The organism is Stenotrophomonas sp. STK16_22 (assembly GCF_051984505.1).
GTDB lineage: Bacteria > Pseudomonadota > Gammaproteobacteria > Xanthomonadales > Xanthomonadaceae > Stenotrophomonas > Stenotrophomonas maltophilia_A.
In genome coordinates, this window is record NZ_CP196972.1 from 2,225,693 (window position 1) to 2,279,429 (window position 53,737).

The window sequence follows — 53,737 nt, forward strand, 5'->3', positions numbered from 1 at the left end:
GGGGGCAATGGTGAGGGTGGTGGCAATGGTAAGGGTGACGGTGGTGGCAACAGCGACGGCGGGGGAGATGGTGACGGTGACGGCGACGGTGATGGTGAGAATCCCAGCCTTCCGGAGAACCCTACATATCCCGGCGACGTACCGATGCCGTATGCCGACCCGCCAATTCCGAGCAGCTACCTCGGGCAGTGGTCTAGTGGCCTTGGAGGTGGCTCCTGTCCCGCTGCGAAGGTCGTCACTATTGGTGTCGGGTCTGTCTCCACGTCTGTCAGTTTCGAATTCAAACCGCTCTGTGATTTCGCACAGATGATCAGAGGCTTGGTCATTGCCTGCGCCGCGCTCGCGGCTGCATACATCGTCTCAGGAGTGCGCAAGTAATGCCTTGGCTAGCCGCGTTTCTCACTCAACTCCTCGGCAACTCCCTTGCTCGCGTCCTGACGGGCGCGGGCCTTGGTCTCGCTACAGGCGCAGCCCTCCTGCCGCTCGTCAAGGGCGCATTGAACCTCATCACTCAGAAGTGGTCAGGCATCGCGGCCGATCTCGCCAATGTGATGCTTATGGCTGGGGCAGGGGAGGCCATCACCATGATCGGCTCCGCCATCGTGACCAAGGTGCTCATCGACGCAGGCAAGGTCGCCGTACAGAAGGCAGCATCCAAATGATGTATCTAATCTCGGGGCAACCCGGCAATGGCAAGACCTTGCGCGCGATGTCGATGGCGCTTGAGTTCTATGAGCAGAACCAGCAGCAGGTGAAGGAAGGCAAGGCGCAGCCGCGCCGATTCTTCACGAACATCGCAGGCGCCACAGTAGAGGAGGGCGCAGACGCTTTCCCGTGGATGGAGAAGCTGCCCGACCACAACGACTGGACACAGCTTCCGGACGGCTCTTTCGTGATCTATGACGAAGCGCATTCCGATGGCAACACGCAGGGCCTTGAGCGTTACGGCAAGCTGTTCCCGTCTACCGGAAAGCCGGGTGAATCCGACGATCCTCGCATCCGTGCCATGTCCACCCATCGGCATCGTGGTTTCGATCTTGTGTTCGTCACGCAATGGCCGAACAAGATCCACCATCAGGTGCGCACGCTCATCGGCTCGCACACGCACATGAATCGTTCGTTCGGCATGCAGCGGGCTGGCGTCCTTACGTGGTCGCGCGTCCAAAGTGATCCGTATGACGAGAAGGTTCGTGACAAGGCCGAAGAGGAAATCTGGGCTTACCCCAAGGCGCTGTATAGCCGCTATCGCAGTGCCACGCTGCACACGGCCAGCCACAAATTCAAGGTGCCTAAGAAGGTCTGGCAGGCGCTGTCCGTCACCATTGCGCTAGTCCTTGGTGTCTGGATGATTTATGCGTTCATCATCAAACCGCCACCGGCACCAAAGAAGGTGGAACAGGGGGCCGGTGCTTTGCCGGCGGCTGGAGCCCTGGCGCCCTTGGGCGCGGGCGTGCCGGCGGCACGGCCCCTCAACCGTGAGGAGTACATCGAACGTCACAAGCCGCGGATTGAGTTCCAGCCGTGGTCGGCACCGGCCTTCGATGATCGCAGCGTGCAATCACAGCCTGAGCTTTACTGCATGGCCTCCGGCACCACGCCGCAGGACACAACCTGCACGTGCGTAACAGAGCAGGGCACCAAGGCCAAGATTTCGATCCCGGTATGCGTTGCGATCGCACGCGATGGCCCGGCCTACAATCCCTACCGCGCTCCGCGTCAGCAGTCCGAAGCTGTCCGGGAAGACGATTCCCGAAGCATTGCGAAGGCAGCTTCTACGGACTCGCCTGAGGTGCCCCCGCACGCACTCATTGAGGTCGGCAAGCGTCCTATGGGCACATTCCCAGAGACGCCACCGTACCCGGCAAGCTTCTAACGTGACGCATCACAGGGTGCAGGATGAGGAAACCTGCACCCATCCATTTTCCACGCGCCGGAATGTCTGTCCGTTGATGCAGCGGTGACCCGGCGCAAGTTCCTTGGGCCTTGCTGCTCGCTCTGCGGCCTCGCGCCTTTTGCGCACTTCAGCCATTGGGATTTCTGGATACAGCTGGCGCGCGAGGGCCTCCCCGGCACGCTCTTGTTCTTTCATGGCTGCGTGTCCTGCAATCCCCAGGACACCGCATGTGGCAAGCAGCAGAGCGCTGCCGCCCACGAAGACCCCTAACGCCACTTTCCAAACCAATCCCGTCGAATTCGCCATCTATGGCACCCCCAAGTGATCCGGCGGCCATTCTACGGGGTGTAGGGGCGGCGCCCCTACGGAAGCGCCTCACACGCGCTGGCGAGGTCTCGGCCCCGGCACCGGCAGGACACCCGCAACAGGATCGGCGTCAGGACCAGCCATCACCGTGGAAGACCGCTTTGCGCGGCGATGGGCAACCTCAGCTAGGTCAACGATGCCCGCACGCCCGAATGGCCGTTTCTGACCGCCTCGGGCGATCTCCATCATGCGGCGCCATTCCTGTGCCTGTGCGGCCAGCAGGGACAACCACGCAAGGTCCTGCGGTTCCAACTCGCGGCCCTCGGGGGTGACCAGTCGGCCACCCTTAAACGAAAAACCGGCCCAAGGGCCGGTTAGGTTGCGATCACGCACAATCAGGCTCCATGCCACAGCAGGGCCAAGGGTCGAGGCAAGCTCTGTGCCAGTCTGGCCCACACCCTGCGAACATAATATACATTATGCGAAATGTTGTATCGGTCGGCGGTCGGCTTTGTCGGCTCCGCATGTAACAATCTGAAGGTAACGCAGCAGTCATGGGCTGTCAGCCAGCGAATCATGGTCTTGCTGTCCAGGTGGGAACGCTCAGGAAGCTTCAGCTCGACTTCAATGCCGGCCAGGAACTGACGGAACTCGTTGGATTCTGACCAAACGGGAAGCTCAACCCTTTTGAACCGAGATGCCAGTTGCTCGTCTGCAGCCAGCGCATTGACCATGTTCCTCGTTGTTGCGATGCATACCGTGATGCCCAGATTGCAGATGGATTTGATGAGTGCAAGAGTGTATTGCTGGCCAGATTTCCCAGCGTTGAGAATATGTCCAGCCTCATCAATCAGAAGCTGTTTTACCCCCGATGCCTGCAACACGTCAGCGACCTGCTCGTGTATGTTCTGGGTTTTGCGGATGGGAAACCCGGGCAAACACGCATTGATGATGGACCGGCACATCTTCATGCAGTTGCCGTCATAAGGTGCCTCGATCAAGATCGCCTCTCTGTAACGCGACCCCGTCGCTTCCCGAACGGCAGAGACTTGGGACATGTAGTGGTTGAGGAGCCGACTCTTTCCGCTGCCGGCAGCTGCTGCAATGTGAAGGCACACAGGCCGGCTGCGTCGGTACTCGCCCACGCGAAGCTGGCTCAAAGCCTTCAAAATCCTTACTGAGTGGGAACTCAGCACGAACGGAAGATCGCCCTCTAGATGAGGATGGGTGCGACCGATATCTTCAGGCAGGTTCATTCCACCAGGCCCTCACTGGAGGGGATTGGTAGAGCGGGCTCTGCATAATCGACTTCTTCTCTGACCGCCTTGGGTACTACCGGCGGCAACTTGGCCAACTTACGGCGAGCTTTCTTTGAGCTCGTCGCGGCTTGATGCAGGATTTCCCTTTGACGCTCAAGTGCATCAAACAGTTCGCTCTCCGAAGCAGCTTTCCTGCCTTGCTCCTTCATCTGAGCTCGGATGTCGCGAAGTTCCCAGAGCGAAAATGGGTTCCTAGAACGATCTAGTAGTGGCACATCGATGTAGTCGCCAGCTGCATACAAGAACACCTTGCTGAGGTCGCGCTGGCTATAGTGCACTCGATGTTCAATACCATCATTGATGAATGGTGAAAGGGCGGGATCCCAATAGTGAAGCGAGTGCAGCTGAATTCCTGCCCGACCTATTCTTCTATTGGCGGCCGGCAGGAAGCCTAGTGTGAAGTCGCGAGGGTTGCCGATCATAGGGGGAAAGCGGGTGGAGCCTTGCTCGCTAGACCACGACTGATCCCACACGTGCAATGGAGTCCTTCCGCCCAGCCCACTGTGCGGAGAGTTGTGATATACGCCCGCGATCTGGAGCGCGAGCCACTGCTCAAGTTCCGCGATGGTAAGTACCGCCTTCTTCTCCGATGGATAGTCACCTCGCTGCTTTGAGTTGGAGAAAGTTGTCCCAGGCAGGAGATGCACCGCGCCCATCATCGTGCCGATGTAGCGTTCGATATAGGCGCCGTAGTGAGGCCTGCGGACTGGTCTGGGACGGACCTCAATTCCGTAGCGCTCGCATTGCGCGAGCAGCGCCTTTGTTTTGAATGTCTTCGCGTTGTCCCACGCGATTCGAGCCATCTTTCCGAAGATTGAGTACTTGAGTTTGCCATCTAGCCCAATGGATTCAAGCCACCGCTCTTTCGGCAGGCAGCTGTGCTCAAGTGTCAGCGCAACTGAAGTCTGGTCGGGCGGATCAAAGCTCATGTAGTAGCCAACAACGCAACGAGTGAAGACGTCGATAGCGAGCGTGATCCACGGCCGCCCGATAACCTGCCGTGTCAGTGGACTAACCACCATCAAGTCGACGACTGCGTGATCAATTTGGACGACCTCAAGGGGGGATGACGTGTCCAAGCCTCGGATCGATGGAGCCTGCTTTGCACGAGCTTCATGGCTCCCAAGGCGCTTCACAGCCAGTTGCATTGGATCTCGTGCTCGGACACGCGCCTTGACCGCCGCGTAGCTGGGGGCTGCTACACCCGCATCCCGCGAGAGCTGTGCACACCTTCGAACGACAGCTGCAACTGAGCTTGCCTCACGGACCAGATAGATCTCGTCGATCGCGGCGGCGATCAAGCTCTCCACGAGGGGTGGCAGAAGCCTGGCCTTCGGCGATGGACCAGGCAGGCTCGGCAACTGAGATGCCGGTAGCGGGTTGTAGCAGTACAGCCGCCAGCGACGTCTGACAGTCTTCGCCGAAACATCGAATTTCCCGGCGATTTCATCGCACGTGCGCTTAGACAACCTAGCGCCGTGCGCCCTCAGCGCTGCTCCGAGCGCTTTTGCCCATTGCAAAGCTACTGCCTCCTGAGCAGCGTCCGTACTGGCGACGTGCCGAATCCTCTTTTTAGTGACCTCCTGGTTGTACGAGGATAGATCGCCAACGCCTACCCATTGGTACTCTGAAGTCCCTTCTATTTGGATATGAATTTTGTCAGGCGCTGTGCAACTCACTATGCGGCACAGTCTCGAGCTGCACATCACCAACTCACCCGATTTCACAACCAGGTCTCTAACAGGTCGCGCGGCTCTCATTGGAGAGTTCATACTTGGGCCCTCAGGACCCGAGGCAAAAGATGCCCGCCCCACTATTGACATAAGTAGAGAGGCATGAAAGGCTAGCCCCAATCGGCGGAGTATCCGGTTGTCCAGAGAGGTCAGGGTTGCAGCCCTGACCTTTCGTCGTTCTAGCCGAAGGCATCCATTTGCGTCAGGCCATAGCTGTTTTCTCCGCCGATCAAAGGTCTCCGCATAGCGCGGCCTCTCAGAATTAGCACGCAGAGAAACGCCGCGCAATCGCAACGCATTGATCTGAAAGGTGTTTTATAGTCTATGGACTATAGGGCGCAGCAGCCCGCAGTTGGGTTTGGACCACCTGATGGGGTCCGTTTAGGCTACTGGCGCATACGATGTTTGCAGGATCGTGTCCCTGCACTGTGCTTTTTCTCTGAATCATGTCTCTAACAGTCGGGCTGAAGGTGTGCGACGAACACTCCGGGCCATATCGCAACCAAATCAAGCACCTAGTGTTGGGCGCGATCTAAAAAAACCCACATAGACTCGCCTCGGGTTCCAGTCGCCACCCAGGATTGAAAGCGGCGCTGTTGAGCGCTGCGAGGCGGGCGATGCTGGCTGACACCGTCCTCGGCAGCCTTCTGGTCAGTGTTCATCGCAGACATTCTTAGGGTGCCATTGCAGAGATTTCAGCTTTTGAGGAAGAAAATTTCAGTGCAAGACGGTCCATTGCAGAAAAATTTGACTTGCGACTGACGCAACGCAGAAATTGCTGATGCACGGATGATGCAATGCAGAGATTAGCGACTAACAGATGCTGCAGCCCAACCGGCCAAGTGAGGGGCTCTGCCTGATCGAAGAGTTGTTACTCTTGCCTGAAGATCACGATTCTAGGATAACTTGTGCCTCAATCGGCTGACCAAGATCGGGCGTCTTTGCTGGAGGGCTCCTTGGAGCTCTTGGGTGAAATTCGAGGCGCTTGGATCGAGATAGAGCATGGACGCGACCGAAGATCGACGGCGGTGGCGGCACTTTGCCAGATGTCCCTGGATCACGCCGTGGCAGTACAGTCCCTGATCGCTACCCTGCCCCAGTCAGCAATCTCGCTGGTCCGGCCCCAGTATGAGGCCCTCGTGCGTGCAACCTGGGCATGTCATGCAGCTACCGACACCGACATCGAGAAGCTTCTTGCGCCCCTGACTCTGGAGAGTCAGCAAGCGGCAAAGAGGCTCCCTGGCGTTCAGGACATGCTCGCAAAGCTTGAGTCCTCTGGGCCCCGAGGAGCATCACAGTTGTTGGGCAGAGCCAGACAATGTCTGTATGTCGGCTTGAACTCCTATCTCCATGCCGGGATTCACCCCTTGGCGAGGCAGTTAAATGGCTACCCGGGCTCGCTTCTGGAGGGGGTGGTCATGAACAGCAATGCTCTTGCCATGCTAACCCTTCTGAATCTGGCGCACCTGTGGCCAGGCGAACCAGTTCTGGCATGGATGAATGCACTGCATCATCAATTTGCGGGTGTTTTGCCAGAGTTGGAGCCATTGACCTCCCATCAGCCCTCGCCATAGAGCTGTCCCGGGTCGCCTGCGCGTCTAGGATGGGGTCTGTGGTGAGTGACTAGGCAGTTGGGCCTCGCCCCCCTCTGGGGGCACGGGGAGAACATCACGGGCGAATAAGCAGTTGCCCCGGATTTCTCGTTGGGCCAAGTCCTGGCAGTTGATCTGTGTCGGGGGCCTGTCGGGCGACTGTCGTGTTTCCAAGTTCGGCACCCTCCTAATCTGGGCTCCCTACCCCTCCGGAGTTATCTTCTATGACCACCAAGACCCCGCCTCGCCTGCTTACCGCTGCTGAGGTTGGCACCTGCATTCGCCAGTTCCGCCAGTTGCGTCATTGGTCGCAAGAACAATTGCCGGCCAATAGCGGACTTTGGATCTGGCGATAGCTTCCCGGTACACGTCGACTGATCTGCGTTCTGATGGGCCACGAAGCGACGCGCAAGCACCTGTGCTGAGCAAAGACGATTCTCTAAGATGTCGGTATGAGCACCCCTGATCCAGTAGACCGCGGCAAGGGTACCGCTGGCGGTACAACACCGACTCGGCGCGCGCCTGGCGCAGGCGAGCGGAATGCGATGTTCGGCTACACGCGTCAGTACGCCTCCGCGGCCGCCGCCATCTACCACGGTCTCCAAACCCGTCAGTTGCGCTGGGTGGGTGTGGCGGATCGGTGTGCGGGTATCGCTGACGATGTCGTACTCGGCTTCGACGATGAGGTCATCGGCCATCAGTTCAAGTCCAGTCGCGATCCGGACCCGTTTCGTATCGCCACCCTCCTGACCGGTGGGTCGGGCTTGCTGCCCGGGCTGTTGCAAGCCTGGCAGGAGCTGAAAGCCAGCTGCCCCGACGTGCGCATCCGCCTGCGGGTCGTGGTGGACGATACGCCGTCAGGCGCTGATCGCGTCGGCAACGGAGGCTCGACACGGGAGTTCGTCGCCGAGTGGCAGGGCAATCCGGACCGGTCGCTGGCGGAGTGGAGCGCTACGCCGTGGGGTCCGTTCGTGCACGATCTGCAGGCGGCCGCCGGGTTGAAGCAATCCGAGTTTGAGGACTTCTTCCAGCACCTCGAATTGGTGCACGGTGACCAGCCAAATTTTGCCGCGCTCTACGGAATCACGAGCCGAACCCAGCCACAAGTCGACCGCATCGCCGATCGGCTCCCGCACCTAGTCGCGCGCGTCCCTGAACGCGATCGGTGGACGCGGGCGGAGTTTCTTGAGCAGATGAGCTGGCCTGAGAACGAGCCGCGACATCGCCATCAGTTCCCTGTCGGCGTGGCCGTGCAACGCAATCCCAGCACCGAGGCGCAACTACAGCGCGTGGTACGAGGCAATCCAAAGGGCTACGTGTCGTTGGTCGGCCCGCCTGGTTCAGGCAAGTCGACTCTGCTGCAGATCGCGCTGGAAGCCGAGCCACAACTCGTGGTCGTGCGTTACCTTGCCTACGTACCCGGTGGAGCGCAAGGCATCGGTCGCGGGGAATCGGCCGACTTCCTGGAAGACGTGGCTGCCGGTCTGCGCAATACCGGCCTGCAAGGGGTACGATTCCTTAGCGAAAACGAGAGGCACCGCCGGGAGGAGCTTGAAGCCTTGCTGGGTCAGGCCGGGGAGCGGTTTACCACGAACGGCCTGCGCACCTTGATCATCGTCGACGGTCTTGACCATGTGCCGCGCGAAGAGCGGCCGACGCGATCATTCTTGGCCGACCTGCCCTTGCCGTCAGCGGTGCCTGCCGGGGTGCTCTTCATCCTGGGTACCCAGCTCTTGGACCTGCCCGACATTCCACCGGCCGTACGTGACCAGGCCAGCGTGGCGGAGCGGCGGGTCGAAATGCAGGGGCTCTCCGTGGCGGCCATCGCTGACATGGCCGATGCTCTTGGCGTGCCGACGGCGGTTTCCCGGCCACGCTTGCACGAACTGACCCGAGGCCATCCGCTGGCAACGCACTACCTGCTACAGGCGTTGGTTGCGGCGGAAGATGACGCGACGCGTGATCGGATTCTGCGCGAGGGATTCCAGTACCTGGGCGAAATCGACGAATTGTACGCGGCCACCTTGCGCGGTCTGAGAGAGGACAACGAGGTGCTCGATATCTTGGGCTTGGTGGCTCGGGCCGAAGCACCGCTGGATCCGCGCGACCTAGAAAGCCTGTATCAACCAGCTGCCATCGAGCGGACCTGGCGTCAGGTCCGTCATCTGCTCAAGCGTTCAGGCCAGGCATGGTCCATCTTCCACAATAGCTTTCGGCTGTTCCTAATCCGACTCAAGCCCACGCGTTACGGGCTGCCGGACGCAGACTACTCAGCGAGCGCCTACCGCAAGCTGGCGAACTTGGCCGCACAGGCTCCCGCGAACTCGCCACAGCATTTTCTGGCTGCTCGCTACCTGATGCGCGCCGGGGCACATGTCGAAGCGCTGGCCTTGGCTACACCGACGCTATTACGCGCGCAATACCTGGCCGGGCGCGCGGCGTCGGAGATTCGTGCGGACATTCGCCTGGCATTTCGTTCCCTGCAAATGGTGGTCGACCCAACTGCGGCATTTACATTAATCCTGGCCGCGGACGAGATGTCTCGGCGCGCCGAGGCTTTCGACGAACCGGACGAATCGATCCGGGCGCTACTGGCGCTGGGACGGCTCGACGAGGGCGAAGATTTTCTCGACGAAGTCGGGGGCGACGGCTTCTTGGTCGTAGATGCATGGTTGAAGCAGGGCAACCTGGATCGGGCGCGAACTTTGTTCGAGCAGATCGAACCGCTGCACGATCTGGGCATTGGCCGTATGAGTAGCGGGTATTCCATGCGCGTGGACGAATTTGGCCAGTGGGCCGAACGCGCGAGCGAGTTTCGCTCGCTCGCCGAGCTCGTCGCAGGGATCGACCGCATCGTCGAGGCGCTGCGACGCGAGCTTGGTCCGACCGGCGAGCCCGAAGAAATTGGCACGAAGCTGCGCGAGCGCGCGGCGCGGGCCGTGCTCGCGCGCAATCCATTGGCTGACCGGGATGCGTTGATCGCCGACCTTCGCCTAGATCCGACGGCAAGAGCACTGCTGGCCGCCCAAGCGGCGCGGCAGTTGCTTGCGGACGGTGAGGATAGGCTCGCGCAAGCGACCGCCGCGCTCGCCGAAGCGGTCGCCGACGCTGCGGCGCTCGCACAGGTATCGCCCGGACTTCGCCGAGCCACGGCCCTGCTTGCTGTGCGGCGCGGCTTCGTCCCGCAAGCGCGCGCACTGTATGACGGCGCGTCGACCAAAGGGCTGAACAGGCTGGACGACGCTACAAACTTAGACCAAACAGGCCATGTCGTTCGCGCTGTCATGGAATCTGCTGAACTGGGCGTGTGGATGAACTTGCCGGTGCCACGGACATTACCGCCTAGAATCAATATCTTGCGCCCGCTCGAGCAGTTCGCCCTTGAGACCGGGCAGTTGGCCGCGCATAGTCGACGCGCCCCGAACACCGTCGCGGCTGGCTCCGCGACCCGGCTGTGTGCCAGCTTTATGCGCTACGTGTGCCGGGCCGGCACGGGTGGGGGCGATGAGCATTTCGGCGCCCTGCAGCTTGAGAGGGCAGCGCCCAAGGTGTTGGGGTCCTTGCTCCAATCGGCCTCACGCCTTGGCGCATCAGAACTCGCGGGCACGGTGGCGGCCTTCGATCAGGTGCTCGGCGAACACCCGCACCAGGGAGGTCGCCACACGCCTTTGCAGATCTTGGTGGCAGAAGCTATGGCCCGGATGAGCAACGATGTTGGTGGCGCGCAAGTGCGCCTGGAAGCCTTACTGGCTCAGCGCGAGATTGGGACCCCGAGCCAGTTCCTGGCCAGCACAGCACGGCTAGCGCAGGCCTTGGCGCGCATTGGACGCACCGAGCGTGCGCACGAGCTGCTTGCGCAGCAGCGCGGGGAGACCTTGGGCTACGCCCTGCCGGCCAAGAAGGATCCGCAATACGCCTTTTGGGCCAATTTGCTGCAAGCCGCCAACCGGGCAGACCCGCGCGGCCGGGCTCATCGCGTTCGTGTGCTGACGCGCCAAGCGATCGGAATGAGCTCCACCGAAGGGCGCGATGCGGCGCACCGGTTGGCCCATGTTCTCGTAGTCGAGGCCGCCGCTGACAGCGCAGCACTAGCGTCCAGCGTTGGGGACGCCCTACTTGCGCACCAGCTGATCGGCTTCCCGGCGATGATTGACGGCTTGATGAAAGGCACCGTGCGCCGCGATCCGACGCGCGTTCTGCCCTGTGTCGAGCTGTGGGTGGCGTTGTGCCTGCCCTTCCACCGCGCAGTCTACTACCGAGAATCGGAAGAAGGCGAATTCCTGCAAGAGGCCATCCGCCTTGCAGCGCCCGAGCAGGTTGGCTGCGTGCGTAATCGACTGCTTGAGAACATTGAGCGACACGCACTGATCGACGTGCGGCCGGATGCGCTGGCGGCCTTACGCGCCGCGCTGCTCGCACGTGGCGAAGATGCCAGCCCGGTCGACGCCGCCTTGCAACGCCTGGAGGGTGTTCCCCACCTGCGTCGCCGGATGCACAGCTCGCCCACGCGCTACGACAGCGTGTCAGACATGGTGCAGCTGATCGCGCTTCTCGATACGGACAGGACGGGTGTGGAAATCAGCTACGGGGCGACAATGGCGTTTGTACGCTTGCTGCCGGACGCGGACCTCCCTGGGGCGCTGGCCCTGTTCGATCGCCATCCCAAGCTTCAGGCCGATTACCAATGCCGCTTCGGTCTGGTGGACCGCGCACTGGCCGCAGGCGATCATACGACCGCGACCCGCCTGGTCGCCGCCTATCCACTGGTCGGCGACGGCAGTTCGCGCTGGTCTTGGATGTGGGGTGGCGGGCTGCGCCGCTACTTCGCGGCACGCTTGCAGCTGGAAGGCGAGGCGGTATTTCACAAAGCCTATGACAACTTCACCGCCACGCTAGTGGGGGGGAAGAGTCGGTCAGCGCGCTGCTGTGGGATGCTGACGATATCTGGCCGGTGCTCACGGCGTCGCCCGATTGGGCGGCGATGTGGGCCGCGGTGGAGGAACAACTGCCGAGTACGCGCGACTACCGACTTGGTGAGGATGTGAGCGTTGATGCGGTGCAGACGGACGCCACCCTCGCTGCCTCCCTGATCGAACGCATGCTCTCTTTGCCAGTGACCGACGTGCGCTGGCATGCCGGCCGCGCCGCTCTCGCGCTAGCTTCCGCCGATCCGAACACGTTCGCGCACCTGATGCTCAGCCTACTGGCCAATGACGAGGACGACGTTGTCATCGACGGCCTGCGGCTGATGCACAGTGCGACATGCGCGGAGCTCAAATCCGAGACGGTCGCGCTCGTTGTTGGCCTCATCGCCCATGCCGACTTTGGCATTGGGGAACTCGCCCGGCAGCTCGCCACCCGCTGGGGCCGCGAAAGTGATCCGGTTAGGACGCCGATGCCTGCATTCTATAGCTTCGCGCTTCCGCCGATTGGCGCCCCCGACCGCGCGGACCAATTGCGAGCACAGCCTTTCGGCCCCCCGTCTGTGTCCGATCCCGCAGCTTGGAGCGCGCCGTTCCCGGACGCCATTGAGCTGCTCGCCCAGATCGCCGGCGTGTCCGAGGATCACGTGCGTCATCGCGTTCAGCAGCTGATCGACGGCTGGGGCGGCGTGGAAGCCTTCGGCCAAGCGGGCATCAATTGCTTGAGCGCCCGCTTGTCGATGTTTGGCCTGCATAGCGCGTTCTTCTACCCCCACGTGATGGCGGCACTGCGCGCCTTGCGGCGCGTTGCCGGCGAGTTGGCGGCCGCCGGCCGCATCCCGGGCGACCAGGTCGATGACCTGCTGCTCGCGTTGAATTTGGCTCCGGCTTGGCTTCGTACCGACGTGGACCTGCGGCCGGCGTTCGTCAGGCGTCCGGTCCTGCCCGAGGGGGGGGGTGATGAGGAGGCGTGGCTGGAGGGCGTTAGCGAGGATGTCGCCCATCACACCTCCGCGGACTTCGTCCTAGGCGAGATCACGTGCTACCGCGGCCGCTACTTGGATTTCCGCTACGAGTGGAGCCAGTTGCGGTTGCTGGGCGCGCTCTTGAATATGCAGGGAGATCCGACCAAATTGGTGCACATACTGCCGACCGGCTCGCCCGTTGAGCTGGTAGCGCGGCCCAAGTTCGGCGCAATGCCGCCCTGGGAAATGGTCATAAATCCGCATATCACCGAGCAGCTGCACTGGCGAACAGTGGATCAGACCACGTGGCACGACGTCGATGGCGAAATGATGGCGACCGCGTATTCTTGGCGGGACGGCAGACCGGATACCGAACCGCACGGCGAGCACCTGGGGGGCGAGGGCGCCGCCATAGTGCTGACCGCGGCCGGCCGCAAGCAGTGGGAGGCGGTGCGCGGAAGTGCGCGCACTGATGTGCTGGCGCTACGGAGACTGCAGTACGAAGGTAAAACCTATGGGCTAAACGCGCATGCCAGGCATCCTGCGCCGAACCAGAGCGATGGCAGATCGTAGGGCGCCAGCCTGTATTGCTACACCCGTCGTCGTCCGTGCTTTGGGTCGAAAGCGGACGTTACAACCGGGCCAGCCGGCAGGCCGTCCCAATATCCGCTTCCGGCCAGGAGCAGACTCTGCCTCTGGAACAATCAGCCTTGCTGCATCCTGCCTACGTGAGCCTCGGCGGCCAGGGCCACTAGATTTCTCAAATCCTGCGCCATATGAACGGCAGCGGCACAACCTGGCCAGGCACCAGCAGCACTGCAAGGTTACACACGTCGCCTAGGTACTTGTCGATGTTTCGGGTGTCTACGTGGCCAGCGGACAACTGGACGCAACCAATCTCGTGCCGGCCAGCGATCAGGCGAAGACCTCATCAAGGAGGTCCCGAAGCGCGCCGTCCAGCCTCGGGTCGCCCTGTCGTTGCAGGGACAGGTACAGGGACAACGGGTCCACGACGGCGCCCGCGCCTCCCAGGCGGGTGGAATAGGCCCAATGCTGCACATCTGCGTAGCCCTCGCCGGCCACGGGAAACCATGCCGGTTCCGGATGTCGACGGAAGTAGTTTCGCGGGATCGCAGCGACCGGTCGCGCTGGCACCGCCAGTTCGGTGAGCACGGACAGGCCGGTTTCCCCCGAGGCACGACAGTCATCGGCCGGCAGCATGGCCAGACCAGCCTTGCCGATACAGGTGGTGCGCAGCACAGGCGAGCGCAGCCGCGGCAGCGCGGCCTCCCACAAGGATCGGCGCGCCATCACGAATCGCAGGCTCGTCTCCCGTCCCTCGCGCTGGGCGCTGACCAGGTTAGCTGCCACCAATTCGCGGGCGACCCGCGAGGCGGTCATGCGCGAGTAGCCTGCCTCGCGCGCCAACTCGAGCGGTGCCCACGAGACGCTCCCAGGGATGCCGCGCTTCTCCAATTCGGGCCGCAATAGGGCGGCGAGGAGAACCGCTTGTGCCGGATGGCTCAGCTGCCCACCAACGGACAGGGACACCGGTGGAGACAAATCGCGCTCGCGCAGAATCATCAGGAAGCTCGGAGCGAACAGCTGACTGCCAGGAACAACAAAATCCACCCGAGACTCGACGAGTCTGGTGCGGATGTAGGGCGACACGCCCGAGAGCACGAGAACGACCCTCAAACCCGTCTTTTCAGCAAGTCGATTCACCTCCTCGATCAGCCGAGAAGGTGGCATCGGTTCCGCCTGCGTCGAGAATTTGACCAGTAGCACCCGGCGGCCCAGTAGATCAATGTTGGCCAAGCTGAACAGGCTGGCGAGGAATTGGGGCGGAGTGCATGCCTTGGAACTGGGCCAAGACTCGAGCTCACCGACCATATCGGGCAGTAGAGATTGGAGGTAGCGAGCAGCGGCGTCGAGATCGTTCATACAAAGGACCGTAACATCGATATTCGACCGTAACACGCATTGGTGACGGTCGAATTCTTCTGTTACGGTCCCCGCGCACGAGCGACCCTGCTACTCAGGAAGGCGAGCGCACCGTTCAGACTCCAGCGGCTCAACCTGGTGACTGATGGGGCGCTGACGTAGTCCCGCCGCATCCAGTAGCACAACGAATCTAATCTGAAGCAAGGATCGCAGCGGACCGGTCAGGCCCAGAATCTAACCAACGCGTCCGTAGATCCCACCAGCCTCTGAACGGTTACAGCCGAATCCACCGTCACTCAACTTGTTAGGAACCGGGGCGGAGCGGAGTTCATTACCTTGCCGATGCACAAGGATCGCTGCATTGTGTTGCGATTGCACCACGTTCGGCGCACAGCATTGCTGCTGCACCAACTTAGGTGCATGGCATTGCTGTTGCACCAACTTCTCTGCATTGCGTTGACGGACATCCATGTCCGCTCCATAGCCCTACGCAGCAACGTGGTGCGGAGGAGCTCTCACGCTCATATGTATCAATGACTTACCATTTCGTCCTTCGTTGCGTGCAACACTCTGGCTTGGCTCTTGCCTCCCTGCAGGCTCCCCCGACAAGGAAGAGCTTGCAGCATGATCGAAATCGATCCGCATGACCGAACTGACCTAACCGGCCCTTGGGCCGGTTTCGGCTTCCAAGCTGGACACATGTTCACTCCCGAAGGTCACCAGCTGGAACCCTGCGATATGGCCTGGTGGTCCCTGATCTGCAACATTGCGCGGGAATGGCGACTGATGATGGCCGAGGCTCGCGCAGACTTGGCTGCGCGATCGGCTCCGGCCCCCACGGGATCCGCCACGGCGAAATCCGGCGTGATCTACCTTGCCGAAGTCCTCAGGATTCGCCGAGAACGGCGGTTGGGCGTCGGTGATCCTGGCTCCGGCGCCGAAACCTGCAATGTGGTCTACATGAGCCGTGGGCCGAGGTCCCGCCAGCGCGTGTGAGGCGCTTCCGTAGGGGCGCTGCCCCTACACCCCGGGGATCTTTCCGTGCTCGAACACCCACCACACCATCCGTGAAATGTAACCGCCGCCAAATAGCAGGACGGATATCTGCAGGAAAACGAGCCGCTTCTGCAGATTGCTCATGAGTGCAATGGAGAGAGCGCCTTCATATCTGTCCATGGCAAGCGTATGCCGCGCGATCCACCTCTCGCCGAATGGCGCGGCCTTAAGAACCAGCCGTTGAACGTCAATTGGTAAGGGGGAAATGTCGTAGGAAGCCGAACCGCCAAGGCGGTCCGTTTCCTTGGCTCCCATCTCATACGCAGCCTTCGCAGCCTGGACGCCAGTACCTGCTCCCTTAGCGGCGAACCCGATCACCATCGTGACAACACACGTGAAAAGCCATGCGGCAAGGACGTTTGCGCCAAGGGCGGCTGCTATTGAGGAGCCGGTGGAGATGGCGGCAATAAACGCAGCTCCGGCTGCGGCGGTCACATACGAGCTTAACGCCCCCACTGAATCTGACGTCGAGAAAGCCACCGTGCGAATCATCAAGCTCGCATGGAACTTGGCTTCGTTCAGATTGCTGGTCGAGAAATCTTCCGCCACCTAGGCCCTCCTGTCACTGTGAGTCCAAAGAATCACGGCTTTGGTTACTTGCATGCACGCCAAACCATGTCGTCCATGCGTCGCCCAACGTCAAATGGGCGATTGGTGCCATAGGCCCGGAAAACGCGCTCACGCTCGGCACGTGCTGCCTCGCACGCGTTGGCGTCCTTGTACTGCGAAACGTGATGTAGCTGGCCGCCACCACCGCCATTTCTGTAGACCGGAGCCGGGCGCGGTGCCGGTTGAGGCGTGACAGCGGCAGAATTCTGCTGCCTGATCATATCCAGGCGACGCTCATTGGCTGCGGATTCGGCAGAGCGCGGGGCAACCTCAACATTCCACGTTTTCGCCGCCTCACCATTGGCGCATGGCATCGACTGGTACTCAACGCGGCCCTTGGTGACGCACTTGTAAATCTGCTGAGCGCCTACTGGCGCAGCCATCACGCACAGCACCGCTGCTGCCGCAATCCTTGTGACCATGACTTCCCTCTGTAGCTGGGCCGAAGCTTACCTCCTTAGCCTTCAGGTTGGCGAGTACGGGCGGGGTCACAGCCTTGTGGGGATCGCTGGCGTGGTCATGTGGCTGCTGCTTTGGAATGAGGGCGTTTCCGGGAAGCTGCCGAGCGCCCTATCCCCACGCGCGATGGCGTTCCCATTGATGACCGCCCCACTCTGCTCGATCCGTTCTGGCTGCGCCGTTGGCTCTGCTTGGCAATGGCTGCGGCTCTGGCTCGGCTCTTGCCTGCCTGTAAGTTCCCCCGACAATTACGAGCCTGTTCCGTCCAGGTGTGCTTTGCCGGCCCCAAGCGGAAGCTCTCCCAAGTTGCCTGGTCTCGCTCTTACTCAAGGCCTTTCTCCGTCGGCGCGAACATCCCGCTCCGCCTTGAGAGATAAGGCATGTTTGAGTTGGTGGTGGAAGTTGTAGCTTTGATATGTCAGGTTTCTTAGAAAACCGAGTCGCTCGAAGAATTCGGCCGGCCCTTGGATCCCATCGAGCAGCCCAAAAAGCTGCGGGGCACTCAGGAACCAGTTGCCGAATGCGAAGGGGTCCTCCCCCTGAAAGCCAAGCTCTTCCCAAATCTGCAGGTGTCCGGTGAGCTTTGGCAACACCTTCTCGTTCAACTTTTTAAACTGACCCTTGAAGGTGTTCTGGATTGCAGGGTCGATCGCTCCGTAGCGAGCATTCAACATCGGCCACATCAGCTTTGAGATCGCAGTATGATCCTGGAAAAAACCAAAGTCGTACAGGGACAAAGCGATGCGATCGACGGTCTGGCCTCTCCAGGTCAAGGTGTGATTCACCTTCCGTGTTTCCTTATCGTAAAGCTCAAGCTCGCCGTGCTTTCGTAACTGCATCTCATGCCCAAAAGACTGCTCCATCGCCGCAACCACGCTGCCGGCGAGCGAGAGCAGTACGTCGACATCATTGCCGTTGGCGGCGTTTCGAGTGAGGGCCTTGGCCTTGGACTCAATGAATGCCAGGTTGCCAGCCTCGTCGATAACGATGTCGCACTCGCCATGGACCTTTGGCGTGTCGTAGTCGCCGGTATGAATCGCAATACCGTGCTGTGCGAACTCAAGTCGAATGAGCGCCTCGGCCCCTGCGCCAATCACCTTGCCCTGGAACGTGTCGGCACCTTCGTACCCGCGCACGGCACTGAGCACTGCCTCCACCATGCCCGGCCCGGCCACGGATCGATCTATGACGATAGCGCGCTTGCCATCCAGCCGGATCAATGGGCGCAGGTACAGGCTGTTGCCTGGGCCAGTTAGCGGATCTGCGCCGCGCACGGTCTGGTCGGTGGGACGGAAGAACTGCGAGTTTGGGCCCGTGGAAGGGTGCGAGAGCACGTCAAACAGGATGTGCTTGGCTAGCACAGGCGCCACGCCCGGAACGGTCTTGGCGATGTGCCGAAGGTCAAGAGAGACCGGACCGCGGCAATCTCCTATGGCCCGGTATAGCTGCTCGATGACGGAGAATACGTCATTTTTCGTCCAACCAGGACCGTAAGTTCTGTCAGCGGGAATCTCGGCCAGCAACGGCCGAAGCATGCGCAGCACATCGCTCGAGCGTAGTTGCGGAAAGGTGTAAATTGAGTCGTAGAGCGCTCGTCTCGTCAACGTCGCAACGAGCTTGTCGGTCGGGATCTGCGCAAAGATCGGCGGTGTGTAGTCCTGGACGTCATGAAGGGCGGCAAAATCCGTTGCTAGGCCGATAAGCTCTTCCCAAGCCTCGTTGCCAGGTCTGCGACTGTTGCGGCGGCAGACGTGCTTGGCGCTCAAGGCGATGAGGTAACCCCAAGGGAAGTCTGGTTCACGCGGACGCCCAACCCTCGTATCCCTGACGATCATGTACCGCTCCGAGTCGGCGTCATACGTTGCAATGGCCTTTCGGAACAACTCTCGGAGCAAGCTTAGTCCACCTAGATCGCCGATCAATTCCTCCAAGCGCGCGATCAACCGATCGTTAGTTTGCTGCGAAAGACGAAGTTGCGTGCGCTCGTGCTCCACCGGGAAACCGCGGTCAGCTAGGCGGCGCGCGGCGCGCGCAACCGCAAACTCGCGCGGGTAGCGCATGTCCAAGTTGTCAGCGTACCACTGGGTCAATAACGACTGCACGCGCGCGGCCTGGATCAAGGCTGTCCAGTCGATCGGCGCCGCGGTCTTGCGAGTATCGGGCGGCGCGGAGATCGAGCTAGCCGCCCCCAAAGTTTTCAATACCGGCTCGAGCGGTTGATCAAATAGCGCGTGCGCATATACGACTTCGGTTGTGAGGTCGCGGAGATGCTCTCGCACCCCGTACTGGTCGGGAGCGCTCAAGGCGCCCAAGCGCTTGTGGATAAGGTCCGACCACTGCGAAAGGCCTTTGCCGTGCGTCGCGATGCCGATGGCCTCCACGGCGGCACCCACGTCTTGTGACGGGTATAGTGCATCGAAGTCCTCGATGATGCGTTGGACCTCGCACAGCATGGGCTTACCTTGGGCGTTTGACGCTATCGTTTCAGACATTACTCGGTTAGCTCAGTCTTAATTAAGACAAACGGTACCGCATCCGGAGATCGTCATTCCACTGGTTCGCACGGGGAGCTAACTAACTAGTTCACCGAAGCGGGGAGTCGTCACTGGAGTGCATCCAAGGGAGCGCTCGGCCACCGCATACGGCAATCTAGGGCAAAAACGCCAAGCGCGAACGGGTACTCAATGTCTCGGTCGATCCAGAGCCATACCCCTGGTAGATCTTCCTAATCGCTACTGGGCTGACTTTGCAGGCGCTAAAGAACCACGCGCAACCTCCAATCTGCTGACATCGTCCGCACGCACAAGTAATGCATGCTTCTGCCCTGAGTCCCAAAACACATAACTATCACCAAAGCGACCCGCCAGTATCAGGCCGCCTTGCACCTTTCCGTCAACAGTCACAGCCACCGTGTGCTCGCTGCTATCGGCAGCGATCTTCTTGGTGCGCTCAGAACCAAGCCAGTTCGAAGAAAACGATACATAGACAAGCATCGCTAGGACATAGACCAGCCATGGTGAGTCCTTGAAGAAGGCCGGCAACACCGCCGACACGCGCACGATCACTGCGCAGATGGCCATCAAAGCTGTGCCTATCAGAAGCGGCCAGCCCTTCGCCCATCACATCAACGCGGCCGTGCCCACAAGGAAGATCGTCAAGACCAGCCATATCAACGGACTGGCCTTGGGCGTGTGCGTTGTCAGTTTGCCCTCAACCCAGCCGCCAAGCAGCAGGGCCACGAGCATGAAGAACAACACCAAACCGATGCCCGCTAAACCTGCCAGCGCAAGCTCACTCACTGCCACAAACTGAAAGGGATCCAGGCCGAAGTGGTCCCAATACGCCTTCAGATAAAAGCCCCCTTGAACCAAGCCAAACGTGACCAGCGCCGATCCCAACCAGCGACATTGGCCATCGCTAGTGCTTTTTGCGTACGTTCCATGTATTGCCCTCCATCAATGCAGCACCCTCACATAGTGACATGCAGCGCCCTACCTCGCAGAATCCAACCCTATTAACGTGACGCGTCACGCTCGATCGCCCCACCCCATTGGCACCCCACCCCTCCCCCACTATAGTTCCAGCCCCCACAAGGACGAGGCGGCGCACATGCCCTATATCGGAATCGGACTCCACGTACTGGCGGCCATCTACTTCGCGGTGCATGCCATCCGCTCGGGCCAGAGCCTCTATTGGCTCATCCTGCTCTTCTCGTTCCCGCTGCTCGGCAGCGTCGTCTACTTCCTGGCGATCTACTTCCCGGAAGTCCGCCACTCGCGCGGCGCCCGGCAGGCCATCCGCTCCGCCAAGCAGCTCATGGACCCGGGCCAGGACCTGCGTAACGCTCGCGCCGAGCTGGCGCGCACGCCCACCGTGCAGAATCGGGCTCGTCTTGGCATGACGCTACTGGATGCAGGCCAGGCCGAGGAAGCCAGAACCCTGCTCGAGCAGGCGGCCAGCTCGCCGCTGGGTGACGATCCCTACATCCTGACCGGCCTCGCCCGAGCCCGCCTTGAGTCCGGGCACGCCGCGCTGGCGGTGGAGACGCTGGACGGCCTGTTCGCCCGCCATCCGGATGTGCGCCGCAAGCCGGAACAGACCCTGCTTTACGCGCAGGCACTGGCAGTTACCCAGGCGCCCGGCACCCGCGCCGCATTCGAGCGCGCCGTGGAATGCGGAAACGATGCGGCCGCTCGCTGCCTCTACGCCGAATGGCTGATAGCGCAGCCGCAACCCGACGATCGCGAGCAGGCCCGCAGCCTGTTCGCAAGCATCATCGACGATGCCCAGCACTGGTCGCGGCATGCGCGCAGCCACAATGCGGCCTGGCTGGAGCGGACCAAGGCCGCGATGAAGGGCTGCTGACGCCTGTCGGGCTTTGGCAATCCTGTCGCATCCGCCTCGCTCACGGCTCCGCCGGGCGGATACCGACAGTTCGCAGGCCTGCACCACCGATATCGCCGATAGCATTGCAGCGCAAGGCTCCAGTCTCATTGCGCGGTATGCAACGATTCTGAAAATGTTGAAAGTGGTGTCGGCATCGGCCTTACTGCATTGGCATCACGCATAGGTCCGCGTATTCCTTGCCGTGCCACCGTGCATCGGTGGCCGGGATTCGAAACCCCGGTTCTACGCTGAAGTAAACGCTTGCCAGCCGGCATCACCCATCAGGTGGTGCCGGCTGGCAATCCGTCGGCCGGCTATGGCGGGCGGTGCGCGGAGGCCTTGTGCCTGCCGGTTTTAGCGTAGACCGGGTTTCGAACCTCGCACCGTCCGCCACCTTTATCGGTGGCGGCTTCTGCATGCATGCAAGGAGCCCAGCCATGACCCAGCCCCACTCCCCTGCCCCGCACGCGATCCACGACGCGCCCGCCAACGGCCCCGTGCTGGATCCGAACACGCTCGTCGCCCTGCTGCACAGCATCGGTTCGGGTGCCGCCTCCGATGGTCAGCCCTGGCCAGAGCGCCACCAAATGCCGGGCCGACGCATCGCCCTGGCCGACACCGACTGCTCGCTGGCGGGTCTTCGCGTGGTGCTGGAAATCCTGCTGGCCGCACAGCGCGCCCGCGAGAACGGTGAGTTGGAGCAATACGTTGGCCCGCGCGTCATGGAGGGCCTGATCATGGCCGGGTTGGGACTCACGGCGCATGCCATCGATCGAGTGCGCCCGGAGGGTTGAGTGGCCTGCTGCCGCTGGGCGGCCATGGCGCTGTCCATGGTTGCAGTGGTTACGGCGCAGTGCCAGTGGCCTGTGCCCCCCCTACCTTCGCCTCTCGCGTTCGAGACGATCCCTGGCTATCGCTTCTCAAATCTGCGCCGCCAGACGATCCAGTTCGTGGACGCTCGGCAATGGCAGGGATTCCACTTCGTGGAACGTAAAGAACACGGCAGCTTTCAGGTTCACTGCAGAGGCGTTCCGGTGCTGTGGCTGGAGAATCGCCCAGAGCACGTGCTGATGCAGACGTCGCTGGATGCGGAGCAGCGGGCGCCCGAAGTTCTGCAGTTGCGGGGGTTTCTTCAATGGCAGCTGCAGCCAATGGACTATCTGGAACAGGTGCTGATTGGCGTGCCGGAGCCTGTTCTGATGGATCGGGTGCTGGGGAAGCTCGCTGGTGTAGTGCCCGATGGGGCGCGATGTGCGGCGGAGTAGCCGAGCATGGCTCGGCTTTACAGGTGCGCGGTCTCGGCCGGTTCGGGCTCTTGTATGGAGCCTTCGAGAAGTGCGACGTAGGTGTCCAGGCGCGTGCGCAGGCCGGTCAACAGCCATCCTGTGAGGTAGAGCAGTACGAGCGCGTAGATGAGGAATGCGCCCAGCTGGCCGACGTCAAAAGCGCTGCTCCAGTCGCCCCATTTCCACTGCCGAAACTGCAGGTAGAGGGCGATCAGCAGCGGAAATGGCCCGAGGCGTTGCAGGCCGCCGTAGATCAGCCCCATGCGCTCGATCATGCTTGTGCGCAGGTGGGTGACGTACTTGAGGCGGCGCTCACGCTCGACCCTGGGGAATCCTCGAAGCTCGGCGATCACCGCTTGCCACTGGGCAAACTCGCCGTCCATTTCCTGCGCGTGCGACAGCCGTGGCTGCACGAACTGGCGGATTCCGCGGCGGGCCGCGAGAAATCCGCCGATGACAAAGCCTCCGATCTCCACCGCCAGGCACACCCTGACCAGAAGCAGCGCGGCCGTAAGCGGAAGCCATCGATCAGGCAGCTGGCTGCCGAGAATGCCGATGGCGGCCGCCAGCGCGCCCACGCGCAACGACCACCTCTCCAGCCGGCCGGCCTTGGGGTAGATGCTGTGCTGAGCCAGCCGCTGTACCCGCTGGTAAAGCCAACGGAAGGTCAGTTCCTGCTGCTTCGTCTGGTCCGGCGAATCGACTCCGCCCCCTGCCTGCATGTCCATTGCGTCCCCTGCCCCGCCGGCGCGCATGCCGGCGGCATCATCCTAGCCGAGCCAGAGCTATCTGAGCAGGTCCGGCAGCGGGTATTGGAAAGGTACGGCGGCGCTCAACCTGTGCCCCGCTCGCCTGACGACTTCACCGCTGCACGCCACGCCGGCCACGCCTGGCCCATCACGTTCAGCGCAGATCGGAGGAACCACAGCGCAATCACTGCACCCGCTGCGATGTCCGGCCAGCCGCTCCCGGCCAGTGCAACACCAGCGGCAGCCGCCAGCACGCCGAGGTTGGCGGCAACGTCATTGCGCAAGCGCTCGAGGGTGCGACTCACTCAGCATCGATCCAGCCCGCAAGGCGAGCACGCGCGAGATCTTCTGGCGTGTCGATATCCAGGGCCAGCTCCGGCGCTTGAAGGGCATGCACGGCATCGATGGGAAGCTGCCTCAAGCGCGCTCCGAAGCCGCGGTCACCGGTTGCGCCCGCAGCGTTGAACCATGCACGCGGCACTACTGCAGGAATGCCAAGCGCGTTTCCGTGACAAGTGCCCGCGCACCCTGATGCCGAGGCGCGGGCACCCAAAAGCAACGCCTGCAGATGGGAGTGCTCGATCGCGGGCTGGTCGCATGCCACGACCATCACGGCGGCCACCGTGGGCAGCAGGTGTGTGCCTGCGACCTGCAGGCTGCTGGCCAGGCCGCTTTCCCAGTGGTGGTTGGTTACCGGAGTCGCATCCAGTCCGGAAATGCTGGATGTCACGGCCTGTGCGTTCGCGCCCACCACCACCAACACCTGCGATGGCGCGAGCTCCAAGGACAACCGCACTACGCGATGTACAAGGCCCTCGCCCTGCCGGGTCAGAAGCTGCTTGGGCTGGCCGAGTCGGGTGCTCCCGCCCGCAGCAAGCACGACGACTGCATGCGCGGCCGTCATGTGCCGGCGGTGCTTCGCCATTGCTGCAGCTGCGCGGCGATGCTGAGCGAAATCGCCTCCGGCCCTCGGCCGCCGATGTTGAGGCCGACCGGCGATCGTAGTCTCGGGGACAGGCGGTGGCGCTGATCCGGAGTCAGCAGCTTGAACAGGTCCTCGCGCCTTCGCCGGGGCCCCAGCAGCCCAATGAAGGCAACCTCGGTATCGGCCAAGGCCACCAGCGCCTCCCGGTCCAGTTCGAAATCGTGGTGCATCACCAGCACCACGTCGCACGCGTCGGCATAGAGGGCCTCGGCCGGGCGCACCTGGAGCTGTGCATCCGCGCCCTGCCCCGCTGAGGACCAGCGAGCTCGTCGTTCGGCCACGCTGACCCGCCATCCCAGTCCCCGCAGCAACGGAACCAGGAAGGGCGTTTCTGGACCGCCACCCAGCACCAAAGCCCGTGGAAGCCGGGGCAACGGCAAACGCCATGCGCCCTCGCCAAAGGGCTGCGCCCCGTCCATCGGATGCAGCTGCCATGCCTGCTCGCAATTGCCGGCGCGGAAAGCGATCTGCCCCGACGTGCGAAGGTCGCGCTGGAGTGACACGCCGTCGCGCAACCAAGCCTCGATCACGTCGTCGATGCCGGACATGGCACGCAATGGCAGAAGCGCAATCCGAAGCCGGCCGCGGCAGCCGAGCGCGGACCCACTCAACAGGTCGTCGTCACTGCGGGTGTCGATCTCGATCCAGTCGACCTGCCCTGCCGCGCTCACCTGCTCCGCGCGTCGCGCGAGCTCGGGCTCCAGGCATCCGCCGCTGAGCCAGCCGACCTGGCTGCCGTTGCAGAACAGCACCATGTCGCCGGCACCGGCGTAGGTAGAGCCATCGGTTTCCAGCACCAGCGCGAGCACGGCGTGCTCCCCTGCGCGCACGCGCGTCAAGGCCGCCTCGAGCACGCTACGCGGGCTGCCTTCGGCGAGGAAGCCCTGCGCTGCGGACAGGTGCACGGCAGGATCCCTGGGCTCCACTCCCTCTGCCGCAGAGGCCTCCAGGGCGGGTGAGGCCACGGGTCGGTCCATGCGCAAGGGTCAGCCCACGTCGGGCAAGCCGGGCAACAGCTTGTCCAGGGTGATGGGATAGTTGCGCACGCGCACGCCGGTGGCGTTGTAGACCGCATTGGCGATCGCAGCGCCGACCCCACAGATGCCCAGCTCACCGACGCCCTTGGCCTTCATCGGCGAGATCACCGGGTCCAGCGTGTCGAGGAAGACCACGTCCTGGTGCGGAATGTCGGCGTGTACGGGAACCTCGTAGCCCGCAAGGTCGTGGTTGACGAACAAACCAAGCCGTTTGTCGACCACCAGTTCCTCCATCAGGGTCGCGCCTGCGCCCATCACCATCCCGCCAATGACCTGGCTGCGTGCGGACAGCGGGTTGAGGATCCGGCCGCCATCGCATACGGCAAGCATCCTGCGGATGCGCGTCTCTCCGGTGTAGGCATGCACGGCGACCTCGCAGAAATGCGCTGCATAGGTGCCGACATCGTAGCCCTGCTTGAAGTTGCCGAAGGCAATGCCGTCCTCTGCCGACAGTGTGCCCGCTTCGGCCAGGTCGATGGTCCGCCCACCCGCCTGGATACGGCCATTGGCGAAGTCTGCCGTATCGCCGTCGAAGCCCAGTTTCTCGCCCACCTTGCGGCGCAGACTGACGCACGCCGCGTACACGCCTGCGGTGGAGCTTGCCGCGCCCCACTGGCCACCGGAACCGGCTGAGGCGGGATGACGCGAGTCGCCGAGGGTCACCTGGACCCGGTCCAGCGGCACGCCCATGGTCTCGGCTGCCGTCTGCGCGATGATCGTGTAGGAGCCGGTGCCGATGTCGGTCATGTCGGTTTCCACGATCACCCCACCCTGGCCGTCAAGCCGTACCCGCGCCGCCGACTTCATCGTCGGCGCGCCGCGATAGCCCGCGGACACGCCCATGCCGACCAGCCAGTGCCCTTCCCTTACCTGCGCCGGCTTGGCGTTGCGCTTGTTCCAGTTGAAGCGCTCCGCGCCCTCGCGCAGGCAGCGCACCAGGTTGCGGTCGGAGAACTTCTTGGACGGATCGCCGGGCACGACCTCGGGCTCGTTGAGGATGCGGAACGCGATCGGGTCGAGGCCCAGCTTCTCGGCCATTTCGTCCATCGCCACTTCCAGCGCCATGTGGCCCGGCGCCTCGCCCGGCGCGCGCATTGCATTGCCTTCGGGCATGTCGAGCGTGGCGATGTAGTTGGCCACCAGGCGGTTGGCGCCTGCATAGAGCTTGGGCGTCTGCAGGGTGCCGTTCTCGCCGTCCTCGCCGTTGATATTGCCCGACCAGTTCTCATGGGCGATGGCGGAGATCCTGCCGTCTTTCGCGCAACCGATCCGGACACGTTGGATGGTCGCGTGCCGGTGCGTGGTGTTGTTGGGCATCAACGGGCGTTGCAGCGCGATCTTCACCGGCCGCCCGACCTGCCTGGCGGCCAGTGCAGCCAGCACCGCATCGGCGCGGATGAACAGCTTGCCGCCGAAGCCGCCGCCGATATAGGGCGAGTCCACGCGCACATTGCCAGCATCGATACCGAGGATCGCGGCCATGCCCTGCCTGGCCCAGTCGATCATCTGATTCGAGGTCCACAGGGTGAGCGTGTCGCCTTCCCATGCGGCGATGGTGGCGTGCGGCTCCATCATCGAATGACTTTCGTCGGCTGTGTGGTAGGTCTCGTCGAGCTTGACTGCCGCGCTCGCGTAGGCGCTGTCGAAATCGCCGAGCGTCTGCCGGTCGGGCTTGCCACCGCGCCCCTTTGCCAGCGGCGCGGACGGTGCCAGTGCTGGGAAATCGAAGCGCCCCTTGCCGCGCTCGTAGCGGGTGCGGATCAACGCCGCAGCGGCGCGGGCCTGCTCGAAGGTCTCTGCCACCACGCAGGCAATGGCCTGGTGGTAATGGGCGACCTCGGGCCCGCCGAACAATGGCGCATTGTTCCAGTTGGATGTGCCGACCGGTTTGGTCTCCGGTGCGGTGATCACCGCCAGTACGCCGGGGGCGGCACGTGCACGGGAGGCATCCATCGAGATGATGCGCCCCTTGCCGATGCCCGCGCCGACGATGTAGCCGTAGACCTGGTTTGGCGCCACGTCATGGCGCTCGTAGGCATAGGGGGCGGTGCCGGTGGTCTTGCGTGGGCCGTCGATGCGCGGCGTCGACTTGCCGACCACCTTGGCCTTGTCGAACAGGTTTTCGCCGGCGGGGGCGTTGAATTCGAGGGGCATCAGCGCTCTCCTTCGGCCAGAACGGCGGCGAGGGTGCGCTCTGCAAGCGCGATCTTGAACGCGTTCTCCTGCGTTGGACGGGCACCGGCGAACACCTGCCGGGTCGCGGCCTTGACGCTGTCGCGCAGCAGGGGTTCGGCTGCTTCGATGCGCCACGGGTTCGGTGCGACCCCGCCGAACGCGAACCGCGCCGAGCCGTCACGCTGCACGACCGCGGCGACCGACACCAGTGCGAACGCATAGGACGCGCGGTCACGCACCTTGTGGTACACGTGCCGGCCGCCCAGCGGCTCCGGCAGCGTGACGTGGGTGATCAGCTCACCGCGCTGCAGCACATTGTCCTGCTGCGGCGTGTCGCCAGGGGAACGATGGAAATTGGCAATCGGAATGCTGCGCGTGCTGCCATCGCCCTTGATGGTCTGGATCGAGGCGTCCAGCACACGCAAGGCCACCGCCATGTCGCCCGGATAGGTCGCGATGCAGCTGTCCGAGGTGCCGATCACGCCCATCTGCCGGGAGAACCCTTCGAGCGCGCCGCAGCCTGATCCGGGCAGGCGCTTGTTGCAGGGCAGATGGGGGTCGTAGAAGTACGGGCAGCGCGTGCGCTGCAGCAGGTTGCCGCCGGTGGTGGCCTTGTTGCGCAGCTGCCCGGACGCGCCTGCCACGATCGCGCGGGTCAGCACACCGTAGTCGCGGCGCACGCGCTCATGCGAGGCCAGCGCGGTATTGGTGACCAGTGTGCCGATGCGCAGGCCGCCGTCGTCTGTAGGTTCGATCCTGTCCAGGCCGATGTCCTGCACGTCGACCAGGTGCGCGGGCGTCTCGACCTCCAGCTTCATCAGGTCGAGCAGGTTGGTTCCTCCCGCCAGGAACTTGGCGCCCTCGGTGCCGGCGACGGCCTTGGCGGCCTCGGCAGGAGACTTCGCGCGCTCGTAACTGAAGACCTTCATGAGCGCCCCCTTCCAGAGGTCGCGCCAGCGACCTCTTGCATCGCCTCGGCAATGTTGGAATACGCGCCGCAGCGGCAGAGGTTGCCGCTCATGCGTTCACGCATCTCCATGTTGGTGGCGTGGGGCCGTGCGCTGACATCGGCCTGCGCATGGCTGGGGACACCGCGCTTGATCTCGTCCAGTACCGCCACCGCCGAACAGATCTGCCCCGGCGTGCAGTACCCGCACTGGTAACCGTCATGCTTGATGAAGGCGGCCTGCATCGGATGCAGGTCATCAGGGGTTCCGAGGCCTTCGATGGTAGTGATGGCATCGCCCTGGTGCTGCACCGCCAGGCTGAGGCAGGCATTGATGCGTTCACCGTTGACCAGCACGGTACAGGCACCGCACTGACCGTGGTCGCAGCCCTTCTTGGTGCCGGTCAGTTTCAGATGTTCGCGCAGGGCGTCGAGCAGCGTCGTGCGGGTGTCCAGCTCGAGCTCACGATGCGTGCCGTTGACGGTCAACGCCACCGAGCTGATGACCGGCGGCCTGGGCGGCGGGGATGCCGCCAGTTCGGCGGCGAGCGATGACGCCCCCGGTGCGGCGGACATCGCCATGGTCGTGGCGCCGCCGGCGATCACCTGGCGACGCGTCAACTTCATTCCTTCGTCCCAACTTGGCACAGTGACCTCCTGGCGTTCGGGGAAACCCCGTGGCTGGATGGACGCGCTCAGACTACCCAAGGGGCACTATGCCCGGCTGGGTAGTACAGATCTGTGAAGCCTGTCCAGGGTGTGCCGGCATCGTCGGCCGAGCCTGCTGGCCGGTCATCTTCAACGCCGCCTCTGGCAAACGTGCGCCTGGTGGACAGCGTATTGATGCCCAGGTAAAGCCGCCCAGACAGGCCCACGGCGCGCCATGGGCCTGTCTGCGGAACTGCGCCATGCGGCGCTCGGATACGGTGCTGCGTCGGTGGTCAGCAACCGCTGTGGTCCGGGCGAGCTGCCACGGCCGTGCGTGATGCTGGATTCATTGCCGTGTGGATCGACTGCGGGAAGACGCCAGAAGGATGAGCAGCACATAGCAGGCCAACGCCCCCAGGGCCAGGCCCATGGCCTCGAGTTCCCAGTTCCTGCGGTACGGAGAAGGCCCGATGAAGGCCCAGATCAACAGGAGCGCCCCAATCACGAGCATGGTCTTGTTGGCTGCTGAGATGAGCTTGGCTGCAGAGGGATACCCTAGATTGGGGTCGAACGGGCCGAGCATCCAGCCGAGGCTCTTGAAGTAGTCACGTGCAAGAAAGAACAGGAAGACAAACACCCCCATGAGCACGCTCCCCAGCAGCTGATAGTGCGGTTCCATGGCAGCCTCTTGAGGGGATCTGGCGTTTCCACGCGTGGACGATCCGCAGCTTAGCCGTATTTACATCAGGAGGGCATCCGTTGGCCGGAAGCGGACGTCAGGGCAATAGTCGAGCATGGCTCGACTCTACAGTGGCGGAGCCTGCGGGCCGACTCGCACATGCACCACATGGCTGATGCCACGATGGAACATCTTGGCGTACGGGCAGACGCGTTCGGTGTTGCGCACCAGTTCGCAGGCCAGGTTCGCATCCATGCCGGGAAGATGGACCACGATCTCGGCAGACAGCAGGTACAGCCCATCTGCCGGGTCACGGGCGAAGGTGACCGCCACTTCGACGCTGGGGTTGTGCAGCAGCAGGCCGGCACGCCCGGCCACCAGCACCATGGCGCCGTGGAAGCAACCGGCGTAGCTTGCGGCCAATAGCTGCTCGGGATTCGATCCGCCGCCAGGCCCTCCGAGTTCCTGCGGCAGCCGCAGGTCCACCGCCAGTGCACCGTCGTCCGATCGCACCACGCCGGACGCGCGCCCGTGCTGGGCCTGGCCGCCGGTCACCCGCACGCGGCCGGTGTACAGCGGCTGCACGTCGTCGCCCTGGTAGCGGTCCAGCATGGCGGGCGAAGGTGGCTTCAGCTCGGTCATTGGCAGGCGATCGATTCGTCGCTCAGGCGGGCTGCCGCTGCAACAGGCCGGACTGCTGCAGCCAGGCTTCGAAGCCGACCTGCCCCAGCCACGCCTGCCCCACCGGCACCAGCGTATCAATCTGCAGCGGCGCACCGAAGTACAGGGACTCGGCGTCTGCCACGACCTGCCGCGGGTCGCCGGTCCGCTGCAGATACTGCCTGGCCAGATCCGCCATCGCGGCGCGCTGGGGGCCCGCAATTTCCACTACGTCATTGCGGGGTGGCTGCTGCGCGATGCGTGCCACCGCTTCGGCAACATCCTCGGCGGCAATCGGCTGAACGTCGGCGACGGGTAAGCGCAGGGTCGCCCCATTGCCGGCGGACTGGATGATGCCCGGCAGGAACTCGAAGAACTGCGTGGAATGGATGATGGTGTACGGCAGGCCCGAATCGCGGATCAGGCGCTCCTGGGCGATCTTGCCGCGGAAGTAGCCGCTGGCCGCAAGCTTGTCGGTGCCTACGACGGAAAGCGCAACGTGGTGGCGTACGCCGGCACGGGCGGCGGCGGTCAGGATGTTGTGGCCAGCGGTCACGAAGAACGAAAGCACTGCCGCGTCTTCGAACGAGGGCGAGTTGGCCAGGTCCACCACCACGTCGACGCCTTTCATGGCGGCGTCCAAGCCTTCGCCGGTCAGAACATCCACCCCAGTGGAGGGCGCTGCCACCACGATGTCATGCCCGGCGGTGCGCAGGCGCTCAACCACCTTGCTGCCGATGCGGCCGGTACCACCGATGACGAGGAATTTCATGACGTGTCTCCTGGAATATAGAAGGGGCGACCGGCTGTGGCCGGGCATGCTGGAATCGTAGGCAGCGTGGGTGCGGGGCAGTAGGTCCGCGCTGGGGCGCGCACTGTTGCCCGGCACGCACCAATGCGTTCAGGCCCAGGCGGGCTGTGCGCCTGGCTTCATGGGGGTCGCCTGCTGGCGCGCTTCCCAATGCGAGATCACATCCAGTTCGAGCGCGCGCACCCGCTGCGTGCTGAAGTCGATGAAGGCCCGCACGCGCTTGGGAAGCTGGCGGCGGCTGAGGTAGCACAGGTAGTGGCCGCGATCGAGCGGCGCATGCCGATCCAGGCAGGTCACCACCCTGCCCGCCCACAGCGCTTCACGTATCTGATAGCTGGGCAGCTGGGCGATGCCCAGCCCGTCGATGACTGCCTGCAGCGCCAGGTCGGCATCATTGAACACCAGTGCCGCCGGCGGCTGCAGGTGCACATCGGTGCCGTCGACCCGGAATTCCCAAGGCTGCATGCGTCCGCCCGGCAGGCGCCGCCCGATGCAGGCGTGCGTGGACAGCGCATCCACCGACGACGGTAGACCCTGCGCCTGCACGTACGCCGGTGACGCGCACACCACCAGCTGCATCGGCACCAGCTGCTTGGCGATCACCTGGCTGTCTTCCAGCAGGCCGTCGCGGAACGCTACGTCGATGCGGTCACCCGCCAGGTCGGGGGCCTGCTCGTCCAGCAGCAGTTCTACCGAGACCTGCGGGTACTCGTCGCGGAAGGCGGCCAGCAAGGGGGCGATCACCCGCCGGCCGAAACCGTGGCTGGCACTGATGCGCAGGTGCCCGCGCGGCGGCCCCTCGCGCAGGTCGCGCATTTCCTCCAGCGCCTGCAGGATGCAGTTCACGCCCGGGTTGCAGCCTTCCAGGAACAGCTCGCCTTCGCGGGTCAGCGTGGTCGAGCGCGTGGTGCGCAGGAACAACCGCACGCCCAGCTGGCTTTCCAGCTTCTGCACGCTGCGGCTGACGGCCGAACGGCCGATGCCGAGGCGGTCGGCCGCGCGGGCGAAACTGCCCTCGGCCGCCACTGCAATGAAGGCCAGCACGCCGGCGTAGCTGGTGGAAAAGGATGCATTGAGCGCATCGTGGCCATCGCTGGCCGGGCTGGGCTGTGCGGTGTTCATGGGCGACCTGGCTCCAGGCGGGCACGGTGTGCGTGCAGGTGGTTCCGCGCCAGCGCCAGGCGCTGCCTGCACGCGGACAGGTCGAGCCCCAGCAGGGGCACGATGTCCTCGAACCCGGCGCCCAGCACGTCGTGCAGCAACAACACCGCACGTGCATCGGGCGGCAATTCGCGCAGTGCGGCCAGGAAGGTCTGCCAGACCTGTTCGCTGGCAGGGCGGAATGCGGTGCGCAGGTGCGATGAGGTGTCCATGCCCGGCAGACGGCCGAGCATCGGCCGCTGTGACAGGCCATTGGTGTTTTTCATGCAACAGCGTGCGGCCCGGCCACGGGCTACCGGCAGCGCGGGCGCAGGCCTAGCCTCGCTGTGTCCTTCACTCGCTACAGGAACACGCCATGACCGCACGTCTGGATTACGCCGCGCAATCGCCGGAACTGTTCAAGAAGCTCGGCCTGTACTCGCATGCCGCCCATACCGCCTCGATCGAAGCGGCCATCATCGATCTGGTCAACATCCGTGCATCGCAGCTCAACGGCTGCGGCTTCTGCCTGGACATGCACGTGAAGGAGGCCACCCTGCGCGGCGAGCGCCCGCTGCGCCTGCATCACCTGGCGGCATGGCGTGAATCGACGCTGTTCAGCCCGCGCGAGCGCGCCTGCCTGGCCTGGACCGAGGCGCTGACTCAACTGCCGGCGCAGGGTGTGCCCGACGAGCTGTACGCGCGTGTGCGCGGCCAGCTGTCCGAGCAGGAGATCGTCGACCTGACCCACGCGGTGATGGCGATCAACGCCTGGAACCGCGCCAACGTCGCCTTCCGTACCACGCCCGGCACCCTGGACGCGGCCTTTGGCCTGGACAAGGCCGGCCTGGCCTGATCGTTCCGCCGCTGCCCCATGCAGCGGCCCTCCCCTACCGCACTGGAGACCTGCCATGCGTCGTTCTGTTCTGGCCCTGCTTGCGCTGCTGCCACTGTGCAGCGCTGCCGCCACCCCGCCCCCTGCTGCGCCCGAGCCCCTGGTGCACGAGGTGATGACCCGCGCCCTGCCGGAGCAGCCCGGCAAGGAAGCGCTGATCCTTACCGTGGAATACCCGCCGGGTGGCGCCGATCCGGTGCATCGCCACGATGCCCATGGCTTCGTCTATGTCCTGGAAGGACGGATCGTGATGGGCGTGGCCGGCGGCAAGGAAGTCACCCTCGGCCCGGGCGAGGCCTTCCATGAAGGTCCGGCCGATCTGCACACCGTGGGCCGTAACGCCAGCGCTACCGAGCCGGCGAAGTTCGTGGTGTTCCTGATCAAGGACATCGGCACGCCGGCGGTTCTGCCGCCGCACTGATCGCACGTCCGGCGCTGGCACCAAGGACAGGTCCCCGGGTGTCACAATCCGGGGACCTGTCCCGTCTACGCTGGCATGGACGATTCCACTGCGCTGTTCTCCCGCCTCCGCCCGCGCCTGTTCGGCGTGGCCTACCGCATGCTTGGGTCTTCGCACGAAGCCGAGGACGTGGTGCAGGATGTCTGGCTGCGCTGGCATGGCGCCGACCCGTCACAGATCGAGAATCCCGAAGCCTGGCTGGTGGCCACCACCACCCGTCGCGCCATTGATGGCCTGCGCCTGGCACGGCATACGCGCGAACACTATGTCGGCATGTGGTTGCCCGAGCCGCTGCTGACCGATGACACCAGCACGCCTGAATATGTGCTGGAAACCGCCAGCGATCTGTCGGTCGCCTTCCTCAGCGTGCTGGAGCGGTTGGCGCCGGATGCGCGTGCGGCCTTCCTGCTGCACGACGTGTTCGATCAGGACTACGCGGTGGTCGCGCGCACCCTGGACAAGACAGAAGCCGCCTGCCGGCAGATCGTGCATCGCGCACGCCTGCAGCTCAGGCAGGAGCGCCCGCGCTACAACGTCCCGCAGGAGGTGCACCAGAAACTGCTGCGCCGTTTCGCCGAGGCTGTATCCAGCGGCGATTTCCGCACGATGAAGGCGCTGATGGCCGAGTCGGCCGAGCTGGTGGGTGACGGCGGCGGCATCGTCACCAGCTTCCCCAAGCCGATGGTTGGGGGCGCACGCATTGCCCAGCTGCTGTATGCCCCGCACCTGCGGCGCAGCGCGCAATTGCGGATGGTGCCGGCCATGCTCAACGGACGGCTGGGACTGCTGCGCTATTTCGATGGTGAGCTGGAAGCGGCGATGGCTTTCGAGACCGATGGCGAACGGATCACGCAGATCCTGGTTCAGCGCAACCCGCACAAGCTGCAGCGGCTGGCACTACCCACCTCCATCCAGTAGATCCGCGCCCCGCGTGGATGGCATCCATTGCGACCTCGTTCTTGCGGGATTCGACCGGGGCGCCGATGCGCCCCGGTCGTGAACGCCTGCCTGCGCAACGGCCGCAGGACCCGATCAGAAGTCCCAGAACACCGGCACCCAGCGGAAGGTCTCGCCCTCCAGCGACACCCGGCCCACTGACGGGAACGGAAGATGCGTGGCCACCAGCATTTCGCCGGTGCCTGCCAGGTCCTTCAGCAGGGCGATGCGGACGCGCGCGGATTCCTCCGGATCGTGCTCGAAGCCGTTGTGCCAGTTCGGCTGGTCGAAGCCGACCGCGAACACCGCGTCACCGGCGAAGGTCAGCGCCTGCCCGGCAGACGCCACGCGCACCACGCAGTGGCCCGGGGTATGCCCTCCGGTGCGGCGGGCCGTCACGCCCGGCGCGATCTGCTGTTCGTCCTGGAAGGTGTGCACATAGCTGCTGTACTCGGCCCAGAAGTGCTTGGCCGTGGCGCGCAGCGCATCGGGGAACCCTTGCGGCATGTTGGTGCGGCTGAAGTCCGGCGACTTCCAGAACTCCACCTCCGCCGCGGCCACGTGGATCTTCAGGTCCGGGCGCAGCTGTTCCTTCACGCCTTCAACCAGCAGCCCGCCGACGTGGTCCATGTGCATGTGGGTGATCACCACATCGGTGATTTCGCCCAGGTTGATACCGGCGGCCCCGAGGCGGCGGATCAACTGGCCGGCGCGCGGCAGCTGCAGGTCCGGGTCCATGCCCAGGCCGGCATCGATGAGGATGGTGCGATCACCGCTGTGCACCACCATCACGTTCAATGCCCAGTCGAAGGCATCCTGCGGCAGGTACATCTCTTCGAACCATTCGGCACGGTCGGCGGCCGGAACGTTGTGGCCGAGCATCTGGGTGGGCAACGGCAGGACGCCATCGCTGATCACCAGCACTTCGACGTCGCCCACCTTGAGGGCGTAGCGCGAGGGCACCAGTTCATCGAGGGCGGGGGCAATGGGCGCGGCGGTGTTTTCCAGACTGAACATGAGGGATCTCCACGAAGGGGCATTGGGCGGGCAGCGATGCAAGGCTGGCGCGAACGATTCCGGGCGCTTTCCCACGGCGCAGGGCGTGGCGTTGCCAGGGCACGGATGCCTCAGGCCAGCGCTGCAGGGTTCATGGGAAGACGGGCCACTGCGCAAGCGGTGGGCCCGGAACACGGCTTGTGCCGTGTGCGATCAGCCTAGGCAGCACACCGTTGCTGCGGTAGGCCCGTGGAGGGGGACGTGATGTTGCATTCCGGGAAGCAATGCGAATCACATACCCAGATCAGACAGCCCCGGATGATCATCGGGGCGGCGCCCCAGCGGCCAGTGGAACCTGCGGTCACTTTCCTTGATCGGCATGTCGTTGATGCACGAAAAGCGGCGCTGCATCAATCCATCGGCGCCGAATTCCCAGTTCTCGTTTCCATAGGAACGGAACCAGTTGCCGGAGTCGTCATGCCACTCATAGGCGTAGCGCACGGCAATACGGTTGTCGGTGAAGGCCCACAGTTCCTTGATCAAACGGTAGTCCAGTTCCTTCTTCCATTTGCGGGCCAGGAACTGCCGCGCTTCCTCGCGGCCGTGGGTGAACTCGGCACGGTTGCGCCACTCGGTGTCCAGCGCATAGGCCAGCGAAACCTTGTCGGCATCGCGGGAGTTCCAGCCATCTTCGGCAAGGCGAACCTTCTCGATGGCCGATTCACGGGTGAACGGGGGGAGTGGCGGACGGGGTGCTTCAGTGGACACGGTGGGGCCTCCAATCAAATGGATGAACGGGGTGCTTCGACGGATTTTGATGACTCAGGCGTCAGCGCCTGGCCTGCTCCAACAGCACTTCTGCAACATCCCTTGCAGTGTCTGCGGCGTTGTAGTCACCCATCACGCGCGAGACGGTGATGGCGCCTTCCATGAGAACCAGCAGCTGCCGCGCCAGTGCGTCCGGCTGCTGGATATCCAGTTGCGTGGTGAGTTCCAGCGTGTAATCCAGCAGCTTCTGCTTGTGATGTCTGGCGATGTGGCGAATCGGATCATCGGGGTCGCCGACCTCGCCTGCGGTGTTGATGAAGGCGCAGCCGCGATAGCCCTCGGACTGGAACCAGCCCTTGAGCACGGTGAACATGCCGAGGATGCACGCTTCCGGGGTGTCGGCCTTGTTGCACTCCTGCTGGAACCAGGTGAGCCAGCGCACGTCGCGCGCGTTCAATGCCGCAGCGGCCACCTGGTCCTTGTTTTCAAAGTGCCGGTAGATGCTCTTCCGGGCAACGCCGGAGGTCTTCACCAGCAGGTCCATGCCGGTGGCGTGGATCCCGTTCTGGTAGATCAGCGCCTCGGCCGTGGCCAGGATCTTCTGCTGGGTATCGGAGGTAGTTGTGTTCACGGCGCCAAGGTAGAACGATCATTCTACCCTGTCAACAGGCGGCACGACGGCCTTTCGCGTGGGCACGCTTGCTCAGGACGATCTATCAAGAAATTCGTACATGTCATCATCCAGGCGCCCGATTTCGGCCGCAAAGTACGTCTCACCACCCACCCATGAGACGCCCCGCATGAACACCTTTGCCCGTTCCCTGGCCGTTGCCGCCCTCGCCCTCTCGGTCCAGGCCGGCCTGTCCGCGCAGGCCGCCGAACCGGCCAAGCCGGCGGCAGTCACCAGCATCGCGCGCACCGCCAGCTACATCACCACCGCCGATGGCGTGCAGCTCTACTACAAGGACTGGGGCCCGAAGGACGGCCCGGTCGTTACCTTCAGCCACGGCTGGCCGCTGAACTCGGATAGCTGGGAATCGCAGATGATCTTCCTGGCCAACCACGGCTACCGCGTCATCGCGCATGACCGTCGTGGCCACGGCCGTTCCAGCCAGCCTTGGGATGGCAACGACATGGATCACTACGCCGATGACCTGGCCACGGTGATCAACACGCTCGACCTGCATGATGTCACCCTGGTGGGCTTCTCCACTGGCGGCGGCGAAGTGGCGCGCTACATCGGCCGCCATGGCACCGGCCGGGTGAAGAAGGCGGTGCTGATCAGCTCGGTGCCGCCGCTCATGCTGAAGACCGCCGACAACCCCAATGGCCTGCCGATCGAAGTGTTCGATGGCATCCGCAAGGCGCAGATGGACAACCGCGCACAGCTGTACAAGGACATCCCGTCGGGCCCGTTCTACGGTTTCAACCGCCCGGGCGCAAAGGTGTCGCAGGGCCTGATCGATGCCTGGTGGGCGCAGGGCATGCAGGGTGGCCACAAGAACACCTACGATTCCATCGCCGCGTTCTCGGCCACCGATTTCCGCGCCGACCTGAAGAAGTTCGATGTGCCCACCCTTGTCATCCACGGCGACGACGATCAGATCGTGCCGATCGACATCTCGGGCCGCCAGTCGGCGAAGCTGATCAAGGGCGCCAGGCTGATTGTTTACCCGGGTGCGCCGCATGGCCTGACCGACACCCACAAGGACAAGGTCAACCAGGATCTGCTGAACTTCCTGCAGGAGAAGTGAGTAACCGGGGCTCCGGCATCGCGCCGGAGCCCGTTTCCTGTTGAAAGGCGCTGCCTCGATGCTGGCCTTCCGGCGCCGGACATCGATAGCCGAGCATGGCTCGGCGCTACAGGGACGCCAGCTCCTTCGCAAGGTACGGCGCCGTCCTGCTGCCTTTGGCGTGCGCCACCTGTTGTGGCGTCCCTTTCGCCACGATGGTGCCCCCTGCCCCGCCAGCTCCGGGGCCTACGTCAATCACCCAGTCCGCCTGTGCGACCGCGCGCATGTCATGCTCGATCATCACCACCGTATTGCCCGCGTCCACCAGCCGCTGCAGCTGCACCAGCAGCCTGTCCGCATCCGAGGCATGCAGGCCGGTAGTGGGTTCGTCCAGCACGTACAGCGTGCGCCCGCGTTGGCTGCGCTGCAGTTCGGTGGCCAGCTTGATGCGTTGCGCTTCACCACCGGAAAGCTCGGTGGCCGGTTGGCCGAGCCGCAGGTAGCCCAGCCCGATCTCCTGCAGCAACTGCAGCGGCCGGGCAATGGCCTCTTCCTCGCTGAAGAACGCATGCGCCTGGTCAACCGTCATCTGCAGAACCTCGGCGATGTTGCGGTCATTCCATTGCACGTTCAGCGTGGCGTCGTTGTAACGGGCGCCGTGGCAGGTGGGGCACGGCGCATAGACGCTGGGCATGAACAGCAGTTCGACACTGACGAAGCCCTCGCCTTCGCAGGTATCGCACCGGCCCTTGGCCACGTTGAACGAGAAGCGACCCGCATCGAAACGACGGCGGCGCGCGGCGGGTGTCGCGGCGAACAGCTTGCGTACGTGATCGAACAACCCGGTATAGGTGGCCAGGTTGGAGCGTGGCGTGCGGCCGATGGGCTTCTGGTCGACCTGCACCACCCGCTGGATGGCGCCTACATCGCCTGCCAATGTGCCCCGCGTCGTTTCAATCACGGTCGGGCCGTCGGTGGGCGCGCTATCGGCGCTGTCGTCCGCGGGCTCATGCCCGAGGTGCAGCAGCAACAGCTCGGGCAGCGCCTGCGCCATCAGGCTGGACTTGCCGGAGCCGGAAATACCGGTCACCGCCGTCAGCAGCCCCAGCGGCACCTGCGCGTCCACGCCCCGCAGGTTGTGGCGGTGGATGCCCTTCAATTCCAGCCAGCGGTTGGCGCTGCGCTGTTGGCTGGCAGGCGCCGGCACCTGATCGAACAGATGCAGGGCCGTGCGCGACTCCTGGACGTGGCGCAGGCCATCGGGCTCGCCACTGTAGAGCACGCGCCCGCCGTGTTCCCCCGCCTGTGGGCCCACATCCACCAGCCACTGTGCGCGGCGCATCAACTCCAGGTCATGTTCAACCACGAATACCGAGTTTCCGCCGTCGCGCAGCCGCTCAAGCGCGTCGTACAGCGCCTGGCTGTCGGCAGGATGCAGGCCGGCCGAGGGTTCATCGAGCACATACAGCACGCCAAACAGCAACGAGCTGAGCTGGGTGGCCAGCCGCAGGCGCTGCAGTTCGCCGGCCGACAGGGTTGGCGTGGCGCGGTCCAGCGAGAGGTACCCCAGGCCCAGGTCACGCAATTGCCGTACACGGGCCATGACCCCGCCTGCCAGTCGTTGTGCTGCCAAGCGCTTCTCTTCGGACAGGGCGGAGGTCAGCCGCACGTCGGGGGCACCCTCGTGAGTCGCCTGGCCACTCGTGGCCCTCCGGGCGCGATCGCGGGGTGTCGCGCTCCTGCTGGTGCGAGCGCCCTTGCTGTGCGCGCCGAAATCACCTTGTGCGATGGGCTCCAGCAGCGCCGCCAGCTGGTCCAGCGGCAGCCGCATGAACTCACCGATATCCACGCCGGCGAAGGTGACCGAGAGTGCCCCCGGCTTCAGGCGTTTTCCGTGGCAGGCCGGGCACAGCCGGCCTTCCATGTAGCGCGACACGCGCTTGCGCATCAGCGCGCTCTGGGTATTGGCAAAGGTGTGCAGCACGTAGCGGCGCGCGCCGGTATAGGTGCCCATGTAGCTGGGCTCCTGCTTGCGCTTCAGTGCGGCGCGGGTCTCGGCGGGCGTGAACCCGGCATAGACCGGCACGCTGGGGGCCTGCTCGGTGAACAGGATCCAGTCCCGGTCCTTCTTCGGCAGCTTCTTCCACGGTATGTCGATGTCGTAGCCGAGCGTGACCAGGATGTCGCGCAGGTTCTGGCCATGCCATGCCGGCGGCCAGGAAGCGATGGCGCGCTCACGGATGCTCAGCGACGGGTCCGGAACCATAAGCGCTTCGGTTACTTCGTAGACATGCCCCAGGCCATGGCAGGTGCTGCAGGCGCCCTGTGGCGTATTGGGCGAAAAGTCCTCGGCGTACAGCATGGGCTGGTTGGCCGGGTACGCACCGGCACGCGAGTACATCATGCGCACCAGGCTGTACAGCGTGGTCACGCTGCCCACCGATGAACGCGCATTGCTGGCGCCGCGCTGCTGCTGCAGGGCCACTGCCGGCGGCAGCCCGTCGATGGCATCCACATCGGGCACGCCCGCCTGGTCGATCAGGCGCCTTGCATAGGGCGCGACGGATTCGAAGTAGCGCCGCTGCGCTTCGGCGAACACGGTACCGAAGGCCAACGATGACTTGCCGGAGCCTGATACGCCGGAGAACACCACCAGTGCGTTACGCGGAATGGAAACGTCGACATTCTTGAGGTTGTGCTCGCGGGCACCACGCACCTCGACGCAACCGCTGGCGGCGGCAGCGCATGACGATTCACCAAAGGGGGTGTTGGACATTTCAGCGTTCCTGCATTCGGCGGGCGGGCCGCGCAATGGGCGCGCCCGGTAGGCCATTCTCGCTGCTGCGGAGTGAATGGTGTGAGGGCGCAGGAGGTGGAATGCCACCTTCACCCCCCTTGCTACGCCGTTGCGCGGCCAAGGGCTAGCGTGAGTCATCTGCACGATAGGAGGCGATCATGCATCCCGATGTACTTGGCTGGATCGCCACGGCGGTCCTGATGGCGACGTTGATCCGGCAGATGGTGAAGCAGTGGCAGTCGCCAAACCCCGAGGCGGTATCGAAGTGGCTGTTCGTGGGCCAGATGACCGCGTCCGCGCTGTTTACCGTGTACAGCGCGATGCTGGGCAGCACCGTCTTCGTGGTGACCAATGCGATGTTGCTGTTGACGGCCGTGGTGGGCCAGGTGATGGCCTGGCGCCGTCGCGGCCGACCCCGAACACCCCCGCCCTGCTGATTGTTAACGCGCTTTGCCTGAAGGCTTGACGCCACGTTGCTCCGCCCTTGATGGGGCCGCTCACGATGCAGTTCCTATGCTGGGCGCGTCACCTGAGCCGTGGCACCCAACCTGGAGACCGCACCATGCAACGTGATCAGAAAGACCTTCCCCACCCGGACCCGGAAGCGCAGAATCCCGATCCTGTCAGTCCACTGCAGGCGAAGCTGCACAACCGCCGCAACCATGACGAAGCGCTGCAGGAAACCTTCCCCGCCAGTGACCCGATCTCTCCCTTTGTTGCTGCACCAACCCCCGAAGAGCAGGCCAAGCGCCTTGGGGAGCGGGTCACGCTGCCAGACCGCCGCACGGATAAGGAGGCCGCGGGAGGTGACGCGTGATCGGGCGCGGTTTTGCCCGTGTGGCGGCCGCAACGGCACGATTGTCCGGCAGCCTGGGCGCATTCGTCGCCGCGCTGGGGGTGATCATCACTTGGGCCGCCAGTGGGCCGGCCTTCCACTTCAATGATACGTGGCAGCTGGTGGTGAATACGGGGACGACCATCGTGACCTTCCTGATGGTGTTCCTGATCCAGCATACGCAGAACGCCGATACGGCCGCGCTGCACATCAAGCTGGATGAACTGATCCGGGTCAGCAAGGATGCCAACCAGGAGCTGTTGAACCTGGAATCGATGGAGCCCGCTCACCTTGAAGAGATACGCCAGCGTTACGAGGCACTGGCGAAGACCGCTGCAGACATCAAGTTCAAGAAAGAGCGTTGCATGCCTTGCGATGCGGACGCGGCCGCCGAGGCCTGAAGGGGGCCGCGACGGCGGCAGACCCGCGTGGGGATGTCCTGGTGCAAGGCGCTGCCCGGCAGGGCTTGCAGCGCTGTTCCGACGGAGGCCATCGACCGGGGACGCAAGCAGCCCCAAGCTACGATGCCATCGTGAAGCCATGCCGAAGGCCTGCCGGCAGCGAAATGCAGCCACACACGGTGACGGGCGCCGCTTCGTGAAGACGGCGCGCAGGCATTCTGCTGACGTTCCCATGCAGCCTTCACCTGGCCCCTGCTTTGGCGCAACCGGGCGACGCCTACGCTGAGCGCTCCACTCAACGCGGAGCCCACTATGGCTATCAAGACGGCGGAAGACCTGTTCATCCACGAACTCTCGGACATCTACAGCGCCGAGAAGCAGCTGACCAAGGCCCTCCCGCGCCTGGCCCGTGCGGCCGAGAATCCGGATCTGGCGGCGGCGTTCGAAACGCATCTGGAAGAAACCCAGGGCCAGATCGAGCGCATCGACCAGGTGGTGGAGGTGCTTGGCATCCGCCTGAAGCGCATCAAGTGCGCGGCGATGGAGGGTCTGGTAGAGGAAGGTAAGGAAGTGATCGACAGCATCGACATGGGCCCTGTGCGTGATGCCGCGCTGATTGGTGGCGCGCAGAAGGTCGAGCATTACGAAATTGCGTCCTACGGCACCATCGCCGCGCTGGCCAAACAGCTGGGCTACAAGGATGCCCTCCCCTTGCTGCTGGAGACGCTGGAGGAAGAGAAGGCGACCGATGAAAAGCTCACCCTGCTGGCCAAGGGCGGCGGCAACGCCAAGGCCGCGCAGGCTGCCTGAGCCGCGGGGAATGCAGCCCGGCCGCCATGGAAGGCGGCCTCAGGGTTCGTACAGCACCTGGTCGTTCGGGCAGAAGAAGGTGCGCCGCCGGGTGGTACCCATGTACAGCTTGCTGATCGGGCCACCGCAGACCGGGCAGATCCTGCGCGTATGTACCTGCCAGTGCTTCTTCAACGCGAAGCGGCGCTTCCACTCCAGGAAATCGAAGCTGTAGGCGCGTGCCTGCGTGATCAAGGCGGTGAGCTTGCGCGGCGGCAGGTTGCCCAAGCGAGTGGCCGGGTGCACGCCTATGCGGAACAGCACCTCGTTCTTGATGATGTTGCCGACGCCGGCGAAGACGGTCTGGTCCAGAAGCGCGTCACAGACCAGGACGTCCGGCATTGCCTTCAGCTTGCGCCGAGCCAGCTTCGGATCCCAGGCATCGTTCAACACATCCGCGCGCCAATCATAGACGTCGTCCAATGGCTCGCCAATGAGCTTTACGGAACAGGCATAGAAGTTCAGCTCGCCATTGTCGAACCCCAGGGACACCCGCGCAGGGGTTGGCTTCCGTTCGTCGATGCGCCAGCTGCCGAACATCATCAGATGGATGCGCAGGGTCTGGTGGCTGAACTCCAACAGGAAATGCTTGCCCCAGCTTCGAACGGTTTTCACCCTGCGTCCTTGAAGTGGCGACAGATCGATCCGGCTGTTCCCTGAAACCGCGCGGACGACGTGCCCTTTGAAATGCCTCGCAGCCTCGCACAGCAGGACAATGGATGGGCCCTCAGGCATGCTCGTCCTCCTGCAGCAAGGCCTGCAGGCGCAGGGCGTTGCTTGTGGCGTGGCCCAGCGCGGTATTGTCCAGTACGAACCAGACTGATCGTTGCGTGTCGGCTTCGCGCCGCAGCCGTTGCGCCAACTCCGCCAGGGTCTGTTCACAGTACGCACTGCGATAGATCTGTGGCTGGCCGTGCCAGCGCCAATAGCTCCAGGAGCGGTCCCCGCCAGGAATCGCGGCTGAGGGCGCCCGTGCCGGGTCCGCGGCAACCCGTGCAACACCATGGTCGCTCAGCAGGGCGTCCGCTTCCGTAGTGAACCAACTGGGATGGCGCGGCTCACAGGCCACATCGACCTGGACGCGTTCGCGCAGACCCTGCAGAAAGCTCTCCGCCGTCGCCGGTTCGTATGCCAGGCTGGGTGGCAACTGGAGCAACAGCGGACCCAACCTGTCACCCAGTGCCAGCACCCCATCAAGGAACCGCTGCAGCGGCGGCATTGCATCGCGAAGCCGATGTTCATGGCTGATCGAGCGCGGCATCTTCACTGCGAAACGGAAATGGTCCGGTACGCTCGCAGCCCACCGCGCATAGGTACTGGGCAAGTGCGGACGATAGGACGAGGAGTTGATCTCGACCATGGGCAGGCGGGTGGCATAGCGTTGAAGAACGCTATTGCCCTGCCCAAAGGCTTCCTGCGCCGACCGGGACAGGGACCAGCCGGCACAACCGATGCGTACCGGACCAGACGGCGACGGAGTTGTATTCATCGCGCCACCCAGCCGTCAGGTTCGATAGCGCGGCTGGCAACGCCTTCCAGATTTGATTGCGTCACCCACAACAGGCGATCGAGCGCGCTGGTGCCTGAAGCCAGCGCCGATGCGCTGCGCACGAAGCCTGTCCAGTCGGAGATGGCGATCTTTCCCAGCGCCAGTTCATCCACCCGCACGCAGCACATCCGCCAATGGGGGAATTGCCGCCGCCCCACCCTCCCCCGGTTGAGCTCAACCACGCCGCTGTGGCTGCCGGCTGCCAGGATCCGCTTGTACGCGCCGTTGACCCCAGCCTCGGGGCCTTCGAGGTACTGCAGGAAGCGGCTGCCATCAATTAACAGCGTACCGGTGACATCGGCGGATTCATTGAACAGCACCGCGTCCATCACAAGCTGCTGCAGTCGTTCCGCAGTCAGGCTGTCGGACGCTTCACTTACATAGGCAATTGCGCGAAGAGGCATGACACCACCGGCTGTTGCAGACAGCCCTACCTTAGCGACGCGCATCGTACGCGCGGTGACACCGGTGTGGAGGTTGCGTCGAGCTGTGGCGTGGCCGCTGCGCATCGCGTCTACACGCAACGTGCGCTTCAGATGTGCGCACGCGTGCCAGCACATGGCGGGCTTCAGCCGCGAGGGCGGCCGGCATGGGCTGACAGTGGCAATCAAGGCGGAATGCCGTATCGGCCCAGGTCGCACTCAGGCGGTCATCGAGCTGGAGAGTGCTGCGCCCGGGAAACCCTTGGGCCTGGCCGGGTCGCGGCCCGGTTCCGCCGAAATCAGCGCCTGCATCACGTGATGCTGGACGCGATTCCCACTCTCCTCCATGCCCACGAAATACACAAAACGGCCATCGAACTTGGCCTGCGCCCCCTCCAGGGCGGTGTTGGCCTGAACGGCTCGCTTCAGCGACTTCATCCACACCCGTTCGGGTGTGCGGTCAAGCTCTACAACAACGGCGGTGCCACCGCAGTCCAGGGACATGCTCTCGACACGCAGCACGCGTGGCGAAGCGGGATCGGTTCCAGGTCGATGCATGGCAGAAGCTCCAGTGTCGAAGATGGCGGCAATAATCCATGGCCGCTGCCAAAATGCCGTCAAGGAACGCCGCGCTCTTTCCACGCCACCTCGACAGCATTGGCGACACCTTCCCAGCTTCGCACCGGGCTGACATTCCACACGCGCAGCGTTGATGCAGCACAGCACACACTGCAGTTCCCGAGGCAATACAGGCATGCGCGCATGCAACCCGATATGAGCTGGCGCAGGTGCAACCTGCTGCTGGTGGAAGATCAGTTCGATCTGGCCGCACTGATGGAGCAGGCGCTCGAAGACGGAGGGGGCCAGGTAACCCATGCGTATAGCGTGTTTGATGCGATGGGGCTGTTGGAGAAGCAGACGTTCGATGGCGCCGTGCTGGATGTGGAGCTTCGTGACGGCGTGGTCTTTCCGGTTGCCGATCGCTTGGCCGAGCTTGGCATCCCGTTCCTGTTTGTGTCTGCGGTCTACGACCAACTGGTGCCGCAGCGCCACCGAAGCGCGGCCTTCGTGGCCAAACCGTTCCACATCGCCCAGTTGCAGCAGGCCGTCCAACGCGTGATGGGCGATGCCTGCACGCCCTTGACCACGCACTGATCCTGCGTCGCAGTCAACTCAGTGGTGTGTCAGCAAGGGAAAACCCATTTCACTTGTCCTGCGCCGCCCTGCGAAATTCGGGAGGGTCGGCCTACAGCAACGCATCGACCAGTCAGGCCGCTTTAGCATAGGGTTCGACGATCGAGAGGAGCTTTTCCATCGCGGTAGCTCCCGCCTGGTTCGTCGCCGCCCGCTGGATGAAACTGGTCCAGTCAGCAAGGGCGATCATCCGCAGCTCATCCGCACTGACTGGCAGGCAGCGCATTGGCCAGAACGGCAACCGCCGTTGCCCGACACGCCCGCGAGCAAGCTCCATCAGGTCGGTGTGACTGCCGGCGCCACTGACGCGGGAGAAGGCCACATCCAGCCCGTCGGCGGGGCCCTCCATGTATTGCAGGAAGTGCCGGCCGTCGAATAGAAGCACGCCGGTCACACCCGCTGATCGGTTGAAGCGGGCCGCATCTTCCATCAGTGCTTCCAAGCGCGCGGACGTGAATCCAGCGACGGCTTCGCTGACATACACAATGGCTCTGTTCGGCATGGTGGCGCTCCTGCTCTCCCGGTCGCTCAATCTAAGGCTGGTGTCGTTGAGAGACCGTAAACGCCAAACGTGAATTGGTCACATATCGCCCGGCGAACCGGTGTTTTTAACAGCATTTCCGTTGCATCCCGCCATGGCACGCTGAAGCGGCTGATTTTCAAGCCAACAGGATCGGCTGGCCCGCCGCCGGTGCGGCGCCCAACCCGCCCATCTCCGCCAGATAGGCTGAAAACCCGCCTGTCGCGCGCCCTGCCAGGCGGGCACTGGTCATGACGAGCGGCGCCCCCGCCCACCGCACATCAGCGCCGAGACGCTGCAATGTCCTCACCAGCTGGACGTCCTCCCCGCAGTGCAGTGGCGAAAAGCCGCCTGCCGCACGATAGGCCTGGGCGGAAACACCCAGGTTCGCGCCGTGGATACGCCCATGATCGTCCCCCCATTGCTGCCGCCTCCGGAACGCCTTGCGCAGGCGCTCCTCGGCGCTGCAGTTCGTTGCGATGTCCACCAGCCCGCAGAAGACGTCCCGGCGTCCCTCAAGCTGTGCGACCAGCCACTCAGGAGGTACCTCGCTGTCCGCGTCCGTGCTCGCCAGCCATCTTGCACCCCGGCCCAGCAGCTCGGCGGCGGCGGCGGCTCGGGCGATGCCGACGCAGCGTGCATCCAACCGCAGCGTATCAACCCGTTGCTGGGCGCAGATGGATTCCGTGGCGTCCGAACAATCGTCCAGCGCAACAATCACCTCCACCGCTTCGCCACCCAGCCCGGGATTCAGGGCCGCCCTCCTGATCGACTGCAGGCACCGCTCCATGCTGGCTGCCTCGTTGTGGGCCGGAACCAGCACGCCTATCACCGCAGGCCCTCCAGTCGGGCCAACGACATCGCGCCGCGCGTCCAGCCCTGCAGTACGAAGTCCGCGTCGCGATAGTGGAAGGCCTCCTGCAGGCCTTCACCCAGGCATCGATGCACGACCTCGGTGCGGCTCGCGCGCCCCGGGAACGAGGGCAGCCAATGGCAGGCCACCAGCAGTCCATCATCACGAAGCGCTTCCCCGATACCGGTGCGCAGCTCGCGCAGCGCGCCGGCTCCCAGGTAGTAGCCCATTTCGCCGCAGACGATCAGATCGAAGCGGCCCGGCGGCCATTGCTCGGGATGGCTGGCGCAGTGGACCTGCACGTGCGGCAGGTGGGCCAGGTTGCGGCGCGCCTGGAACGCAGCACGCGGGCTGATGTCGGTTGCCAGAAGTCGCTCGCAACGGGCGGCCAGGGCCTCGGTCAGTACGCCATTGGAACAACCCAGCTCCCACCCGCGAGTGAAATGACGCTGGCTCAGGCTTGCCAGCAGCAGTGCACGCTTGCGTTCTTCATACCATCGGCTTCGGTAGCCGAACGGGTCCTCCTGCTCATGCAGGTCATCGAAGTACGGTTGCGCGCTCATGCCAGGAAAACCTCGTAGTTTCGGAAGAATCGGGTCAGTACATGCGCGGGCAGCACCGGAGGGCTGTTCAAGCCCGGCACGTCGCCCGTCTGCGTCCGGAAATGCGCGATCGCGTTTCGTTTCGCGGCCGCTACTGCTGAAATGTCGACCAGTCTGGGCACCTCCCACGCCATATGTGCACAGGCCGGATCCAGCCAGTGCCATCCCCAGACCGGGTACTCCAGACGGCGGCACCCCACCGCCCGGGCGGCGTGGCAGGCAGCACGCCCTGCCGCTTCATGGTCGGGGTGGCCATCAAACCGCCATGGCGCCAGGATCAGGTCACGCGGCTGCAGATGCTGTTGCAGCCAGCCTTCCAGGCCCTGTTCGTGCGTGCTGACCGCGCCGTCGGCGATACCCAGGTGAAATATGGAACCGGCCGGGATGCCGAGTTCGCCAAGGGCCGCGGCAAGCTCCGCCCGCCGTGCCGACCGCAAGCGCCCTGGCGTCCACCACGGCTCGCCCGGATAGCATGCTTCGCCGTCGGTCACGGCAACGACGCTCACCTCCATGCCCTGCCCCACTGCGTGATGGAGCAGTCCGCCACAGCCGAGGATCTCGTCGTCCGGGTGCGGCGCGACCACCACCAGGCGGTCATGCCCGGTGCACAGCGCGCTTGCCGGCGTAATCGGCTGCTGCCAGAGCCAATTGCAGCGCAGCCACGCCTGTTCCTGCGTTCCTTCGCCTTGCAGCGGTGCTTTGGCTACAGCGCCCATGTCGCCTCCTGGGCCGCCCGCTGCCCACCCAGCCATTCCCAATCGCGGTCGGCGTGGTTCTGGCGAAGGAACACGGTCAGTTCAGCGCAGCGGTGGGCATGGGCATCTTCCAGGCACATGGGGGCCGGGCCCAGGGCCCGACCCGCCAGATCCAGCACGCGCGTAGCCGCACGCTCGACCACGCAACGTATCCGCACCACGTCCTCGCGATGCGCCGATTCGGGCTCGGCATCGATGCGTGCCGCCAGTTCGCGAAGCAGCGCCGCTGCCGGCGCCAGCGCGAGGTCCACTTCACCCAGTAGACGTGCACGATTTCCCTCGGTGCAGGCTGATCGCATGCGTTCGGCCAACGCGACCGCTGCGCCAAACCATACCGCCGCCATACCCGCGCCTCCATGCCAGAAGCCCGGTCGTTGCAGATAGTCATCGCGAGCCCCCAATATCACCATTGGCGCGGCATCAAAGCGCACGGTGGTGGACGGAATCCCGGCCATGCCGACGGCGGGCCATGGCTCACCCGACAGCGTACCCCAGTGCTCCGCTGCGACTTGGCACAGCCACACCCCCTGAGCACTGCGAACCGTGACCAATGCGGCATCCACCCAGGCGCTGCCCGAGCACCAAGGCTTGTCCCCGCGCAGTCTGCCCTCGGCGTCGATGCGAAGTGTGCTCGCCGGGCCTTCTGCCGCCCACACAGCCCACAGTTGGCCTTCAGCAGCCAACGGTGCCTTCAACTCGGCCATGATCGCCTGCGCGTCGTAGTGCGCCTCCAGCACCTTGGCCAGGCAGAGATCTTCGCCCCCCAACGCCGCAAGCGCCCTCCAACGATCCAGTGTCTGCCCGCATCCCGGTAATGGCAGTTCAGGCTGCTGGACGAACACCTGGCGGGCGCGGTTGATCAACGATGATGGCGGCGTCGCATCCTGCATGAGGGCTTCTGCAATGAAGATATGTCATGAACGTAGGCGGCAGGCGGTCATATCACTGTCTTGGAGGTGTGGCGGGCACATGAATGCCCCGCGCAGTGATCCTCACGCACCTGTCCCACGCCGTTGCTGCCTCACGCGCAGGCACTGCTGCAATTCCCACAGCCATGGCAGCACCACCAGTACCAGCGCCGGCAACAGCACGAGCCACCAGGCCTCAAGCGCCGCAGGATCCACGCTCAGCGACCACCGCGGCTGCGCGTGCCAGCCGACCCAGCCCAGCAGAACCCAGGGCGCGGCATCGAGCACGCTGTGCACGTGCTGCTCCGCTGGACTGATACGCCGGCGGCCGTCCGCGCTGACGGTGTCGAAATAGCCGGTGATCGCGTGTGCGATCACCAGAAGCGCCAGGAGCGCGACGAGTGACCGGGTATTCTCCAGCAGGAGCCATGCCAGCACGCCACTACCAATCAGCAGTAGCTGCAGCCCGTGCAATGCGCTTTCCCGCAACGCAGAGGTGTGCGGCAGGTCGGTACGCCGGTGGAAATGGAAGTCGAGCCAACCGGCGGCCAACCAGAGCGCATAGACGCATGCCATGACGATCGCGCTCATGGCGGCATGCTCAGGGTGTCAATACGATCTTGCGGCAGTCGTCGTCCTTGGCGTCAAACATCGCGTAGCCCTGCGCCGCATCGGCCAGTCGCATCCTGTGCGAGATGATGTCGCCCGGGTCCAGCTTTCCTTCCATGATTGCGTCGAGCAGTTCCGGCATCAGTCCCTGCACATGGGTCTGCCCCATCTTGAACGTCAGCCCCTTGTCGAACGCGTCACCCAGCAGGAAGCCATGGATGAAGCCGGCGTAGACCCCTGGGATGCTGACCACCCCGCCGCGGCGTGCAGCTGCAATACATTGCCGGATCGCCACGCCGCTGCTGCCTTCCAGCTTTACAGCGGTCAATGCGGACTCCAGCGCACTGCCCTCGGCCTCGAAACCTACCGCCTCGATGCAGGCATCCACGCCCCGCCCGCTGGTGTGGGCAAGAATGAAATCGGCCGGGTCTTCGATCTCGTTGAAATCGATGGGGGTCACCCCGTAGGCCCGGCGCGCATAATCAAGGCGGTACCGAAGATGATCGATCATGAAGATGGTCTCGGCCCCCAGCAGGCGGCAGCAGGCCGCGCTCATCAGCCCGACCGGGCCCGCACCGAAGATGGCCACCGTTGAGCCCGGCTTCACCCCTGCGTTCAGCGCGGCCTGGTAGCCGGTGGGCAGGATGTCGGACAGGAACAGGACCTGCTCGTCGGCCACGCCTTCCGGAATACGTAGCGGGCCCACATTCGCCTTGGGCACGCGCACGAACTCCGCTTGGCCACCGGCAACCCCACCGTACAGATGGCTGTATCCGAACAGCGCGGCCGGCGGCAGAAGGCCCTTCTGATTCAGCGCCGCGCCCTTGCCGGTATTGGTGGTTTCGCAAGCGGCATACTCGGCCAGCCGACAGTGGAAGCACTCACCACAGGCGATCACGAAGGGAATCACCACCCGATCCCCCGGCTTTACCTGAGTAACGCCGCTGCCGACCTCTTCCACGATGCCCATGAATTCGTGGCCGAGAACATCGCCATCGTGCAGATCCGGAATCTTGCCCCGATACAGATGCAGGTCCGAGCCGCAGATGGCGGTAGCGGTAACACGCAGGATCAGATCGTCATCAGCCGCCAGTACCGGGTCCGGCACGGTCTCGACGCGTACATCCTTGCGGCCGTGGTAGGTCAATGCCTGCATCGCGGTTCTCCAGCAAGAGGGGGTTCCAGCATCGCAACACCCCCCTCCCCCCTGCGGTGACATCCCGGTGTGCATGGTGTTCATTTCGCGACGTCACCGCGTTAACCGCACTGGCCGCAAGCTTCAACCTCCTGCTGCAGGAGCGACCCATGACCGACAAGCTTCCCTTCAATCCGACCACGGACGTGGATGATCAGTCGAAGGCACATACGCCGGACAAGCGGCGCAATGATCGAGCCAGATGGAAGGAGCACGACATGCCCGACGATGGCGATGGGCCCAAGGCTGTACCCGAGGACTACGAGCGTCCTGATCCCGATCCATCAGGGAAACGTTGAGACCGCCTCACATACTGGATGCGCCGGATTCACAGCTCATGGCCCGCTGGCGGCGCAAGCTTCATCACGGCCATTGAAACAGCCTGAACGAGGTGTTGCATGTGGAAGCGCAACGGTCTCTCGCTGGTGCTGCTTGTGCTCACCATCGTATTCATTGGTGGGCAGGCAGTTGCGGGACATCACGTGCACAACCAGGAGCTGGTGCAGCACGGACGCACGCCGATCGATTTCTGGCACTACCTGGCAACCGGGCATTTCGTCAGCGCCACATTCGAGAACTGGGAGAGCGAATTCCTGCAGATGGGGATGTATGTTCTTCTGACAGTGAGCCTGCGCCAGCGCGGTTCGGCCGAATCGCGGCCCTTGGACCCTGTGCAGGAACAGAATCGCATCGAGCCGGGGCCGACGCCTTGGCCCGTCAGGCGTGGTGGCGCATGGAAGATCATCTATGGCCATTCGCTTGCCATCGCCTTCGGCCTGTTGTTCCTAGCCAGCTTTACGCTGCATGCAGTGGGAAGCTGGCGAGCCGAGCAGGCCGAGCAGCGGCTGCAGGGCTTGCCAGTGCCGGGCTTTCTCGAGCACCTGGCCAGCAGCACGTTCTGGTTCGAATCGATGCAGAACTGGCAAAGTGAGTTTCTGGCCGTGCTGTCTCTGGTTGTGCTGACCATCTTCCTGCGCCAGAAGGATTCGCCACAGTCCAAGCCGGTCGAAGCGCCGCATGCGCAGACAGGAGATTGAGGCATGGCACGCCGCCCTTCTACCGCCCTGCTGATCATCGACATGTTCAGTCGTTTCGACTTCCCAGGTGCAGACGCGCTGGCGCCAGCGGCAGAGAACGCGGCCCGGCAGATCCGCCGCCTGAGAGACCACTTCGATGACCAAGGGTGGCCAGTCATCTATGCCAATGACAACTTCTCAGATTGGAAGCGGGACTTCCGCCAGCAAGTGGAGCAGTGCCAGCGGGACGGGGGGACGGCTGCCCGAATTGCCACAACCCTCTCCCCCCTGCCCGGCCACTATTTCGTGCTCAAGCCCAAGCACTCGGCGTTCCTCGCCAGTCCCTTGCCGATTCTGCTGGCCAAGCTGGGAGTACGCCGTCTTTGCCTCACTGGCATGACGGCCGACTCGTGTGTCCTGGCCACGGCGCTGGACGCCAACGCCAGGGAGTTCGAGGTCGTGGTGGCATTGGAAGCTGTGGCGGCGATGCCCTCGCAGAAACGGCGTGCACTGGCAGTGCTGGCAGACTCGGGCGCAGCCCGGGTCGTCCGACTTTCGTCGCTGGTCTCTGCGTAATCGGCAGGATCAAATCGAGGCAGTTCATGCCCGGTCCGCTACACCCTGTACACCGGCATGACCGGCGCAATGTGCACAGCAGAAGATCTGGCCCTTTCCTTCAACGCCATGCCCGATCACCGCGCAGTTGCAATGTGCGCAGCGCGGCGCGAATGCATGGATCGCGCACTCGAACGAATCGAAGGTTCCGCTGCGTCCGCCCTGCTGCAGGGTGAAACTCTTGTCGTAGTTGTTGCCGCAGACATCACAGGTGGCCATGTGGCACCCCTTTGTGTGCAAGGAAGGGGGAGTGTGGTGAGTGCGGTTGTCGGTGGCCGTGAACGCAGTGTGTCCAGAAGGTCCAGAATACGCATTGCAAGGTACTCTAGAACGTGCCCCGCCCAGTTGACGGGTGGGCTGTCCAGGCGTGCGTTCCGCCTGGTCAAACTCTTGCCGTGTTCTGCATCGGTTGGGATGCGGCACGTTTCCGGATCGGTAGCGAAGAACCCGCACGCGAGGGCCGGCTGCAGGGCGGCGATCCTGTTCCAGTGAGCCCATCGCGGCTGTGATGCCGGACGGTCATCGAGG

Annotated in this window: 60 protein-coding genes (1 of these 60 only partly in view); 22 read left to right on the plus strand and 38 right to left on the minus strand. The window is 63.8% G+C overall.

Going from position 1 to position 53,737, the window contains the following annotated elements; all coding sequences use genetic code 11:
* The 3 genes in view from ACSYAO_RS10275 to ACSYAO_RS10285 are tightly spaced (each overlapping or abutting the next) and all read left to right on the plus strand, a layout consistent with a single transcriptional unit that may run on beyond the window.
* Window positions 1-378: the 3' portion of a virulence factor TspB C-terminal domain-related protein gene (locus ACSYAO_RS10275; RefSeq protein WP_329916214.1), read on the plus strand. Its footprint begins 552 nt before the window's first position; only the last 378 of its 930 coding nucleotides appear in the window; its start codon lies off the left edge, out of view; its stop codon occupies window positions 376-378.
* Window positions 378-662 carry a DUF2523 domain-containing protein gene (locus ACSYAO_RS10280; RefSeq protein WP_110712324.1) on the plus strand — a complete coding sequence of 95 codons (285 nt, stop codon included), beginning with the start codon at window positions 378-380 and terminating at the stop codon, window positions 660-662. Before ACSYAO_RS10275 ends, ACSYAO_RS10280 begins: the two co-directional genes overlap by 1 nt.
* Complete coding sequence (locus ACSYAO_RS10285; protein ID WP_329916213.1) at window positions 659-1,873, plus strand: zonular occludens toxin domain-containing protein; 1,215 nt, start codon at window positions 659-661, stop codon at window positions 1,871-1,873. The genes ACSYAO_RS10280 and ACSYAO_RS10285 overlap by 4 nt, the downstream gene beginning before the upstream one ends.
* A 9-nt stretch (window positions 1,874-1,882) precedes the next feature.
* On the opposite strand, the gene ACSYAO_RS10290 is transcribed toward ACSYAO_RS10285, so the two are convergent.
* The 4 genes from ACSYAO_RS10290 to ACSYAO_RS10305 form a co-directional block, all read right to left on the minus strand.
* The gene (locus ACSYAO_RS10290; protein ID WP_329916212.1) at window positions 1,883-2,089 is read right to left on the minus strand and encodes a hypothetical protein; all 207 of its coding nucleotides are present in this window, start codon (window positions 2,087-2,089) and stop codon (window positions 1,883-1,885) included.
* A gap of 180 nt (window positions 2,090-2,269) precedes the next feature.
* Window positions 2,270-2,656: a DUF3653 domain-containing protein gene (locus tag ACSYAO_RS10295; RefSeq protein ID WP_414574376.1), complete on the minus strand. Its 387-nt coding sequence runs from the start codon at window positions 2,654-2,656 to the stop codon at window positions 2,270-2,272.
* Window positions 2,596-3,456, minus strand: coding sequence for a TniB family NTP-binding protein (locus ACSYAO_RS10300; protein WP_440566907.1), 861 nt, complete (start codon window positions 3,454-3,456; stop codon window positions 2,596-2,598). Before ACSYAO_RS10300 ends, ACSYAO_RS10295 begins: the two co-directional genes overlap by 61 nt.
* The gene (locus ACSYAO_RS10305; protein WP_197655499.1) at window positions 3,453-4,820 is read right to left on the minus strand and encodes a Mu transposase C-terminal domain-containing protein; all 1,368 of its coding nucleotides are present in this window, start codon (window positions 4,818-4,820) and stop codon (window positions 3,453-3,455) included. The genes ACSYAO_RS10300 and ACSYAO_RS10305 overlap by 4 nt, the downstream gene beginning before the upstream one ends.
* A 1,478-nt stretch (window positions 4,821-6,298) precedes the next feature.
* On the opposite strand from ACSYAO_RS10305, the gene ACSYAO_RS10310 reads away from it, so the two are divergent.
* From ACSYAO_RS10310 to ACSYAO_RS10320, 3 genes are all read left to right on the plus strand, one after another.
* Window positions 6,299-6,826: a DUF6988 family protein gene (locus ACSYAO_RS10310; RefSeq protein WP_414574386.1), complete on the plus strand. Its 528-nt coding sequence runs from the start codon at window positions 6,299-6,301 to the stop codon at window positions 6,824-6,826.
* A 563-nt stretch (window positions 6,827-7,389) separates the two neighbouring features.
* A complete protein-coding gene (locus ACSYAO_RS10315) occupies window positions 7,390-11,889 on the plus strand; it encodes an ATP-binding protein (RefSeq protein WP_440566909.1) in 4,500 nt (1,499 codons plus the stop codon).
* Complete coding sequence (locus tag ACSYAO_RS10320) at window positions 11,826-13,304, plus strand: hypothetical protein (protein ID WP_440566911.1); 1,479 nt, start codon at window positions 11,826-11,828, stop codon at window positions 13,302-13,304. Before ACSYAO_RS10315 ends, ACSYAO_RS10320 begins: the two co-directional genes overlap by 64 nt.
* A 342-nt stretch (window positions 13,305-13,646) precedes the next feature.
* On the opposite strand, the gene ACSYAO_RS10325 is transcribed toward ACSYAO_RS10320, so the two are convergent.
* A complete protein-coding gene (locus tag ACSYAO_RS10325) occupies window positions 13,647-14,675 on the minus strand; it encodes a hypothetical protein (protein ID WP_197655501.1) in 1,029 nt (342 codons plus the stop codon).
* Between the two features lie 624 nt (window positions 14,676-15,299).
* Here ACSYAO_RS10325 and ACSYAO_RS10330 point away from each other — a divergent pair.
* Window positions 15,300-15,671 carry a DUF3653 domain-containing protein gene (locus tag ACSYAO_RS10330; protein WP_049463370.1) on the plus strand — a complete coding sequence of 124 codons (372 nt, stop codon included), beginning with the start codon at window positions 15,300-15,302 and terminating at the stop codon, window positions 15,669-15,671.
* A 24-nt stretch (window positions 15,672-15,695) separates the two neighbouring features.
* Here ACSYAO_RS10330 and ACSYAO_RS10335 read toward each other — a convergent pair whose 3' ends face one another.
* The 5 genes from ACSYAO_RS10335 to ACSYAO_RS10355 form a co-directional block, all read right to left on the minus strand.
* The gene (locus ACSYAO_RS10335; RefSeq protein WP_049463371.1) at window positions 15,696-16,280 is read right to left on the minus strand and encodes a hypothetical protein; all 585 of its coding nucleotides are present in this window, start codon (window positions 16,278-16,280) and stop codon (window positions 15,696-15,698) included.
* Window positions 16,281-16,324: 44 nt separating this feature from the next.
* Complete coding sequence (locus tag ACSYAO_RS10340) at window positions 16,325-16,762, minus strand: DUF4124 domain-containing protein (RefSeq protein ID WP_080356585.1); 438 nt, start codon at window positions 16,760-16,762, stop codon at window positions 16,325-16,327.
* Between the two features lie 363 nt (window positions 16,763-17,125).
* Window positions 17,126-19,252: a hypothetical protein gene (locus tag ACSYAO_RS10345; RefSeq protein WP_049463372.1), complete on the minus strand. Its 2,127-nt coding sequence runs from the start codon at window positions 19,250-19,252 to the stop codon at window positions 17,126-17,128.
* 279 nt (window positions 19,253-19,531) lie between these two features.
* Window positions 19,532-19,879, minus strand: coding sequence for a hypothetical protein (locus ACSYAO_RS10350; RefSeq protein ID WP_223224610.1), 348 nt, complete (start codon window positions 19,877-19,879; stop codon window positions 19,532-19,534).
* A 39-nt stretch (window positions 19,880-19,918) separates the two neighbouring features.
* Window positions 19,919-20,197: a hypothetical protein gene (locus tag ACSYAO_RS10355; RefSeq protein ID WP_223224611.1), complete on the minus strand. Its 279-nt coding sequence runs from the start codon at window positions 20,195-20,197 to the stop codon at window positions 19,919-19,921.
* A gap of 211 nt (window positions 20,198-20,408) precedes the next feature.
* Between ACSYAO_RS10355 and ACSYAO_RS10360 the strand changes: the two genes are divergently transcribed.
* From ACSYAO_RS10360 to ACSYAO_RS10370, 3 genes are all read left to right on the plus strand, one after another.
* Window positions 20,409-21,164 (plus strand): tetratricopeptide repeat protein, encoded by a 756-nt coding sequence (locus ACSYAO_RS10360; protein WP_100437624.1) that lies wholly within the window; start codon window positions 20,409-20,411, stop codon window positions 21,162-21,164.
* Between the two features lie 458 nt (window positions 21,165-21,622).
* On the plus strand, window positions 21,623-21,979 hold the full coding sequence (locus tag ACSYAO_RS10365; protein ID WP_049401575.1) for a hypothetical protein: 357 nt from the start codon (window positions 21,623-21,625) through the stop codon (window positions 21,977-21,979).
* 24 nt (window positions 21,980-22,003) lie between these two features.
* Window positions 22,004-22,450 (plus strand): hypothetical protein, encoded by a 447-nt coding sequence (locus ACSYAO_RS10370; RefSeq protein WP_223224612.1) that lies wholly within the window; start codon window positions 22,004-22,006, stop codon window positions 22,448-22,450.
* 17 nt (window positions 22,451-22,467) lie between these two features.
* Here the strand turns inward: ACSYAO_RS10370 and ACSYAO_RS10375 are convergent, their stop codons facing one another.
* The 12 genes from ACSYAO_RS10375 to ACSYAO_RS10430 all read right to left on the minus strand — a co-directional run bounded on the left by ACSYAO_RS10375 (window position 22,468) and on the right by ACSYAO_RS10430 (window position 32,588).
* Window positions 22,468-23,199 (minus strand): hypothetical protein, encoded by a 732-nt coding sequence (locus tag ACSYAO_RS10375; RefSeq protein ID WP_049463452.1) that lies wholly within the window; start codon window positions 23,197-23,199, stop codon window positions 22,468-22,470.
* Between the two features lie 104 nt (window positions 23,200-23,303).
* Window positions 23,304-23,525 carry a hypothetical protein gene (locus ACSYAO_RS10380; protein ID WP_049463373.1) on the minus strand — a complete coding sequence of 74 codons (222 nt, stop codon included), beginning with the start codon at window positions 23,523-23,525 and terminating at the stop codon, window positions 23,304-23,306.
* Window positions 23,522-24,145 carry a nucleotidyltransferase family protein gene (locus ACSYAO_RS10385; protein ID WP_049463374.1) on the minus strand — a complete coding sequence of 208 codons (624 nt, stop codon included), beginning with the start codon at window positions 24,143-24,145 and terminating at the stop codon, window positions 23,522-23,524. The genes ACSYAO_RS10380 and ACSYAO_RS10385 overlap by 4 nt, the downstream gene beginning before the upstream one ends.
* Window positions 24,121-25,182 carry an XdhC family protein gene (locus ACSYAO_RS10390; RefSeq protein WP_049463375.1) on the minus strand — a complete coding sequence of 354 codons (1,062 nt, stop codon included), beginning with the start codon at window positions 25,180-25,182 and terminating at the stop codon, window positions 24,121-24,123. The genes ACSYAO_RS10385 and ACSYAO_RS10390 overlap by 25 nt, the downstream gene beginning before the upstream one ends.
* Window positions 25,183-25,191: 9 nt before the next feature.
* Window positions 25,192-27,396: an aldehyde oxidoreductase molybdenum-binding subunit PaoC gene (gene paoC / locus ACSYAO_RS10395; protein ID WP_049463376.1), complete on the minus strand. Its 2,205-nt coding sequence runs from the start codon at window positions 27,394-27,396 to the stop codon at window positions 25,192-25,194.
* Window positions 27,396-28,346 carry an FAD binding domain-containing protein gene (locus ACSYAO_RS10400; RefSeq protein ID WP_049463377.1) on the minus strand — a complete coding sequence of 317 codons (951 nt, stop codon included), beginning with the start codon at window positions 28,344-28,346 and terminating at the stop codon, window positions 27,396-27,398. Before ACSYAO_RS10400 ends, paoC begins: the two co-directional genes overlap by 1 nt.
* On the minus strand, window positions 28,343-28,990 hold the full coding sequence (gene paoA / locus ACSYAO_RS10405) for an aldehyde dehydrogenase iron-sulfur subunit PaoA (RefSeq protein WP_049463378.1): 648 nt from the start codon (window positions 28,988-28,990) through the stop codon (window positions 28,343-28,345). Before paoA ends, ACSYAO_RS10400 begins: the two co-directional genes overlap by 4 nt.
* Before the next feature lie 367 nt (window positions 28,991-29,357).
* The gene (locus tag ACSYAO_RS10410) at window positions 29,358-29,690 is read right to left on the minus strand and encodes a hypothetical protein (RefSeq protein WP_414574381.1); all 333 of its coding nucleotides are present in this window, start codon (window positions 29,688-29,690) and stop codon (window positions 29,358-29,360) included.
* Window positions 29,691-29,816: 126 nt separating this feature from the next.
* Window positions 29,817-30,332, minus strand: a complete 516-nt coding sequence (locus ACSYAO_RS10415; RefSeq protein ID WP_049463379.1) for an Ohr family peroxiredoxin — start codon at window positions 30,330-30,332, stop codon at window positions 29,817-29,819.
* 22 nt (window positions 30,333-30,354) lie between these two features.
* Window positions 30,355-31,122 carry an SDR family oxidoreductase gene (locus ACSYAO_RS10420; RefSeq protein ID WP_049463381.1) on the minus strand — a complete coding sequence of 256 codons (768 nt, stop codon included), beginning with the start codon at window positions 31,120-31,122 and terminating at the stop codon, window positions 30,355-30,357.
* A 129-nt stretch (window positions 31,123-31,251) separates the two neighbouring features.
* A complete protein-coding gene (locus ACSYAO_RS10425; protein WP_049463382.1) occupies window positions 31,252-32,283 on the minus strand; it encodes a LysR family transcriptional regulator in 1,032 nt (343 codons plus the stop codon).
* The gene (locus ACSYAO_RS10430) at window positions 32,280-32,588 is read right to left on the minus strand and encodes a sigma factor-like helix-turn-helix DNA-binding protein (RefSeq protein WP_097047566.1); all 309 of its coding nucleotides are present in this window, start codon (window positions 32,586-32,588) and stop codon (window positions 32,280-32,282) included. Before ACSYAO_RS10430 ends, ACSYAO_RS10425 begins: the two co-directional genes overlap by 4 nt.
* An 89-nt stretch (window positions 32,589-32,677) precedes the next feature.
* On the opposite strand from ACSYAO_RS10430, the gene ACSYAO_RS10435 reads away from it, so the two are divergent.
* From ACSYAO_RS10435 to ACSYAO_RS10445, 3 genes are all read left to right on the plus strand, one after another.
* Entirely contained in the window at window positions 32,678-33,157 is a 480-nt protein-coding gene (locus ACSYAO_RS10435; RefSeq protein WP_049463383.1) for a carboxymuconolactone decarboxylase family protein, read from the plus strand.
* 55 nt (window positions 33,158-33,212) lie between these two features.
* Window positions 33,213-33,617, plus strand: coding sequence for a cupin domain-containing protein (locus ACSYAO_RS10440; protein ID WP_049463384.1), 405 nt, complete (start codon window positions 33,213-33,215; stop codon window positions 33,615-33,617).
* A 75-nt stretch (window positions 33,618-33,692) separates the two neighbouring features.
* Entirely contained in the window at window positions 33,693-34,574 is an 882-nt protein-coding gene (locus ACSYAO_RS10445; RefSeq protein ID WP_049422314.1) for an RNA polymerase sigma-70 factor, read from the plus strand.
* A gap of 114 nt (window positions 34,575-34,688) precedes the next feature.
* On the opposite strand, the gene ACSYAO_RS10450 is transcribed toward ACSYAO_RS10445, so the two are convergent.
* The 3 genes from ACSYAO_RS10450 to ACSYAO_RS10460 all read right to left on the minus strand — a co-directional run bounded on the left by ACSYAO_RS10450 (window position 34,689) and on the right by ACSYAO_RS10460 (window position 36,987).
* Window positions 34,689-35,609, minus strand: coding sequence for an MBL fold metallo-hydrolase (locus ACSYAO_RS10450; protein ID WP_049463386.1), 921 nt, complete (start codon window positions 35,607-35,609; stop codon window positions 34,689-34,691).
* A gap of 270 nt (window positions 35,610-35,879) precedes the next feature.
* On the minus strand, window positions 35,880-36,356 hold the full coding sequence (locus ACSYAO_RS10455) for a nuclear transport factor 2 family protein (RefSeq protein WP_049463387.1): 477 nt from the start codon (window positions 36,354-36,356) through the stop codon (window positions 35,880-35,882).
* A gap of 61 nt (window positions 36,357-36,417) precedes the next feature.
* Window positions 36,418-36,987 (minus strand): TetR/AcrR family transcriptional regulator, encoded by a 570-nt coding sequence (locus ACSYAO_RS10460; RefSeq protein WP_049463388.1) that lies wholly within the window; start codon window positions 36,985-36,987, stop codon window positions 36,418-36,420.
* Window positions 36,988-37,156: 169 nt separating this feature from the next.
* Here ACSYAO_RS10460 and ACSYAO_RS10465 point away from each other — a divergent pair, with 169 nt between their 5' ends.
* Entirely contained in the window at window positions 37,157-38,110 is a 954-nt protein-coding gene (locus ACSYAO_RS10465; RefSeq protein ID WP_049463389.1) for an alpha/beta fold hydrolase, read from the plus strand.
* Between the two features lie 106 nt (window positions 38,111-38,216).
* On the opposite strand, the gene ACSYAO_RS10470 is transcribed toward ACSYAO_RS10465, so the two are convergent.
* The gene (locus ACSYAO_RS10470) at window positions 38,217-40,865 is read right to left on the minus strand and encodes an excinuclease ABC subunit UvrA (RefSeq protein ID WP_197655505.1); all 2,649 of its coding nucleotides are present in this window, start codon (window positions 40,863-40,865) and stop codon (window positions 38,217-38,219) included.
* 179 nt (window positions 40,866-41,044) lie between these two features.
* Here ACSYAO_RS10470 and ACSYAO_RS10475 point away from each other — a divergent pair, with 179 nt between their 5' ends.
* The 4 genes from ACSYAO_RS10475 to ACSYAO_RS10490 all read left to right on the plus strand — a co-directional run bounded on the left by ACSYAO_RS10475 (window position 41,045) and on the right by ACSYAO_RS10490 (window position 42,932).
* Window positions 41,045-41,323, plus strand: a complete 279-nt coding sequence (locus ACSYAO_RS10475; protein ID WP_049463391.1) for a hypothetical protein — start codon at window positions 41,045-41,047, stop codon at window positions 41,321-41,323.
* A 125-nt stretch (window positions 41,324-41,448) separates the two neighbouring features.
* A complete protein-coding gene (locus tag ACSYAO_RS10480) occupies window positions 41,449-41,703 on the plus strand; it encodes a hypothetical protein (RefSeq protein ID WP_049463392.1) in 255 nt (84 codons plus the stop codon).
* Window positions 41,700-42,122, plus strand: a complete 423-nt coding sequence (locus tag ACSYAO_RS10485; protein WP_049463393.1) for a low affinity iron permease family protein — start codon at window positions 41,700-41,702, stop codon at window positions 42,120-42,122. Before ACSYAO_RS10480 ends, ACSYAO_RS10485 begins: the two co-directional genes overlap by 4 nt.
* A 312-nt stretch (window positions 42,123-42,434) precedes the next feature.
* Window positions 42,435-42,932: a YciE/YciF ferroxidase family protein gene (locus ACSYAO_RS10490; RefSeq protein WP_049463394.1), complete on the plus strand. Its 498-nt coding sequence runs from the start codon at window positions 42,435-42,437 to the stop codon at window positions 42,930-42,932.
* 39 nt (window positions 42,933-42,971) lie between these two features.
* On the opposite strand, the gene ACSYAO_RS10495 is transcribed toward ACSYAO_RS10490, so the two are convergent.
* From ACSYAO_RS10495 to ACSYAO_RS10510, 4 genes are all read right to left on the minus strand, one after another.
* Entirely contained in the window at window positions 42,972-43,706 is a 735-nt protein-coding gene (locus ACSYAO_RS10495; protein ID WP_049463395.1) for a DNA-formamidopyrimidine glycosylase family protein, read from the minus strand.
* Window positions 43,699-44,460, minus strand: coding sequence for a DUF72 domain-containing protein (locus ACSYAO_RS10500; protein WP_049463396.1), 762 nt, complete (start codon window positions 44,458-44,460; stop codon window positions 43,699-43,701). Before ACSYAO_RS10500 ends, ACSYAO_RS10495 begins: the two co-directional genes overlap by 8 nt.
* Window positions 44,457-44,924 (minus strand): BLUF domain-containing protein, encoded by a 468-nt coding sequence (locus tag ACSYAO_RS10505; protein ID WP_049463398.1) that lies wholly within the window; start codon window positions 44,922-44,924, stop codon window positions 44,457-44,459. Before ACSYAO_RS10505 ends, ACSYAO_RS10500 begins: the two co-directional genes overlap by 4 nt.
* Before the next feature lie 237 nt (window positions 44,925-45,161).
* A complete protein-coding gene (locus ACSYAO_RS10510; RefSeq protein WP_053091051.1) occupies window positions 45,162-45,500 on the minus strand; it encodes a hypothetical protein in 339 nt (112 codons plus the stop codon).
* A 204-nt stretch (window positions 45,501-45,704) separates the two neighbouring features.
* Here ACSYAO_RS10510 and ACSYAO_RS10515 point away from each other — a divergent pair, with 204 nt between their 5' ends.
* Window positions 45,705-46,097, plus strand: coding sequence for a response regulator (locus ACSYAO_RS10515; protein WP_049463399.1), 393 nt, complete (start codon window positions 45,705-45,707; stop codon window positions 46,095-46,097).
* Between the two features lie 112 nt (window positions 46,098-46,209).
* On the opposite strand, the gene ACSYAO_RS10520 is transcribed toward ACSYAO_RS10515, so the two are convergent.
* From ACSYAO_RS10520 to ACSYAO_RS10550, 7 genes are all read right to left on the minus strand, one after another.
* The gene (locus ACSYAO_RS10520; RefSeq protein WP_049463400.1) at window positions 46,210-46,638 is read right to left on the minus strand and encodes a BLUF domain-containing protein; all 429 of its coding nucleotides are present in this window, start codon (window positions 46,636-46,638) and stop codon (window positions 46,210-46,212) included.
* 157 nt (window positions 46,639-46,795) lie between these two features.
* Entirely contained in the window at window positions 46,796-47,488 is a 693-nt protein-coding gene (locus tag ACSYAO_RS10525) for a glycosyltransferase (protein WP_049463401.1), read from the minus strand.
* Window positions 47,485-48,072 carry a class I SAM-dependent DNA methyltransferase gene (locus tag ACSYAO_RS10530; protein WP_049463402.1) on the minus strand — a complete coding sequence of 196 codons (588 nt, stop codon included), beginning with the start codon at window positions 48,070-48,072 and terminating at the stop codon, window positions 47,485-47,487. Before ACSYAO_RS10530 ends, ACSYAO_RS10525 begins: the two co-directional genes overlap by 4 nt.
* Window positions 48,069-48,827: a PIG-L deacetylase family protein gene (locus ACSYAO_RS10535; RefSeq protein ID WP_049463403.1), complete on the minus strand. Its 759-nt coding sequence runs from the start codon at window positions 48,825-48,827 to the stop codon at window positions 48,069-48,071. Before ACSYAO_RS10535 ends, ACSYAO_RS10530 begins: the two co-directional genes overlap by 4 nt.
* Window positions 48,815-49,756: an acyl-CoA dehydrogenase gene (locus ACSYAO_RS10540; protein ID WP_149908503.1), complete on the minus strand. Its 942-nt coding sequence runs from the start codon at window positions 49,754-49,756 to the stop codon at window positions 48,815-48,817. Before ACSYAO_RS10540 ends, ACSYAO_RS10535 begins: the two co-directional genes overlap by 13 nt.
* Before the next feature lie 102 nt (window positions 49,757-49,858).
* A complete protein-coding gene (locus ACSYAO_RS10545; protein WP_049463406.1) occupies window positions 49,859-50,365 on the minus strand; it encodes a hypothetical protein in 507 nt (168 codons plus the stop codon).
* Window positions 50,366-50,375: 10 nt separating this feature from the next.
* Window positions 50,376-51,539: a zinc-dependent alcohol dehydrogenase gene (locus tag ACSYAO_RS10550; protein WP_049463407.1), complete on the minus strand. Its 1,164-nt coding sequence runs from the start codon at window positions 51,537-51,539 to the stop codon at window positions 50,376-50,378.
* A gap of 149 nt (window positions 51,540-51,688) precedes the next feature.
* On the opposite strand from ACSYAO_RS10550, the gene ACSYAO_RS10555 reads away from it, so the two are divergent.
* The 3 genes from ACSYAO_RS10555 to ACSYAO_RS10565 all read left to right on the plus strand — a co-directional run bounded on the left by ACSYAO_RS10555 (window position 51,689) and on the right by ACSYAO_RS10565 (window position 53,170).
* On the plus strand, window positions 51,689-51,877 hold the full coding sequence (locus ACSYAO_RS10555) for a hypothetical protein (protein ID WP_080356586.1): 189 nt from the start codon (window positions 51,689-51,691) through the stop codon (window positions 51,875-51,877).
* A gap of 99 nt (window positions 51,878-51,976) precedes the next feature.
* Entirely contained in the window at window positions 51,977-52,615 is a 639-nt protein-coding gene (locus ACSYAO_RS10560; protein ID WP_049463409.1) for a DUF6766 family protein, read from the plus strand.
* Between the two features lie 3 nt (window positions 52,616-52,618).
* Window positions 52,619-53,170: a cysteine hydrolase family protein gene (locus ACSYAO_RS10565; protein ID WP_049463411.1), complete on the plus strand. Its 552-nt coding sequence runs from the start codon at window positions 52,619-52,621 to the stop codon at window positions 53,168-53,170.
* 24 nt (window positions 53,171-53,194) lie between these two features.
* Here the strand turns inward: ACSYAO_RS10565 and ACSYAO_RS10570 are convergent, their stop codons facing one another.
* The gene (locus tag ACSYAO_RS10570; protein ID WP_049463413.1) at window positions 53,195-53,428 is read right to left on the minus strand and encodes a hypothetical protein; all 234 of its coding nucleotides are present in this window, start codon (window positions 53,426-53,428) and stop codon (window positions 53,195-53,197) included.
* Window positions 53,429-53,737 lie beyond the last annotated feature (309 nt).

Coding starts and splice junctions, on each gene's coding strand:
- ACSYAO_RS10280 (WP_110712324.1), top strand. CDS start 378: ATGCCTTGGCTAGCCGCGTTTCTCACTCAACTCCTCGGCAACTCCCTT.
- ACSYAO_RS10285 (WP_329916213.1), top strand. CDS start 659: ATGATGTATCTAATCTCGGGGCAACCCGGCAATGGCAAGACCTTGCGC.
- ACSYAO_RS10290 (WP_329916212.1), bottom strand. CDS start 2,089: ATGAAAGAACAAGAGCGTGCCGGGGAGGCCCTCGCGCGCCAGCTGTAT.
- ACSYAO_RS10300 (WP_440566907.1), bottom strand. CDS start 3,456: ATGAACCTGCCTGAAGATATCGGTCGCACCCATCCTCATCTAGAGGGC.
- ACSYAO_RS10310 (WP_414574386.1), top strand. CDS start 6,299: ATGTCCCTGGATCACGCCGTGGCAGTACAGTCCCTGATCGCTACCCTG.
- ACSYAO_RS10315 (WP_440566909.1), top strand. CDS start 7,390: ATGTTCGGCTACACGCGTCAGTACGCCTCCGCGGCCGCCGCCATCTAC.
- ACSYAO_RS10320 (WP_440566911.1), top strand. CDS start 11,826: ATGTGGGCCGCGGTGGAGGAACAACTGCCGAGTACGCGCGACTACCGA.
- ACSYAO_RS10325 (WP_197655501.1), bottom strand. CDS start 14,675: ATGAACGATCTCGACGCCGCTGCTCGCTACCTCCAATCTCTACTGCCC.
- ACSYAO_RS10330 (WP_049463370.1), top strand. CDS start 15,300: ATGATCGAAATCGATCCGCATGACCGAACTGACCTAACCGGCCCTTGG.
- ACSYAO_RS10340 (WP_080356585.1), bottom strand. CDS start 16,762: ATGGTCACAAGGATTGCGGCAGCAGCGGTGCTGTGCGTGATGGCTGCG.
- ACSYAO_RS10345 (WP_049463372.1), bottom strand. CDS start 19,252: ATGCTGTGCGAGGTCCAACGCATCATCGAGGACTTCGATGCACTATAC.
- ACSYAO_RS10350 (WP_223224610.1), bottom strand. CDS start 19,879: ATGGCCATCTGCGCAGTGATCGTGCGCGTGTCGGCGGTGTTGCCGGCC.
- ACSYAO_RS10360 (WP_100437624.1), top strand. CDS start 20,409: ATGCCCTATATCGGAATCGGACTCCACGTACTGGCGGCCATCTACTTC.
- ACSYAO_RS10365 (WP_049401575.1), top strand. CDS start 21,623: ATGACCCAGCCCCACTCCCCTGCCCCGCACGCGATCCACGACGCGCCC.
- ACSYAO_RS10370 (WP_223224612.1), top strand. CDS start 22,004: ATGGCGCTGTCCATGGTTGCAGTGGTTACGGCGCAGTGCCAGTGGCCT.
- ACSYAO_RS10375 (WP_049463452.1), bottom strand. CDS start 23,199: ATGGACATGCAGGCAGGGGGCGGAGTCGATTCGCCGGACCAGACGAAG.
- ACSYAO_RS10385 (WP_049463374.1), bottom strand. CDS start 24,145: ATGGCGAAGCACCGCCGGCACATGACGGCCGCGCATGCAGTCGTCGTG.
- ACSYAO_RS10390 (WP_049463375.1), bottom strand. CDS start 25,182: ATGGACCGACCCGTGGCCTCACCCGCCCTGGAGGCCTCTGCGGCAGAG.
- paoC (WP_049463376.1), bottom strand. CDS start 27,396: ATGCCCCTCGAATTCAACGCCCCCGCCGGCGAAAACCTGTTCGACAAG.
- ACSYAO_RS10400 (WP_049463377.1), bottom strand. CDS start 28,346: ATGAAGGTCTTCAGTTACGAGCGCGCGAAGTCTCCTGCCGAGGCCGCC.
- paoA (WP_049463378.1), bottom strand. CDS start 28,990: ATGAAGTTGACGCGTCGCCAGGTGATCGCCGGCGGCGCCACGACCATG.
- ACSYAO_RS10410 (WP_414574381.1), bottom strand. CDS start 29,690: ATGGAACCGCACTATCAGCTGCTGGGGAGCGTGCTCATGGGGGTGTTT.
- ACSYAO_RS10415 (WP_049463379.1), bottom strand. CDS start 30,332: ATGACCGAGCTGAAGCCACCTTCGCCCGCCATGCTGGACCGCTACCAG.
- ACSYAO_RS10420 (WP_049463381.1), bottom strand. CDS start 31,122: ATGAAATTCCTCGTCATCGGTGGTACCGGCCGCATCGGCAGCAAGGTG.
- ACSYAO_RS10425 (WP_049463382.1), bottom strand. CDS start 32,283: ATGAACACCGCACAGCCCAGCCCGGCCAGCGATGGCCACGATGCGCTC.
- ACSYAO_RS10430 (WP_097047566.1), bottom strand. CDS start 32,588: ATGAAAAACACCAATGGCCTGTCACAGCGGCCGATGCTCGGCCGTCTG.
- ACSYAO_RS10435 (WP_049463383.1), top strand. CDS start 32,678: ATGACCGCACGTCTGGATTACGCCGCGCAATCGCCGGAACTGTTCAAG.
- ACSYAO_RS10440 (WP_049463384.1), top strand. CDS start 33,213: ATGCGTCGTTCTGTTCTGGCCCTGCTTGCGCTGCTGCCACTGTGCAGC.
- ACSYAO_RS10445 (WP_049422314.1), top strand. CDS start 33,693: ATGGACGATTCCACTGCGCTGTTCTCCCGCCTCCGCCCGCGCCTGTTC.
- ACSYAO_RS10450 (WP_049463386.1), bottom strand. CDS start 35,609: ATGTTCAGTCTGGAAAACACCGCCGCGCCCATTGCCCCCGCCCTCGAT.
- ACSYAO_RS10465 (WP_049463389.1), top strand. CDS start 37,157: ATGAACACCTTTGCCCGTTCCCTGGCCGTTGCCGCCCTCGCCCTCTCG.
- ACSYAO_RS10470 (WP_197655505.1), bottom strand. CDS start 40,865: ATGTCCAACACCCCCTTTGGTGAATCGTCATGCGCTGCCGCCGCCAGC.
- ACSYAO_RS10475 (WP_049463391.1), top strand. CDS start 41,045: ATGCATCCCGATGTACTTGGCTGGATCGCCACGGCGGTCCTGATGGCG.
- ACSYAO_RS10480 (WP_049463392.1), top strand. CDS start 41,449: ATGCAACGTGATCAGAAAGACCTTCCCCACCCGGACCCGGAAGCGCAG.
- ACSYAO_RS10490 (WP_049463394.1), top strand. CDS start 42,435: ATGGCTATCAAGACGGCGGAAGACCTGTTCATCCACGAACTCTCGGAC.
- ACSYAO_RS10495 (WP_049463395.1), bottom strand. CDS start 43,706: ATGCCTGAGGGCCCATCCATTGTCCTGCTGTGCGAGGCTGCGAGGCAT.
- ACSYAO_RS10500 (WP_049463396.1), bottom strand. CDS start 44,460: ATGAATACAACTCCGTCGCCGTCTGGTCCGGTACGCATCGGTTGTGCC.
- ACSYAO_RS10505 (WP_049463398.1), bottom strand. CDS start 44,924: ATGCCTCTTCGCGCAATTGCCTATGTAAGTGAAGCGTCCGACAGCCTG.
- ACSYAO_RS10510 (WP_053091051.1), bottom strand. CDS start 45,500: ATGCATCGACCTGGAACCGATCCCGCTTCGCCACGCGTGCTGCGTGTC.
- ACSYAO_RS10515 (WP_049463399.1), top strand. CDS start 45,705: ATGCAACCCGATATGAGCTGGCGCAGGTGCAACCTGCTGCTGGTGGAA.
- ACSYAO_RS10520 (WP_049463400.1), bottom strand. CDS start 46,638: ATGCCGAACAGAGCCATTGTGTATGTCAGCGAAGCCGTCGCTGGATTC.
- ACSYAO_RS10530 (WP_049463402.1), bottom strand. CDS start 48,072: ATGAGCGCGCAACCGTACTTCGATGACCTGCATGAGCAGGAGGACCCG.
- ACSYAO_RS10535 (WP_049463403.1), bottom strand. CDS start 48,827: ATGGGCGCTGTAGCCAAAGCACCGCTGCAAGGCGAAGGAACGCAGGAA.
- ACSYAO_RS10540 (WP_149908503.1), bottom strand. CDS start 49,756: ATGCAGGATGCGACGCCGCCATCATCGTTGATCAACCGCGCCCGCCAG.
- ACSYAO_RS10545 (WP_049463406.1), bottom strand. CDS start 50,365: ATGAGCGCGATCGTCATGGCATGCGTCTATGCGCTCTGGTTGGCCGCC.
- ACSYAO_RS10550 (WP_049463407.1), bottom strand. CDS start 51,539: ATGCAGGCATTGACCTACCACGGCCGCAAGGATGTACGCGTCGAGACC.
- ACSYAO_RS10555 (WP_080356586.1), top strand. CDS start 51,689: ATGACCGACAAGCTTCCCTTCAATCCGACCACGGACGTGGATGATCAG.
- ACSYAO_RS10560 (WP_049463409.1), top strand. CDS start 51,977: ATGTGGAAGCGCAACGGTCTCTCGCTGGTGCTGCTTGTGCTCACCATC.
- ACSYAO_RS10565 (WP_049463411.1), top strand. CDS start 52,619: ATGGCACGCCGCCCTTCTACCGCCCTGCTGATCATCGACATGTTCAGT.
- ACSYAO_RS10570 (WP_049463413.1), bottom strand. CDS start 53,428: ATGGCCACCTGTGATGTCTGCGGCAACAACTACGACAAGAGTTTCACC.